At 63.1% G+C, this 57,671-nt stretch carries 45 protein-coding genes and 1 pseudogene (1 of these 46 running past the window's edge); 14 read left to right on the forward strand and 32 right to left on the reverse strand.

Annotated features, from left to right (window positions below; all coding sequences use genetic code 11):
• The 10 genes from ACPQ6D_RS17550 to ACPQ6D_RS17595 form a co-directional block, all read right to left on the reverse strand.
• Positions 1-645, reverse strand: a 645-nt coding sequence (locus tag ACPQ6D_RS17550; RefSeq protein ID WP_423225651.1) for a COX15/CtaA family protein, incomplete at its 3' end; no start/stop codon positions are given.
• Positions 646-853: 208 nt separating this feature from the next.
• On the reverse strand, positions 854-2,872 hold the full coding sequence (locus ACPQ6D_RS17555) for a hypothetical protein (RefSeq protein ID WP_423225652.1): 2,019 nt from the start codon (positions 2,870-2,872) through the stop codon (positions 854-856).
• Between the two features lie 3 nt (positions 2,873-2,875).
• Entirely contained in the window at positions 2,876-4,660 is a 1,785-nt protein-coding gene (locus tag ACPQ6D_RS17560) for a CARDB domain-containing protein (RefSeq protein ID WP_423225653.1), read from the reverse strand.
• 1 nt (position 4,661) lies between these two features.
• On the reverse strand, positions 4,662-5,705 hold the full coding sequence (locus tag ACPQ6D_RS17565; RefSeq protein ID WP_423225654.1) for a DPP IV N-terminal domain-containing protein: 1,044 nt from the start codon (positions 5,703-5,705) through the stop codon (positions 4,662-4,664).
• Positions 5,706-6,040: 335 nt separating this feature from the next.
• Entirely contained in the window at positions 6,041-7,003 is a 963-nt protein-coding gene (locus ACPQ6D_RS17570) for a polysaccharide deacetylase family protein (protein WP_423225655.1), read from the reverse strand.
• The gene (locus tag ACPQ6D_RS17575) at positions 6,993-7,259 is read right to left on the reverse strand and encodes a hypothetical protein (protein ID WP_423225656.1); all 267 of its coding nucleotides are present in this window, start codon (positions 7,257-7,259) and stop codon (positions 6,993-6,995) included. The genes ACPQ6D_RS17570 and ACPQ6D_RS17575 overlap by 11 nt, the downstream gene beginning before the upstream one ends.
• A 13-nt stretch (positions 7,260-7,272) precedes the next feature.
• Entirely contained in the window at positions 7,273-8,010 is a 738-nt protein-coding gene (locus tag ACPQ6D_RS17580) for a class I SAM-dependent methyltransferase (protein WP_423225657.1), read from the reverse strand.
• A gap of 111 nt (positions 8,011-8,121) precedes the next feature.
• Positions 8,122-9,351, reverse strand: coding sequence for a glycosyltransferase family 9 protein (locus tag ACPQ6D_RS17585; protein ID WP_423225658.1), 1,230 nt, complete (start codon positions 9,349-9,351; stop codon positions 8,122-8,124).
• Positions 9,348-10,592, reverse strand: a complete 1,245-nt coding sequence (locus tag ACPQ6D_RS17590; protein ID WP_423225659.1) for a glycosyltransferase — start codon at positions 10,590-10,592, stop codon at positions 9,348-9,350. Before ACPQ6D_RS17590 ends, ACPQ6D_RS17585 begins: the two co-directional genes overlap by 4 nt.
• A gap of 10 nt (positions 10,593-10,602) precedes the next feature.
• On the reverse strand, positions 10,603-11,748 hold the full coding sequence (locus ACPQ6D_RS17595) for a glycosyltransferase family 4 protein (protein WP_423225660.1): 1,146 nt from the start codon (positions 11,746-11,748) through the stop codon (positions 10,603-10,605).
• 340 nt (positions 11,749-12,088) lie between these two features.
• Here ACPQ6D_RS17595 and ACPQ6D_RS17600 point away from each other — a divergent pair, with 340 nt between their 5' ends.
• The 3 genes from ACPQ6D_RS17600 to ACPQ6D_RS17610 are packed head-to-tail and all read left to right on the forward strand — an operon-like array spanning position 12,089 to position 15,594.
• Positions 12,089-13,282, forward strand: a complete 1,194-nt coding sequence (locus tag ACPQ6D_RS17600; RefSeq protein WP_423225661.1) for a coiled-coil domain-containing protein — start codon at positions 12,089-12,091, stop codon at positions 13,280-13,282.
• Positions 13,283-13,330: 48 nt separating this feature from the next.
• On the forward strand, positions 13,331-15,271 hold the full coding sequence (selB, locus tag ACPQ6D_RS17605) for a selenocysteine-specific translation elongation factor (RefSeq protein ID WP_423225662.1): 1,941 nt from the start codon (positions 13,331-13,333) through the stop codon (positions 15,269-15,271).
• Positions 15,268-15,594: a DUF2442 domain-containing protein gene (locus tag ACPQ6D_RS17610; RefSeq protein ID WP_423225663.1), complete on the forward strand. Its 327-nt coding sequence runs from the start codon at positions 15,268-15,270 to the stop codon at positions 15,592-15,594. The genes selB and ACPQ6D_RS17610 overlap by 4 nt, the downstream gene beginning before the upstream one ends.
• 225 nt (positions 15,595-15,819) lie before the next feature.
• Here the strand turns inward: ACPQ6D_RS17610 and ACPQ6D_RS17615 are convergent, their stop codons facing one another.
• The 3 genes from ACPQ6D_RS17615 to ACPQ6D_RS17625 all read right to left on the reverse strand — a co-directional run bounded on the left by ACPQ6D_RS17615 (position 15,820) and on the right by ACPQ6D_RS17625 (position 20,524).
• Complete coding sequence (locus tag ACPQ6D_RS17615; protein ID WP_423225664.1) at positions 15,820-16,632, reverse strand: REP-associated tyrosine transposase; 813 nt, start codon at positions 16,630-16,632, stop codon at positions 15,820-15,822.
• Between the two features lie 375 nt (positions 16,633-17,007).
• A complete protein-coding gene (locus ACPQ6D_RS17620; RefSeq protein ID WP_423225665.1) occupies positions 17,008-19,098 on the reverse strand; it encodes an alpha/beta fold hydrolase in 2,091 nt (696 codons plus the stop codon).
• Between the two features lie 88 nt (positions 19,099-19,186).
• Positions 19,187-20,524 carry a serine hydrolase domain-containing protein gene (locus tag ACPQ6D_RS17625; RefSeq protein ID WP_423225666.1) on the reverse strand — a complete coding sequence of 446 codons (1,338 nt, stop codon included), beginning with the start codon at positions 20,522-20,524 and terminating at the stop codon, positions 19,187-19,189.
• 209 nt (positions 20,525-20,733) lie between these two features.
• Between ACPQ6D_RS17625 and ACPQ6D_RS17630 the strand changes: the two genes are divergently transcribed.
• The gene (locus tag ACPQ6D_RS17630) at positions 20,734-24,756 is read left to right on the forward strand and encodes an ATP-binding protein (protein ID WP_423225667.1); all 4,023 of its coding nucleotides are present in this window, start codon (positions 20,734-20,736) and stop codon (positions 24,754-24,756) included.
• 19 nt (positions 24,757-24,775) lie between these two features.
• Here the strand turns inward: ACPQ6D_RS17630 and ACPQ6D_RS17635 are convergent.
• Both ACPQ6D_RS17635 and ACPQ6D_RS17640 read right to left on the reverse strand, forming a co-directional pair.
• Positions 24,776-25,705, reverse strand: a pseudogene (locus ACPQ6D_RS17635) (transposase); the annotation flags it as partial.
• A 139-nt stretch (positions 25,706-25,844) separates the two neighbouring features.
• A complete protein-coding gene (locus tag ACPQ6D_RS17640) occupies positions 25,845-25,973 on the reverse strand; it encodes a hypothetical protein (protein ID WP_423225668.1) in 129 nt (42 codons plus the stop codon).
• A gap of 635 nt (positions 25,974-26,608) precedes the next feature.
• Between ACPQ6D_RS17640 and ACPQ6D_RS17645 the strand changes: the two genes are divergently transcribed.
• Both ACPQ6D_RS17645 and ACPQ6D_RS17650 read left to right on the forward strand, forming a co-directional pair.
• Complete coding sequence (locus ACPQ6D_RS17645; RefSeq protein WP_423225669.1) at positions 26,609-29,824, forward strand: DNA polymerase III subunit alpha; 3,216 nt, start codon at positions 26,609-26,611, stop codon at positions 29,822-29,824.
• 160 nt (positions 29,825-29,984) lie between these two features.
• Positions 29,985-30,986, forward strand: a complete 1,002-nt coding sequence (locus tag ACPQ6D_RS17650; protein ID WP_423225670.1) for a hypothetical protein — start codon at positions 29,985-29,987, stop codon at positions 30,984-30,986.
• On the opposite strand, the gene ACPQ6D_RS17655 is transcribed toward ACPQ6D_RS17650, so the two are convergent.
• From ACPQ6D_RS17655 to ACPQ6D_RS17675, 5 genes are all read right to left on the reverse strand, one after another.
• Positions 30,971-32,155, reverse strand: a complete 1,185-nt coding sequence (locus ACPQ6D_RS17655; RefSeq protein WP_423225671.1) for an RNA-binding domain-containing protein — start codon at positions 32,153-32,155, stop codon at positions 30,971-30,973. The two genes, ACPQ6D_RS17650 and ACPQ6D_RS17655, sit on opposite strands and share 16 nt — an antisense overlap.
• Positions 32,156-32,384: 229 nt before the next feature.
• Positions 32,385-33,167 carry a DUF3800 domain-containing protein gene (locus ACPQ6D_RS17660; protein ID WP_423225672.1) on the reverse strand — a complete coding sequence of 261 codons (783 nt, stop codon included), beginning with the start codon at positions 33,165-33,167 and terminating at the stop codon, positions 32,385-32,387.
• 135 nt (positions 33,168-33,302) lie between these two features.
• Complete coding sequence (locus ACPQ6D_RS17665) at positions 33,303-34,856, reverse strand: SH3 domain-containing protein (protein ID WP_423225673.1); 1,554 nt, start codon at positions 34,854-34,856, stop codon at positions 33,303-33,305.
• A gap of 271 nt (positions 34,857-35,127) precedes the next feature.
• Positions 35,128-37,839 (reverse strand): DNRLRE domain-containing protein, encoded by a 2,712-nt coding sequence (locus tag ACPQ6D_RS17670; protein WP_423225674.1) that lies wholly within the window; start codon positions 37,837-37,839, stop codon positions 35,128-35,130.
• Positions 37,827-39,515: a serine/threonine-protein kinase gene (locus ACPQ6D_RS17675; protein WP_423225675.1), complete on the reverse strand. Its 1,689-nt coding sequence runs from the start codon at positions 39,513-39,515 to the stop codon at positions 37,827-37,829. Before ACPQ6D_RS17675 ends, ACPQ6D_RS17670 begins: the two co-directional genes overlap by 13 nt.
• Before the next feature lie 892 nt (positions 39,516-40,407).
• On the opposite strand from ACPQ6D_RS17675, the gene ACPQ6D_RS17680 reads away from it, so the two are divergent.
• The 3 genes from ACPQ6D_RS17680 (at position 40,408) to ACPQ6D_RS17690 (ending at position 42,196) form a co-directional block, all read left to right on the forward strand.
• Complete coding sequence (locus tag ACPQ6D_RS17680; RefSeq protein ID WP_423225676.1) at positions 40,408-41,307, forward strand: SDR family oxidoreductase; 900 nt, start codon at positions 40,408-40,410, stop codon at positions 41,305-41,307.
• A gap of 303 nt (positions 41,308-41,610) precedes the next feature.
• Positions 41,611-41,865 (forward strand): hypothetical protein, encoded by a 255-nt coding sequence (locus tag ACPQ6D_RS17685; RefSeq protein ID WP_423225677.1) that lies wholly within the window; start codon positions 41,611-41,613, stop codon positions 41,863-41,865.
• Positions 41,837-42,196, forward strand: a complete 360-nt coding sequence (locus tag ACPQ6D_RS17690; protein WP_423225678.1) for a type II toxin-antitoxin system PemK/MazF family toxin — start codon at positions 41,837-41,839, stop codon at positions 42,194-42,196. Before ACPQ6D_RS17685 ends, ACPQ6D_RS17690 begins: the two co-directional genes overlap by 29 nt.
• A gap of 3 nt (positions 42,197-42,199) precedes the next feature.
• Here the strand turns inward: ACPQ6D_RS17690 and ACPQ6D_RS17695 are convergent, their stop codons facing one another.
• From ACPQ6D_RS17695 to rpmH, 9 genes are all read right to left on the reverse strand, one after another.
• Complete coding sequence (locus tag ACPQ6D_RS17695) at positions 42,200-43,840, reverse strand: amidohydrolase (RefSeq protein ID WP_423225679.1); 1,641 nt, start codon at positions 43,838-43,840, stop codon at positions 42,200-42,202.
• Positions 43,841-44,018: 178 nt separating this feature from the next.
• Entirely contained in the window at positions 44,019-44,909 is an 891-nt protein-coding gene (locus ACPQ6D_RS17700) for a ParB/RepB/Spo0J family partition protein (RefSeq protein ID WP_423225680.1), read from the reverse strand.
• Positions 44,906-45,694, reverse strand: a complete 789-nt coding sequence (locus ACPQ6D_RS17705) for a ParA family protein (protein ID WP_423225681.1) — start codon at positions 45,692-45,694, stop codon at positions 44,906-44,908. The genes ACPQ6D_RS17700 and ACPQ6D_RS17705 overlap by 4 nt, the downstream gene beginning before the upstream one ends.
• Positions 45,691-46,542 carry a PfkB family carbohydrate kinase gene (locus ACPQ6D_RS17710; protein WP_423225682.1) on the reverse strand — a complete coding sequence of 284 codons (852 nt, stop codon included), beginning with the start codon at positions 46,540-46,542 and terminating at the stop codon, positions 45,691-45,693. Before ACPQ6D_RS17710 ends, ACPQ6D_RS17705 begins: the two co-directional genes overlap by 4 nt.
• A gap of 153 nt (positions 46,543-46,695) precedes the next feature.
• A complete protein-coding gene (gene jag / locus ACPQ6D_RS17715) occupies positions 46,696-47,646 on the reverse strand; it encodes an RNA-binding cell elongation regulator Jag/EloR (protein ID WP_423225683.1) in 951 nt (316 codons plus the stop codon).
• 6 nt (positions 47,647-47,652) lie between these two features.
• A complete protein-coding gene (locus tag ACPQ6D_RS17720; RefSeq protein ID WP_423225684.1) occupies positions 47,653-48,645 on the reverse strand; it encodes a YidC/Oxa1 family membrane protein insertase in 993 nt (330 codons plus the stop codon).
• A 30-nt stretch (positions 48,646-48,675) separates the two neighbouring features.
• Complete coding sequence (yidD, locus tag ACPQ6D_RS17725) at positions 48,676-48,888, reverse strand: membrane protein insertion efficiency factor YidD (RefSeq protein ID WP_423225685.1); 213 nt, start codon at positions 48,886-48,888, stop codon at positions 48,676-48,678.
• A gap of 15 nt (positions 48,889-48,903) precedes the next feature.
• A complete protein-coding gene (gene rnpA / locus ACPQ6D_RS17730) occupies positions 48,904-49,248 on the reverse strand; it encodes a ribonuclease P protein component (RefSeq protein ID WP_423225686.1) in 345 nt (114 codons plus the stop codon).
• Positions 49,249-49,264: 16 nt separating this feature from the next.
• On the reverse strand, positions 49,265-49,432 hold the full coding sequence (rpmH, locus tag ACPQ6D_RS17735; RefSeq protein WP_423225687.1) for a 50S ribosomal protein L34: 168 nt from the start codon (positions 49,430-49,432) through the stop codon (positions 49,265-49,267).
• Positions 49,433-49,613: 181 nt separating this feature from the next.
• On the opposite strand from rpmH, the gene ACPQ6D_RS17740 reads away from it, so the two are divergent.
• From ACPQ6D_RS17740 to ACPQ6D_RS17750, 3 genes are read left to right on the forward strand one after another with little or no spacing between them, the layout of a single operon-like run.
• Positions 49,614-49,748 carry a hypothetical protein gene (locus ACPQ6D_RS17740; protein ID WP_423225707.1) on the forward strand — a complete coding sequence of 45 codons (135 nt, stop codon included), beginning with the start codon at positions 49,614-49,616 and terminating at the stop codon, positions 49,746-49,748.
• Positions 49,728-50,747, forward strand: a complete 1,020-nt coding sequence (selD, locus tag ACPQ6D_RS17745) for a selenide, water dikinase SelD (protein ID WP_423225705.1) — start codon at positions 49,728-49,730, stop codon at positions 50,745-50,747. The genes ACPQ6D_RS17740 and selD overlap by 21 nt, the downstream gene beginning before the upstream one ends.
• Positions 50,748-50,750: 3 nt before the next feature.
• On the forward strand, positions 50,751-51,632 hold the full coding sequence (locus tag ACPQ6D_RS17750; protein ID WP_423225688.1) for a sugar phosphate isomerase/epimerase family protein: 882 nt from the start codon (positions 50,751-50,753) through the stop codon (positions 51,630-51,632).
• Between the two features lie 688 nt (positions 51,633-52,320).
• On the opposite strand, the gene folP is transcribed toward ACPQ6D_RS17750, so the two are convergent.
• From folP to ACPQ6D_RS17765, 3 genes are all read right to left on the reverse strand, one after another.
• Complete coding sequence (folP, locus tag ACPQ6D_RS17755; protein WP_423225689.1) at positions 52,321-53,775, reverse strand: dihydropteroate synthase; 1,455 nt, start codon at positions 53,773-53,775, stop codon at positions 52,321-52,323.
• Between the two features lie 4 nt (positions 53,776-53,779).
• Positions 53,780-54,433, reverse strand: coding sequence for a transcriptional repressor LexA (lexA, locus tag ACPQ6D_RS17760; RefSeq protein ID WP_423225690.1), 654 nt, complete (start codon positions 54,431-54,433; stop codon positions 53,780-53,782).
• Positions 54,434-54,611: 178 nt separating this feature from the next.
• Complete coding sequence (locus ACPQ6D_RS17765) at positions 54,612-56,060, reverse strand: hypothetical protein (RefSeq protein ID WP_423225691.1); 1,449 nt, start codon at positions 56,058-56,060, stop codon at positions 54,612-54,614.
• Positions 56,061-56,531: 471 nt separating this feature from the next.
• Here ACPQ6D_RS17765 and rsfS point away from each other — a divergent pair, with 471 nt between their 5' ends.
• Positions 56,532-56,846 (forward strand): ribosome silencing factor, encoded by a 315-nt coding sequence (gene rsfS, locus ACPQ6D_RS17770; RefSeq protein ID WP_423225706.1) that lies wholly within the window; start codon positions 56,532-56,534, stop codon positions 56,844-56,846.
• A 567-nt stretch (positions 56,847-57,413) separates the two neighbouring features.
• Positions 57,414-57,671, forward strand: the 5' end (the start) of a protein-coding gene (locus ACPQ6D_RS17775; RefSeq protein WP_423225692.1) for an AAA family ATPase. Its footprint extends 1,245 nt past the window's final position; 258 of the gene's 1,503 nt are visible here — the first part of the coding sequence; the start codon lies at positions 57,414-57,416; its stop codon lies off the right edge, out of view.

Below are 57,671 nucleotides of genomic sequence, written 5' to 3' on the forward strand. Positions count from 1 at the left end.
CACCAGGCCCAGGGACAAAAGCCGGGAACGGGCGCCGGGCCGCGCGGCCGTGACGCGGTAGGTCTGATTGAGCGCCGTCCACAGGCAGATGGCCAGCAGCGCCAGCGCCGTCACCAGGTGCGCCGTCAGCCGATAGTGACTGACGCTGGGGCGGTCTTCCAGGCCGCTGGCGACCATGAACCAGCCCATGAAACCCTGGAAGAGAAAAACAGCCGCAATGGCTAAATAGACGCCAGATTGGCGCCAGGGAATCAGCCCGCGCAGCAGGAAGTAGGCCAACGGCAGCGCCAGCGCCAGCCCCACCAACCGGGCAATCAGCCGATGAAAGTATTCCACGTAGAAGATGGATTTGTACTCGGCCAAGGACATGCCCTGGTTGATCTTTAGATATTCGGGCGATTGCTGGTATTTGGCAAATTCCTCTTGCCAGGCCTGTTCGGTCAGCGGCGGCGCCACGCCGGTGATGACATTCCATTCGACGATGGAGAGGCCAGAGCGGCTCAGGCGCACGTAGCCGCCTACGACCACCATCAGCGCCACCAGGATGCACATGATGTATAACCAGGTGGTGACGATGCGCCTCGGCTGCGCCTCAACCGCGGTCGCAAACCGTTGTGCGCCAGGCAAAGCCATAGAGTCTTTCATGCGAATTCCTCATGCAGTCAGTCGTCCACCGCGCAGGCGATGATGAAAGAGCCGGGGCGTCGCGTCCCACGCTGCGCATCTTTCGCCATTCGCATGGTGAACGACTAGGATGGATGTGGGTGCATCATACCACGATCATCCCCGCGGTACAAAAATCTTGTGAAACATGGAACAGCTCGATCGGGCGCGGCGCGCTTGGCGCCAGCCATCACGGCGGGAATGGAAGGATGCGATAACGATTGAAGACGAGCGGCAGGCGCACGGCCCGCGGCGCGCCCGGCGCATCCGTGGTGTAGGCGCTGATCAGGCCGCCCTCACCGTCAGCCACGTAGAGCAAATTACCGGCCAGATGCAGCCCACGCGCGTAGCTCAGGGTGCTGAAGGCGCTGACGCGCTGCGGCCTGGCCGGTTGGCTGATGTCCAGTACCACAATGCCGCCGCCGGCATCGGCCAGGTAGGCATAGCGGCCGACAACTTCGACGGCGTGCAGGTCCTGGGTGCTGGTGTACACGCCAAGCAGGGTCGGCGCCGCGGGATTGCTGGCGTCAACGATCTGCAAACCGCCGGTGCCCGCGGCCACCAGGGCCAGGGTGGAGGTCACAGAACCGCTGATGGAACGCGTGATTGCCAGGCCAAACGCGTAGCCAGGGAGGCTGAGCGTGGCCAGCCCGCCGGGCGCGGCGGGGTTACGCACATCCACGATGGTCAGTCCGGCGTTGCCATCTGCCAGGTAGGCCAGGTTTTCAAACAAGCGAATGCCTTCTGCATCGCCTGGGGTGTCGAACGCGCCAATGCGCGCGGGAAACATGGGCCGACTCACGTCAATCACCTGCAAACCGCCATCGAAACCGTCAGCCACAAAGGCCAACGTGCCAGAGATCGCCACATCTTCAGCGTTGCCCGGGGTGTCGAAAGCCCCGCGCAGCGTGATCGTTGGCGGCCGGCTGACATCAATGATTTGCAGGCCACGATCGTGGTCAGCCACATACGCAAAATTACCCGCCACCCGCACGCTGCGTGCGATGCCCGGGGTGTTGTACGCGCCGTATGGCCGCGGCGCGGTCATGTTGCTCACATCCACGAGCTGCAGCCCACTGTAGCCAGCAGCCACATACACGATCTGATCACGCGCCGTGACGCCGTAGGCATAGCCTGGGATGGTGTACGCGCCGAGCAGGCGCGGCGCGCTGGGCGTTGCCACATCTACGAGCTGCAGTCCGCTGGTGTGATCGGTGACGTAGGCCACGCGCCCTACCACGAACGCGCTGGACGCCGCGCGCGGCGTGTAGAAGAAACCGCGCAGCGTGGGTGTGAGCGGATTTGCCACGTCAATCAACTGCAGGCCGGCGCGGCCGTCGGCCACATAGGCCATCGTGCCGCTGAGGCTGACGCTGCTGGCAAAGCCGGGTGTGTTGTACGCGCCGCGCAGTTGAGGCGCGGCCGGGTTGCTGATGTCCAGAATCTGCAGCCCCACTTCGCCGCCGGCCAGATAGGCCAGGTTCCCACTGACCTGCACATCGCGCATGTAGCTTGGAAAGGGGATCGTATGGCGGCCGCGTAGTTCAGGATTGGCGGGGTTGCTGACGTTGACGATCTCCATGATGCCGCTGCAGCCACTGGAGATGCACGCGCCCTCAGACACGAACGCCAGGCCGCCGCTGACCGTGACGTTTTGGATGACGTTGGCCGCTTGATAGATGCCCAGCAGGCGCGGAGCCAGCAGATTGCTCACGTCCACAATCTGCAGCGAAGTGTAGTCGGCCACGTAGGCCACGCTGCCGACGACGCTCACGCCCAGCGCAAAACCAGGCGTGTCAAAGATGCCCAGGCGCTGCGGCTCAGCCGGGGTGCTTGCATCGTACAGGTAGAGTCCACTGTCGCCCAGCGCAACGAAAACCAGGCTGCCAATGACCTGGAGGTTGCGCACGATGTCGGGCAGCAGCGGCGTCTGCCCGACGAGCACGGGAGCGCTCGGATTGGCGATGTTGAGGATTTGCAGGCGAAAACCGGCGCCGAGATAGGCATAAGGCTCGACGACCTGCGTCGTGTAGCTCGGTCCGCCGATCTGACCTAACTGAGTCAGGATGAAAGGAGGCGCAGGGGCTAGTGGTGTGGCCGGCGTCGAGGCGGGGATGGCGTGGAGGCCTGGCTGCGCCCAGGCCGGGCTTGTGATGATGACCAACGTCAGAAGCGCAAGCCCGGCCTGGACGAAGTGTTTTTTCTGCATGACTTAGCGCCGCCGGATGGCCGGCAGGTACGTGCGCGTCGCGGGGACATGAACCTGCACGACGACCAGATTGTTGTTCGGGTTGGCATCGTTGGGCGCGGGCGAGATGTAGGCAGAGACATTGTAGAAGCCAGGCGTCACATCCAGCCACTCGAAAGCAGCGCTCACGGGCAGATGCGGCGAATTCTGAACGTTCAGGGTGACGCTGCCCAGGTAAGCGCCGGCATTGGGTTGACCCCGCCAGAACTGCACTTCCAGGTCGCCTACCACGCCAACGCCGCCCAAGTTGGAGATATCCACACTCAAGGGTACGGTAATGGTGCCGGTCACCCCGATCGCGGGCAGGGGCCCGGCCGTGGTGTGCAAATTGCTGAGCTGCAAATCCAAGAATGCGGGCGGCGTCAAGGTCGAAGTTCTAGAGTTGTTGTTTTCGCGGAACTCGCGCACCATGTTCAACGGGTCAGCCTGGACGAAGATCGGCGTTGTCTGGCTGATTACGTGTTCCCAGGCCACCTGAACAGCCGCCGGCGGGCTGTGGCGTGCGGGCAACCCAGACGCCACCGTCACGTCGCCGATGGTCAGCGAGGGGTTTTCTGGCGCGCCAACGCCGAAGCGAACGCCGAAGCGACCAGCGGCCTGGTTGCCGGTGTTGATCACCGCGGCGTCCAGCGTCAGCCGGCTCGGCTGATTCTCGAACACGGCCCAGGTTGCTGAGTAAGAAGGTCCTGCGCTGATTTCCAGATCGCTGTACCAGGTGCGATGATTGAGGGTCCAATTGGCATAGGCGTCGCCAATGGGAGTCAGTTGATGCGTGGCGCGGTCGAACAGAGAACGAACATACTGCCCCTCGAACTGCTCGCTGTCGAGCGAGAACCAACACCAACGCTGAACCAGGCGATAGTCATCCTCTGGCATTCCCAAAGCCGGGTCGCGCAGCGAATTGAACAAGTTGAAGGTGCCGGTGAGAAAGCGTGCGACGCGGGCATATTCGAAGCCGTAGTTTGCCGGCAAGAGGATGCCATACTCTGTATTGATCAGGGGTTTGTTCTGCTGCCCATGATCCTTCATCCAGCGGCGGAAACGAATGACCTGTTCCTGCACCAGGTCAATCCGGTCGTGATCGTCAATTTCCCACAGCATGCCCTGAGTGGCATTGACGCCTGGGGGAATGGACGCGCCCCACGAGTTGATCTGTTCGCGCAGCACGAAGGTGTGCATGTTCCACACATCTACCGGCATGTCGCTGCCATAGCGGCTGCGATAGCTGTTCCAGACCAGGTCAAGCCACTGTAGGCGCAAGGGGGTGCCCTGGGTGACGCCATTGATGGCAATTTTGGCCGTGGGGTCGTGCTCTTTGATGAAGGTATAGGCGTCGTGATAGGCTACGGCATAGTCCTGCGGCAGGACATTGTCTTGCCAGATGTTGTCGGCCTCATTGCCCACAATCCAGGTGCGCCCCAGGTTGCGACTGATGACCGTTGCCAGGTAATCGCCACTGGGCCGGTAGGTTGCGCCGCTCACACGCAGCATCGGCATGTAGATGTAGCCGTCCGGCTCGGCCGGCGCCAACTGAGCGTCCCAGCGAACATACCAGCCGCCGTGCAGCAGCCCTATGTCGTATCCGCTGATGGTTGAGGCCACGCCGAAACCGGCGCGCTCGTTGTCGGAACCAATGTAGCTGGGCGGGGGTTGCGCGCTCTGATGTACCATGGCCAGCACGATGAAAACCGGCCCGGCGACATTCCAAAAGCCCGCCGGCCAACGCAGGCGTCGAAGTGATGTGCGCATGTTACCTCCCATGCCAGGTGGGGAAACGATCTACTGATTTCTCGTTCGTCAGGCGGCGCAGATTCGAGCCATCGCGCGCCATGATGTACAAGTCCCAATTGGGGTCATCGCGATCGGAGGCGAAGACGATGGACTGACCATCCCGCGCCCAAACCGGTGTGATGTTATTGGCGGCCAGGTCGCTGATGCGCCGCACATCGCTGCCATCAGGCTTCATCACATAGATGCCGAAGTTGCCGTTGCCTTCCTGGTTGCTTTGAAACAGAATCTCGCGGCCGTCCGGCGACCAACGCGGATACAACTCGTCGCTCTTGCTGCTCGTCAGCGCCTTTTGATTGCTGCCGTCCGCGTCCATCACGTAGATGTTGCGATCGCCGTCGCGCTCAGAGACAAAGGCGATCTTCTGCCCATCGGGTGACCAGTCGCCGCGGCTTTCGTTGGTGGCGGTCCTGGTCATGTTCTTGATGTTGCTGCCATCCGCGTTGCAGGTGTACAACTGGAAGATGGCATTCTCTCCCCGATTCGTCTGGAAGAGAATCTTGTTGCCATCGGGCGACCAGTCGGGCGACCAGCTGTGGTTGGCCTGGAACGGCATGAGTGGATGCTGATTGCTGCCATCCACATTCATGACATAGATCTGCAAGGCTTCTTTGTCCATGCGGTCGGTGACGAAGACCACCTGGCTGCCATCCGGCGACCAGGCCGGTTCGACGTTTGTTCCAATATCGGCGCCGGTCGTCAATTTGCGCTTATTGTTCCCATCGTCATCCATGATCCAGAGCTGAAGATCATCGCTCGGTCCAGAATGCCAAATGATGCGCCCGGGCTGCGGCGTGGCCGTTGGCGCGGGGGTGTCGGTGGGTGCAATGACCAGGCGCGACGTCTCCGCCGGGGGGTTGAAGTACATCAACGCCGCGGCGCCCCACACGATGACAGTAAACGCGGTCAATATCAGGCGACGCCGAGTCTGGCTTCCGAAGATGGCGCTGCCCAGGCCGCTTAATCCCAACAGGATCAGCAGGGCAATGATCAGGTATCGTAACACGTCTTCACCTCACATCACAATCGGTTATGGTTTGACCAGGATCTTTGACTCCATCGGCGGCATCCCTTGCAACACGCCATTCCTACGTAGATGACGCGTCGAGCAGGGCCACACCGTGTTTGTCCTGTGTGGGCGATCACGGACATCACTGGGGAAAGAGTGCGCGGAATTTGTGCAATCCGGCAAATGCCGCCGCGCGATTCGTCGGCCTCATTCCCCTGGCGAGGTTGCATTGGGCAGTGACGAGACGGGTAATTGGTCGCATTATAACACGCGCAGCGCGTAACGTTCAAAACTTACGTCATGAAGTCCATCATGCGCGTGTGGGCTGCGCATCACCAGTCGGTGGTGAGCAGACGCATGACGTCCGCTGTGCTGTAGCTGCCGCGCATGCGCACGCGCGTCAGCTCGAAGAGGTGCTCACTGCTGTGGGTGGCGCCTTGACGAACGGTCACCGCGCCCCAGAAATTGGCCGACTGCACCACCTGCATCGCCAGGGCATCGTAGCGGCCGCTGGGGTAGCAAAAGACCCGTGGCGTGAAGCCGAGACGGCTTTCGATCATTTCGCGTGAGCCGAGTGCTTGCCAGACCAGGAAATCCAGCGGTTGGCCGGCCAGGTCGGGATGATTGCGCGAGTGCGAGCCGATGTCCATGCCGGCGTCGTGCATGGCGCGCAGCTCATCCCAGGTCATGTAACCGGGACGGCCGGCATCCACAAAATCGGTAATGACAAAGAACGTGGCCGTGAAGCCAGCTTGTTTGAGCAGGGGAAACGCGTGGTCGAAGTTGTCCTGGTAGCCGTCGTCGAAGGTGAGCACGACGCTCTTGGGGGGCAAGACGGGCTGACCGGTCGCCAGGTAGCTGATGAGATCACTCAGGCGCACGCTGACGAAGCCTGCCGCGGCCATGGCCTCGATCTGAGCAGACAGTTGCGCGGGCGTCACGGACAAATCGCGCCGATAGATGTCGGCATCGGCAGGCGGCTCAGAGACATAGTGGTACATCAGAATAGGTGCGTTCGCCGTCCGCACGGTTCCGTCTGGGGTAGGGCCAGGCGTGACCGTGGCCGTGGGCGTCAGGGTGGGTGTGGTCGTGGCGGTCGGCGTCGCGCTGGCGGTCGGCGTTATGGTCGGGGTTGGCCGGTCGGTTGGGGTGTTCGTCGGCGTGGACGTAACCGTCGGCGTTTGCGTGGGGGTCCACGTCGCCGTCATTGTTGGCGCGGCGACCGGGCCGCATGCGCCGAGAGTGAGCAGGAGCCAGGCCGCAAGGAAAAGCAGGCCGTAGGCGTTAGAATTCAATGTCAATGCTCTGGCGCTTGGACACGATGACATCGCCATTGGCCTGGACGCCCGATTTGCGCGCATTGCGCTCGAGCGCGTCGTCAATCAAAACCCGCCAGGCAAGCAAGAATTCACGTTCAGAGGCATGCATATGCGTCCAGAATTCATCGGGCGGGCAGAACTGATCCATCTCGCGGCGCAGCCCCTGGAACCCATCCAGGAGCCAGAATGCCCACGAGAAATCGGCCGACGAATCGTGGCGTTGAGACGGCATGCACAGAACCTTCCTACTTACGCGCCAGGCAAATGATGGATGTACCGATGGGCAGGGAGAGGCGGCTGATCAATGCGGCCTCCACTTTGCCTACGCTGCTCAACAGGGCATTGACCACCGGCGACGCGGCTTCCATTTCAACCTGGTAGGCGTCTTCATCGAAATGGGGCGACGCCAGTTTTGGTTCGGCCCGGCCCCGGCGCAGCAAGATCAAGCCGGCTGCCAAGGGAAAGGCAAAGAAATTGTTGTAGCTTGTGTGCAAGACCTGGAAGCCTTGTTGTTGCAGCTTGGACGTCAGCTCGGGCGCGGTGTAGCGGCGCTGATGCGCGTTGATGACGTCGTTTTGGCTCCACAGCCACATCAAGGCTGGCACCGTGACCAGCAGATGGCCGCCCGGACGCAGAACCCGGTGACATTCGGCAAAGACGCCGATCTCGTTGGGCACATGCTCCACGGTGTCGAGCAGCGCCACCAGGCCAAAGGTGTTGTCGGCAAAGGGGAGGGCGTCAGCGCTGCCCTCGCGCACGTTCAGGCCGCGTGCGCGCGCCACGCGCAACGGTTTGGGGTTGGGGTCAATGCCGGTCACGCGGCCATAATGAGCCAGGTGATGGGCCATGTTGCCCGCGCCGCAGCCCACATCGAGCACGAGGCGCTGGCTGTCGGCCGGTAAGAAGCGGTCGAGCAGTCCCAGGATGGCCCGTGTGCGGCTGGCAAACCACCAGTGTTTGTCTTCTTCGAGCATTACTTGCATGTCTGTTTTCATGAACACCGTCTGATGCGTGATTGAATAGGGTAAGCCATGCCTGACATTGTACCTCAGACACAGCATGTAGACAAGAAGATGTAGTGAGTGGGGTCTGCTTCAGGCCAACGCGGCCGGCAGCGCGGCCAAGACCTGCTCTACGGTGATGGCGCGCACGCAGGGATGCAGAGGCAGCGACGCGTCTGTGAAGTCAAGCCGGTTGCAGGGCGCGCAGGTCCAGGCCGATGTCAACACGCGGTGGCGCCTCGGATCGCCCCACGGGCCAAAGGCGGCCGCGTCCACCGGGCCATAGAGGTGAATGGTGGGGGCGCCTACGGCTACTGCCAAGTGCATAGGGCCGCTGTCCAGGCCGATGACCAGGGCGCCGCGTTGAAATAGGGCCGCCGCCTGCTCCAGGCTGGTATGACCTACGAGCGAGGGCAGCGGCTGCGGCAGGCGCGCGTTGATGGCCTGCGCCAGCGACGCTTCCGCGGGGCCGCCGGTCAGCAGCAGTGCCAGCCCTTTCTCCTGCAGGGCGCTTGCCAGCGCGGCCCAGGCTTCCACGCGCCACAGTTTGACCGCCGCGCCGCTGCCTGGCTGCAAGATCACCAGCGGCTGCGCAAGCAGAGCATGCTCACGCAGCCAGACTTCAGCCCAAGTTGCGGCTGTCTCGCTCACCGTGAAGTGCAGCGGCGCCGGCTCCGCTGGCGCTTGGCCGGTGGCGGCCGCGGCCAGAGTCAGGTTTTGCCGGACTTCGTGCTGGCGCGGGGTGTAGGGAATCGCGGTGGTCAGGAAAGGCGCACATTCGGGGATGGCAAAGCCGATGCGCTGCGGAATGGACGCGCGTTGGGTCAGCCATGCGCCCCACCAGTGGTCGAAGCGCAGAATCAACGCGAGGTCAAAGCGCTGCGCGGCCAGGCGCGCAGCCTCCGCGCGCAGCAGCCGATAGGGCGCGGTCAGACTGGCGGCCGGCTGGCGCGTGAAGCCGGGGAAGGGCAGGGTGCGGATGTCATCCAGGGCCGGGTGGCCGGCCAAAACGGCCTGACCCCACGGGCCAACGAGCGCCGTGATGTGCGCGGCGGGCCAGGCCTGGCGCAGATGGTGCAGCGCCGGCGTGGTAAAAAGCAAGTCGCCCAGGTGATCGGGCCGGATGACCAGGACGCGGCCTGGCGGCGGCATACGGTTCGCGGCCGGCGGCGCTGTCAAGCGGCTGCGAGGGGCCAGTAGGCGCAGCAGGAGCAGCCGCAACGCCTGGCGACCGCTGCGCCGTTGGCGGCGCGCATTTTCTGCTTGATGGCGAGCCGCCAGGGCGGCCTGGGCCGGCGTTGACCAGGTGAGGGCGTCGCTCATGAGGTGTACACCGCTTCGAGCTGCGGTACGATGCGTTCCCATCCATAGTGGGCCGCGGCGAACGCATGCGCGCGGACGCCCAACCGCGCACGCTGCTCGACGTTCGCCAGCAATTCTAGCACAACCTGAGCGAAGGCCGCGGCGGTGTCGGCCAGGCGCAGCTCTTGCCCGTCACGCAGCCCAAAACCCTCGGCGCCGAGGGTGGTGGAGGCCACGGCCTTGCCCAGGGCCAGCGCCTCCAAGACTTTAAGCCGGGTGCCGCCGCCCATGCGGAAAGGTAAGACGCACACCGCAGCCCCGACCAGGTAGGGACGCACGTCGGGTACGCGGCCGGTCACGGTGATATTTGGCCGGTCAGCCAAACGCGCCAGGCGCGGATGCGGCTGTTGGCCCACGATCCAGAAGTGCACGGTGGGAATGTGGGCGCCTATGCGGGGCAGAATTTCATCCGCAAACCACAGCGCCGCATCCACGTTGGGGCGATAGTCCATCTTGCCGCTGAAGACCACGGCGTTGGGCTGCATCTCTGGCGCAGGCGCGCTGCAGCCGGGCGCGAAGGTCCCCAGGTCAACGCCATTGGGTACTACAGCCACGTTGATCCCGGGCAGCAGGCGGCGCAGAGCCTCCGCATCGGCCTGGGAAACGGCCACCACGCGGTCGGCCAGGCGGCAGACGGCGGCCTCGTAGGCGGCCAGCTTGCGCCACTGCACCAGGGAATAGGCTGCGCCAGCCCACCGCGCCGGGCGGCGCAGGTCGGCCAGGGCGGTGCGCTGCTGCAAGAGGTATTCGGCGTTGTGATCATCGAACACCAGGCGCGGCTGGCCGCCTCGACGGACTGCGGTCCAGGCCGGCTGCTGCTGCAGCCAGCGTGCGTAGGGCGCCATCTCAATGCCTTCCACCTGGAGCACCGCGTAAGGCGTGGTTTGCACCAGGTTGAGCAAGGCTTGTTGATACGCGGCTACGCCGGCCAGGCGCAAAGCCATGTCGGGCAGCGGCGTGCTGACGGTGGTGAGCAGACGGCGCCACGCCGGCCGAGGCGGGGGTGCAGGCACGGTGATGACCTGACGGCAGAGCGTGGTCAGCGGCGTTTGTGCGGGCGGTGGATCGGCCGGCTGCGTCAGGCTCAACAGGTCCACGTCGTGGCGCTGGGCCAGGCCGGCAATCAGGTTGAAATTACGGATGGTGGTGCCCTGGTGTGGGGGAAAGGGCAGCTGCGGTGTGAGAACGAGCAGACGGGCCATCAGGTTCGCTTCAAGGCTCTGCGGCGGGAACTGGAGCTAACGCGCTGATCGAGCGGTAGACATCGAGGGTTTCGCGTGCGGCTCGCGCCCAGGAGAAGCGCTCCGCGCGCTTGAACCCCTTCTGCTGTAATTCTGTCCACACCTGGTCATCCGTGAGCAGCCGCCAAAGCGCGACGGTCAATTCCTCAACGTCGTTGGGCGCCACCAACAGCGCAGCATCGCCGACCACCTCTGGCAAACTAGAGACGTTCGCCACGACGGCAGGGGTGCCGCAGGCCATGGCTTCCAGCGGCGGCAGGCCAAAGCCCTCGTAAAACGAAGGGTAGGCCAGGCAGCGGGCGGCATTGTAGAGAAATACCAGATCGTTCTCCTCAACCGGGCCGAGGAAAAGGCATTGCTTGTTGAGCTTCAGCTCATTGACCAGGTCGTAGGCTTCCTGAGAAAGCCAGCCTTTGGATCCTGCCAGGACGAGGGAGACATCGAGTTTATAGTCGTCGAGCAGGCGGCGGAAGGCGCGCAGCAGGCCTTGCACGTTCTTGCGCGGTTCGATGGTGCTGACGAACAGAATGAAATCATTGGGCAGGGCGTAGCGCGCCCGCACCTGCGCCACGGCGTGGCCGCGATCCATGGGCAGGTAGACCGGGTTGGGCGCTTCGTAAATTACCGTGATTTTCTGCTCGTCAACGCCCAGGAGATTGACGATGTCGCGGCGTGTGCTGTTGGAAACGGCGATGATGTGATCGGCGCGTTTGACCGCGTCTTCGATCTGGCCGTAGTAGCGGGCGCTGGCTTTGGTCAGGAAATGGGGGTAGTGGAGGAACGCCAGGTCATGAATGGTGATGACCGATTTGCAGCCGCGCGGTTTCCACTGGGGCGGGATGAAGTCGGTGCTGTGGAGAATATCCAAATCCAAACGTGACCACAGCATTTCCAAGCCCAGCAGGTAGATCTCAAGCCGGTTATGGCTGGGTGTCCAGACGGCGTGCTGTTGAAAGTTGGCCTGACGCGCGAACTCGGTTTGATCTTTGCGATGCTTGAAAATGTGAAAGTCGTCGGTTTGATCGAGCGCCGCCAGGGCCTCGATCAAACGCCACGTGTACTGGCCGATGCCAGCGCGGGTGTAGTAGGCGATGCGTGCATCAATTCCGATGCGCATAGAGACGTTGTTTCTCCAATGGGATGCACAGGATCTGGAGGTTGGGACAGGTCAACATCTTACCATCAGGTGTAGACTCCGTCAAATGATACAACAGCAGCTCCAAAATGTAGTCAGGTTGTTGACCACAGAAATCACAAAGAACGCAGAGAAGTTGCCGATTTGCCTCTGATCGGTCGTTTCTTTGCGTTCACCCACCCCCGCCTGTGTTCTTTAGTGGTTGAATGTGCGCCACATCTGGAATTCCTGGTGCAGGCCTGGGAAGTCTTGCGCCGTCGCGGACTCATGCTATAATGGGCGCGGACATACTGCCACCGAGAATAGTCGAAAAAGAGGGTTCATGGATACAACACAACTGGCGCAGATGGTCTCCTGGTTGGATGAAGAACATCGGCGAGACCGCGGCGAGGTCGCCAAGCTGCAGCAGCGTATAGAGAGCCTGAATGTCGAGATGCTAGAGCAGGCGCGCCGCATCCAGGAGATGGAGGGGCGCCTGGTCAGCACCCAGTCGCAGCTCGTGCGCTTTTCCCAGGTGGACGAGGCGCTGCAGCAGTTGAAGAACGAGGTTGTGCTGATGCTGCAGAAGCGCGAGGAGCAGATGGATGCCGATGCGCGCGAACGCGAGCGTCTGCGCGGGACCGACCGCGAGACCCTGTCCCGTGGGTTGAATGAGGTGCGCAAGGAATTGAACCGCTTTGGCCGCATCGAGGAAGAGTTGGCCTTGCGACGCTCTGAAGATCAGCGCCTGAGTGAGCTGGTGCTGACGCTGCGCCAAAGCGTCGCTTCGCTAAACAAGGAGATAGATGAACGCACCCGCAGTCTGCCATACCTGGCCGAGCAGCGTGTGCAGGATAATAAGCGCATCGTGCAGCTGCAGCAGGAAACGGTTGACCTGTTCAAGCGGATTGAAGAACAGGCGGGCAAGGTGCCGCTGCTGCAGGAGAAGCTGCAGAAGCTGGAGCGGACGGTCGTCACCATTCAGCCGATTCCACAGGACATCAAGCGCGAGCAGCAGCAGTTCATCGAGCAGATGCGGGTGGCGGATGTCGAACGGCAGCGCGAAGTGACCAAATGGCAGGATGAATTTACGGCACAGCGCGACGTGATTGCCCGCCAGCGCGAGGCGATGCTGGCCTTTGCGGAACAACTGGAAGTGAGTAAGCGCGCCGTCTCCACCATCGAGGGCTTCCAAGACACGATTCGGCGTGAAATGAACCAGGTAGCAGAGCTGGAGCGCATGAGCGAAGAACGTCAGCGCAAGGAGATGGAAACCTGGCAAGCGGAGAACGAGAAGCGTTGGAAGCGCCAGATTCTGCAGTGGGAGCATGAGGTGCAGGAACAGGACAAGATCAATCGCCAGTTGGCCGCGCGCTTCCCTCCCCTCGAAGAGCGTCAACGTGTGTACGACGCACAAATTCAACACCTGTGGCGCTTGCACGAAACCGAAGGCCTGGCGCGCCTGGCTGAAGGCCAGCGCTGGCTCGGTCAACTCGAAGAGGCGCTAAAGGCGCGCGTTTCGACGTATGGGGAGTGAGCGGGGGATAGAGATTAGAGAACCGAAACCGTGTAAGGATGTGCCATCGTGAGAGTCATTGGAACGGCCGGCCATGTGGATCATGGCAAATCCACCCTGGTGATGACCCTGACCGGCATAGACCCTGACCGGCTCAAGGAAGAAAAAGCGCGCGAGATGACGATTGACCTGGGCTTCGCGTGGATGACGCTGCCCGCGGTCAACGGACAGACCGACGGCTCGACTGAGCTTGCCGAAGTCCGCGTGGGGATCGTGGATGTGCCGGGTCACATTGACTTCATCAAGAATATGCTGGCCGGCGTGGGCGGCATTGACGCCGCGCTGCTGGTGGTGGCGGCCGATGAAGGGGTCATGCCCCAGACGCGTGAGCATGTGGCGATTTTGGATCTGCTGCAGATTCCCACCAGCGTCGTCGCCGTAACCAAGATTGATATGATCGAAGACCCGGACTGGCTTGAGTTGGTGCAGGAAGAAATCGGCGATCTGCTGGAGCCAACCGGCCTGGCTGGTGCGCCCATGGTTTTGGTATCCGCGCGCAAGCGCATCGGCCTGGAAGACCTGGCGCGCACCCTGGCCCGCCAGTTGGCGCAGGCGCCGGCGCGGCCTGATCGAGGCCGTGCGCGGCTGGCTGTAGATCGGTCGTTCAGCATCGCCGGCTTCGGCACGGTGGTCACGGGCACGCTGCTCGACGGCGCACTGCGCGTCGGCGATGACGTCGAGATTCTGCCGGCTGGCCTCACGAGCCGCGTACGCGGGCTGCAGACCCACAAAGAAAAGGTCGAGATCGCGCCGCCCGGCAGCCGCGTGGCTGTCAACCTGATCGGCGTACGGCCCGACGAAGTCCCGCGCGGCCAGGTTGTCTGCCTGCCGGGCACGCTGAGCAGCAGCATTCTGCTCGATGGACGCGTGCGGCTGTTACCTGGGGCGGCGCCCCTCAAACACAATCAGTTGGTGGATGTTTTCAGCGGCGCGGCCGAGGTGCCGGCCTACGTGCGCCTACTGGATGCGGAGATTTTGCAGCCGGGCGGCCAGGGCTGGGTGCAGTTTCGCCTGCAACGGCCGCTGGCCCTGGCGCGCGGCGATCATTTCATCATCCGTCAGCCATCCCCCAGTCACACCCTGGGCGGCGGACTGGTGGTTGATCCGCGCCCCGCGCGGCGCTGGCGCCGTTTTCGGCCGGAAACGATCAGCCGCCTGGAAACCCTGTCGCACGGGACGCCGGCCGAAATCTGGCTGCAGGCGTTGAGCAAAGACGAGCCCGCGCTGGTGCGCACGGTGCATGAGCGCAGCGGACTGGCTGACAGCCTGGCCCAGGCGGCGTTGCACGAAGCATGGCGGGCCGGCGATGTCATCCTGCTGGGCGGCGCGACCGAACCCGCGCTGGAGACGCTGGTCATCTCACGCAGCGGCTGGAGTCAGGTCCGCGCGCGGCTGGCCGCGATTCTGGACGAATATCATCGCGGCTATCCGCTGCGCGGCGGGATGCCCAAAGGGGAGTTGAAATCGCGCGTGGATCAAGGACGCGCCGCGCCGTTGGCGCCGCGGGCCTTCAACGACCTGTTGGGCTACGCCGAGGGCGTGGGGCTGCTGCAGGTGAGTGAGGCGGCCGTGCGGCGGGCCGACCACGCGGTGACTTTCAACGCCAGCCAGCAGGCGTTGGTCAAGCGCCAACTGGCCGCGTTTCGCCAGCAGCCGTACACGCCGCCCGGTCTGACCGAGGTGCGCGCGGCGTTGGGCGATGAACTGCTGGCCGCGCTGCTGGAGCAGGGGCAGTTGGTCAAGCTGAACGAGGATGTGGCCTTCAGCGCCGCGACCTACCAGGAACTGCTGGCCGCGGTCAGGGAGATCATTCAGCAGGAGGGCAGCGTCACCGTCGCGCAGGTGCGCGACCGCTTCAACACCAGCCGCAAATACGCCCTGGCGCTGCTGGAATACCTGGACAGCATCCGCGTGACCCGCCGCGTGGGGGATGCGCGGGTGTTGCGGTGAGTGATATCTACGAGGGTGTCGGTTTTGAAGTTGTTGCGCCGTACACGTTGCGCATCGCATTTGATGACGACAGTGTCCAGACCATTGACTTTTGGCCGTTACTGCGGGGAGAACTGTATGGTCCTCTGCGTGACCTGAGCCTGTTCAATCAAGTCCGCCTGGACGTCGAAGCCGGCACCTTGGTCTGGCCGAACGAGGCCGATTTCGACCCCGCCACCCTGCACGACTGGGTTGAGGTGAGAGATGCCATGATCGAGATGGCGCAGTCATGGCCTGTGGTACAGAACCAACTCGAATCACAGCCTGAGGCGGTGCCTGCCTGAAACGATCACGGCCTTTTTCTTTTTGCTTCGGCCAAATGAAACCCTGGACGGGTTGCGAGCGGCCAGCCGAGTGCAGGATGTGCGGGTGCTGCGCTGGGCGTGGTGCGTCAGAAGCCCGGCTTCTCCAGGAAGTCGGGCTTCTGATTTTTTACGCCGACATGTCGCCGCTCTGGCTGTCGGACGCGTACTCTTTGGAGTGCGGCGACACGTCGCCGCACTCCAAAGTCAGAAGTCATCGGGTACCACCACGCGATCGGTCTTCAGTCGGCGCACGGTTTCCACAAAGCTGCCTGGAGCATGCTCGATAAACCATCCCGCTGAGCACCAGGGATAGTCGGTCGCTCTACGCACCAAGCCATGCTTCACTGGGTTCCCGTGCACATAGGCCAGCCTCGCCAGATAGGATCGCTCGTAGGTAATCAGGCTATCCCAATACTGGAACCACACCTTACGTCCAGGTGTGCCGTCAAGGACGTTGAGTGCCTTGGCGGTCAACATGTGCAGCTTACCGATCAGTCTGCGCAACGTGCGGGGGTCATCCGGCGAACGTCCGACAAAATGATAGTGATTCACCAGAATAGCCCACGCCTCCAACGACCAACCGAATTCGGTCGCAACCTGGAACAGACAATTCTGAACGAGATCGAGCCTGGCTGGCGTATTCAACAGTCGAACCTTTTTGTACGTAGAAGCGGTAACCATGTAGATGCCAGGCGTGAATAGCCAATGCGGAGGCGCGTGGGGCCAAGAACTAATCACGGCATATTCTTTGGAGTGCGGCGACGCGTCACCGCTCTGCCTATCGGACGCGTGCTCTTTGGATTGCGGCGACGCGTCGCCGCTTTGTACACGGCGTGTGTGCGGCGAGGCGTCGCCGCACTGGCTATCGGACGACTGCTCTTTGGATTGCGGCGACGCGTCACCGCTCTGGCTGTCGGACGCGTGCCCTTTGGATTGCGGCGACAGGTCGCCGCTTTGTGCACGGCGTGTGTGCGGCAACGCGTCGTCGCACTCCAGATGTTCGTTGGCGGACTCCAAAACTATCATCCTGTCACCTCCCTCAGAAACCGCTACATCTCCTCTTCCCGCAGAGGGCAATGGAACCCGCGCAGCAGGTCAGCGATGAGTTGCTCGCAGTTGGTCTGATCGCGGCGACTAGCCCCACGAAGAACCCACGGTATCGGGCTCACGATCATGCGATGGGCATGGTATACAGGACAAACGACTTGAATGTAGTTTTTTAGCGGAAACGAGGAATTCAGAAGGAAAATGGGCCTGATCCTGATGCGGCTGGTGCTGCACCCGGCCGGCTACCACGAATAGGCCAGGTCTGGCGAAGCCGCGCTTCGTCAGACCTGGCGAAAGACCAGCGCAATCAGGTAAGACGGATTGGCCGCAGTCACTGTCCGGCGCCTATTGCGGTTTGATGCCCAGCAGCAAGTCCATCACGTCGAAGGCCGCAAATCCTGCGGGATACCACTCCGGGTCCGGTTTGAGCCAGTTGTCCATGGCGATTACAGCCAAGCCGTCATCGGGAGCGAGCTGGATGTGAGTATTGACGCCATCGCCGGCGCCTGCATGGCCCGCCAGGCGGTGGCCGGCTTTCTCGCCGACGTACCATCCCAGCCCATACTCTCCAACATAGGGTCCATACCAGGGACCGAGAGCATCCATCCAGGGGGTGCTGGCAACCGATGTCCACATGGCGTCGATGCTCTCAGACTGCAGCAAACGCCTGCCATTCATCGTGCCCTCGTTAAGGATGAACCGGGCCCACTTGGTCATGTCGTCACAGTTCGACCAGAGGCCGCAGGTCGGGGCGTCACGGGGATCACACGCGATCTCGATCGCAGCGGCCTTGCCATCGTCGCCGGTAATGTACCCGGTCACGCGCAAGTTAGGATCGACCTCCTCCGGCACAAAGGTGGAATTCGCCATGCCAAGCGGCTCCAGCCAGCGCTGGTGCATGTAGCTCTCGAACGGCTGGCCAATCACCTTGACGATGATGTCGCCCAGCATCGAATATCCCCAACCGCTGTAGTTGTACTGCTCGCCGGGCGCGGACAACAACTGCTGATCGCTCAGGCTGCGCACGGCTTGTTCGAGCGGATCAATCGCCGGGTCGAGCGGGGCATCCCAAGGGATCGGGGCTTCAGGCAGGCCGGACATATGGCTGAGCAGCATGCGCACCGTGATATCCTTGTAGCGCGGGTCGGCCATGGTGAAGTACGGCAGATAGGCAGTAACCAGCTTGTCGAGGTCAATCTTGCCTGGCTCCACCAACTGCATAATGGCCATAGCGGTCATGGACTTGGAGATGGAAGCCTGGTTGAACACCGAACGCGGGGTCATGGGACGGTCGCTTGCCACGTCGGCCAATCCAAAGCCCTTGCTGTAGGCAACCTGCCCTCCCTTGACGATGCAAAGCTCGAAGCCGGGCACCGGGTAGTCTGTCACCGCCTGGTTGACAATTGTTTCGATCTTGGCCACGGTGGCGTCGTCAAGCACCGCTTTTTCTACTTGGGCAAGGAACTTCGTGACGTGCTCCAGGACAAGGTTTGTTTGCAGGAAGGTTGTGCCGTGGTCGTAGCCTGGCAGCGATGCAAATGTGGCGTTTGGCAGCTTGTTGGTCGCAGCCTTCAATGCAGTATTGTCTTCATCGTACGCGCCGGCCAATAATAGGATGGGCATCGTCATATCCGGTAAATCAGGGGCGAAGTTTTCGGCGCTAAAGGATTGAATGTCAGCGATTGCGGCCTCAAAATCGGTGGCAGCATAAAGGGCATAGGTTTTGGCCTCCGAGAAACCGTAAGAGCCAGAAAAATCTGCTACCTCGCGTCCATATTTTTCAGGAGTGAGCGTGCGATAACGCGCAATATCGGCGCTGGGATCGAAATCCTCAGGGGCTTCGCCGCCGATGATCAGTGACGAAAGACGATCAGGGAAATACTTGGCTAGAGCCCAACCCACCGTACCGCCCATGGAGTAGCCAAAGTAATGCACCTTGTCAACGCCCAGCTCGTCGAGCACAGCAACGATGTCGGCGGCCTGTTTTTCCAGGACATAGGCAGCTGGATCGTGGGGCTTATCGCTCTGGCCATGACCACGGGCATCGATGAGGATGAGGCGATAGTTCGCTTTGAGTGCGTCGGCATAGCCGAAAACCCGCCAATCTTCGAGGCTGCCGGTAAACCAATGCACCAGGACCAAGGGCGGGCCCTTGCCCTCGACCTCATAGTGAATCCTCACGCCATCGTTTTTCACGAAGCCGGAGAGCACGTCAGATGGCTTTTCCTCCGAACCTGGCGATGTTGGTGTCACAGGTGGCGCCTGAACGGTTGCGGTGGAAACCACGCTGACGGTAGGTTCAAGTGTCGCCGTCGGTGGTACTGGCGTGGCCGTGGGCGGGACCGGTGTCGCCGTCGGCGCAGCGGCCGGGGCGGCGCAGGCGGCGAGCAATGCTGCCAGCACCAGAATGACAAAACTGCGATTAAAATGTAACATCGTTGGCACTCCTTCCAGTTGTCATGGATCGAAATTGCATATCGGTTGGGTGATCCGCCCCGGATCGCCCAACCGATCGCCTGGGCATCTATTTGTTGATGCCCAGCAAGGCATAAGCCACATCAGCCGCTGCCATCCAGGCCGGGTAGTTTGAGTCGGTGCCCCAGTTGGCTAACACCGTCACGCCCAGGTTGTCGTCGGGCGCAAGCTGGAAGCCGGTGGTCTGGCCCGAACCCCCGCCGGGATGGCCGGCCAGAAAATGGCCGCCGTCTTTCGCCACACTCCAGCCTAACCCATATTGCCCGGCCCACGCACCGAAGATCTCGTCGAGACCGGTCGGCGCCTCTACCTTCCAGAGGGTATCGTAGGTCTCAGGCTTGAGGATGCGCGCGCTGTCCAATTCGCCCCGATTCAGGTTAACCCGCATCCAACGCGTCATGTCCTCGCAAGTGGAATAGAGGCCGCCTGCCGGTAGGTCTATGCCCTTGGTGTGGGTCGCTGGCATCGCCTTCACGACCGCGTCTTCACCGGTTGTATGTTCACCGACCAAGGCATCGGGCGGGATCGCCGCCGCATCGAAGGTCGAGTGGTTCATCTTGAGCGGCTTCAGGATGTTCTGGACGACATACTGGTCATAGGGCAGGCCTGATACCTTGCCGATGAGGTCGCCCAAGATGCTAAAGTTGACCGAGGCATACTGCCATGTTTCGCCGGGCGCCGCTGTCAGCGTGTCGTCGCTCAGGGACCGCACGTACCACTCAAGCGCTGCGTCCACTGCGGTTGGCTCCACACTTCCCGGCGGTGTTGCCGTGACTGCTTCGTCGGTCAAGCCCGATGTGTGCGAAGCGAGCATGCGCACGGTAACGTCCTTGTAACGCGGGTCGGCCATCTCGAAGTAGGGGAGATAGGCCGTGACCGGCTTGTCCAGATCTACCTTGCCTTGCTCGACGAGTTGCATCAAGGCAACGCCGGTGAAGGACTTGGTAGTGGAGGCAATGGCGAAGACCGATTGGGGTGTCACCGGCCGATCACTTCCCAACTTGGCCACGCCGAAGCCCTTGCTGTAGACCTCACTGCCATCCTTGACGACGCACATGGCGTAGCCGGGGACCTTATTCTCCTGCATCGTCTGTTTTACCAGCGCCTCGATCTTGGCCAGGGTAGTGGCGTCCAGTGAGACCGGTGTCGACGCAGGCGGAACAGGTGTGGCCGTCGGCGGCGCCGGTGTGGCCGTCGGCGGCGCCGGTGTGGCCGTCGGCGGCGCCGGTGTGGCCGTCGGCGGCGCCGGTGTGGCCGTCGGCGGCGCCGGTGTGGCCGTCGGCGGCGCCGGTGTGGCCGTCGGCGCCGCGGCCGGGGCGGCACACGCGACCAGCAGCGCGGCTAGTAAGAGAATCGAGAGAACACATGAGCGATGAATGGGCGACATGGTACTTTCTCCTATACGAGACAACTTCGAGCCTAAACTTAGGCGGCTTCAAGGACACGTTTGGGCCGCGTTCATTCATCTTCCATATTAGCACATCATCGCGCGCAAATCGCGCGCAAAACGTCCGGACAAAGCACGAATATTGTGGTAAAATACAAGTGGTTCTTGCACAACCTGGTTTTGCTGTGCGGTTTTGAGGAGGGAGCCCGATGGCCCATCTCGACCTGACCCTGTTCGGTCCTTTTCAGCTGGCCCTCGATCACCAGGTGATCGAACGTTTGGAATCCAACAAGGTGCGCGCCCTGCTGGCCTTCCTCGCCGTGGAGCACCACCGTCCCCACCCGCGCGAGGCGCTGGCCGAGCTGCTGTGGCCGGGACATTCCATCGAAGCCGCGCGCGGTAATTTCCGCCGCGTGCTCGCCAACCTGCGCGCGGTGCTCAACGACCAGACCAGCCGCCCTCCCTTTCTCCTCATCACCCGCGAAGCCTTGCAGTTCAACCTGGCCGCGGATGTGACCATAGATGCCGTGCGCTTTCTGGCGCTGGCGCAAACGCCGGAATCGCAGCCGGGGTGGGCGCCCACCCTGGAACAGGCGCTGGCGCTCTACCGCGGCCCCTTCCTGGAAGGGTTCCACGCCGACGATTGCCAGGAGTTCGAGCAATGGATCACGGCCGCACGCAGCGAGTTGGAGCAGCTCGCCGCCCACGCGCTCTATCGGCTGGCGCAGCATGACCACGTCCAAGGGGATCTGGCGCGCGCGCGGCCGCGCTACCGGCGCTCCCTGGCGCTCAATCCGTACGACGAAGCCGCGCAGCGCGGGCTGATGCTGGCGCTGGTGGACAGCGATCAGCATGGCGCCGCGCTCGCGCACTATGCCGCGTATCGGCGTGATCTGCAGCAGGAGTTGGGGGCAGAGCCAGAAACGCAGACCGCGGCGCTTGCCGCCGCCATTCAGCAGGGACGACTAGCCGTGGCCGCGGCGGCCAAACCGGTTCGCACGGCCGCACCAACCACAGCCGCCTGGTCGGCGGTCGGAACGCACAATGCTCACCCCTTTGTCGGCCGCGAACAGGAGCTGGCCGCGCTGCACGTTGGCGCCGGGCAGGCGGCGCTGGGGCGCGGCAGCGTCGTTCTGGTGACGGGCGAGGCCGGCAGCGGCAAGACACATCTACTGCAGGAGATGGCGCGACAGCTCGGCCGCGCCAGTCCACCCTGGCTGGTCGTGCATGGCACCTGCACGGCGCTGCTCGGGATCGGCGACCTCTACCAGCCCGTGGTGGATGGCTTACGCCTGTGCGCGGAGCGAGAAACGGGCACGCCTAACGCCCACGCACCTTCGCCCAACCATTCGGCGAAGGCGCTGCCGGCTGGCGTCGAAGTCGTCCGTCTGCTGCGGGAGCAAGCGCCGGACTGGGCGCGCCTGGTTTTGGCTGGCGCAGGCGCCAATGCGGACGCGCAGCAAGCCGGCCGGCCGGCGCTGCCGCCCCTATCACAGACGGCATTGTTCGACCAGCTGGCGCGTTTCTTCGAACAGGCGACGCGGCTGCGGCCGCTGCTGCTGGCGCTGGACAATCTGCATTGGGCCGACGACGGCACCGTCGCCTTGCTCTTCCACCTGGCGCAGGCCCTGGCCCGCAGCCGGGTGCTGATCGTTGGCGCTTACCGGCCAGGCGCGCTCGCGCTGGCCCAGGCTGAGCGCGGCCATCCCCTGCGCATTATCATCCACACGCTGCGCCATCAGGCCGGCGCGACGACGATTGACCTGGATCAGAGCGACGGTCGCGGCTTCGTGGACGCGCTGCTCGACCGCGAGCCTAACCATCTGCAAGCGCCCTTTCGGGAGACTCTCTATCGCCATACGGAGGGCCACGCCCTGTTTACCGTGGAACTGCTGCACACGCTGGCCGCGGATGGGTGGCTCAGCCAGGACCCGGAGGGACGTTGGGTAGATCGCGGCGCGCTGAACTGGGACGCGCTGCCACCGCGCGTCGAGGCGCTGATCCGAGAGGGCGTTGACCGCGTGCCGCCGGCCGACCGCCGCCTGTTGAACGCCGCGTGTGTGCAGGGCGACGAGTTCCGCAGTGAGGTTGTCGCCGTGCTGGTGGGCGAGGATGAGCCAACGGTCGTCGCGCAGCTGAGCGGCGATTTGGCGAGCGCCCATCGCCTGGTACTTCCCGGCGGCGTACTGCCCCGCGCGGGGATACCCGGCGCGGTCTATCACTTTCGCCATCATCTGTTTCAAGCCTATTTGTACGGCGCGCTGGACGCGGTGCAGCGCAGCCGCCTGCATCGAGCCGTCGGACTGGAGATGGAGCGTCTCTTTGCCCAGCACGGCGCGGAGGCTGGCGTCACTCTGCAAGCCTTGGCCTGGCACTACGAGCGCGCGGGCGAGCGGATCAAGGCGCTGGGTTATCTGCACACCGCCAGTGAGCAGGCGCTGGCCTGGCACGCGCACGCCGAAGCCATTGGCTATCTGACGCAGGCGCTGGCCCTGGCGTCGCCGGCGCAGCCTGCGCTGCAGTTCGAACTGCTTGCGGCGCGGGAGCACGCGCACAGCCAACGCCGCGATCTCCAGGCCCAGGCGGCCGACATTGCCGAATTGGAACGACTGGCGGAGCTGACGCATGACTCACGCCAGCGCTTAGTCGCGGCTCTGCGCCGGGCGACCCTGGCCGAGCAAACCACGCACTACGCAGAAGCCATTGTCGCGGCCCACGCGGCGCTGGCGCTGGCCGCGGCGCAGCACGACCCTGCCGCGGAGATCGAGGCCCAGCGCATTGCCGGCCGCAGCCACTGGTGGCGCGGCGAGCTTGATCTGGCGCGGCGCTACTATGTCCATGCGCTGCGCAAGGCGCGTGCGCTGCCCGCGCCCGATGCCGTCGCCGACTGCCTGCTGCACCTGGGCGTCGCCTGCTGGTCTGTGGATGATCTGGCTGGCGCGGCCGCGGCCTTTGGCGAGGTGCGGGACAGCGACCTGGGTCGCGAGTCGCCGTTCGTGCGCGCCGTGGCGCTGATGGGGCTGGGGATGGTGGCCTGTGCACGGGGAGACTATTCCGAGGCTGAGGGCAGGCTCGACGCCGCGCTGACCGCAGCCCGCGACCTGCGCCATCCCTGGCTGGAAGGACAGGTGCTGCTGAACCAGCTGGCGCTCTACCGGTTGTCGGCAAACGCTGACCGTTTCCTGGCGATCTACGCGCACTTTGTGCCGACCTGCCAGACCATCAACGACCGCTGGACCGCCGCGGCCGGCCAGGTGGAGGCGGCTGAGCTGTTCGTGCGGCTCGGCGCCTGGGCGCGGGCCAAGCGTCTGATCGAGGCCGCGACCGTCGCGGCCGACGCGTTAGCCGCGGCGCTGCTCAAGGCGCGGCTCCTGCTGGCTGCCGCGCGGCTGCACCTGGATGGCGGTGAGCCTGGATACGCCGACGCGGCCGCGCAGGCGCTGCCCATCGCCGCCAGGCTGGGCGTCCCGCATCTGCTGGCCGAAGCATGGCTGCTGACCGGCCTGCTGCGCCAACGGCAGGGCCAATGGGCGGAAGCCGCGGATGCCTTGCGCCAGGCGCGCGCGTCCGCCCAGGGCGAGGTTGCGGCGCGGCTGCTGCCCGAAATCGTGGGCGCGCAGGCGCACCTGGCGTTGGAGAGGGGCGAGACCCGCGAGGCTTTGGCATGCGTCGAAGAGCTGTTGGCTGGCGCGCCTGTCCCCTTGATTGACCAGGCGACCGATCCAGGCTCGCTCTATTGGATCTGTTACACCGTTTTGGACGCCGCCGGGGAGCCGTGGGCGGAACAACTGCTGGCGCGCGGTGGTCGCTGGCTGCGCCAGCAAGCCGACCTGATCGAGGATGCTGAGTTGCGGCGATCGTTCTGTGAGAACATCCCGCGCCACCGGGAGTTATGGGCGTTGGGCGCGAGCCTCACCTCAACCCCCGGCCCCTTCTCCTCTCCGCATAACGGAGAGGAGAAGGCTTTCGGGGGTAGGTTTTTCATGGCGGCACCTCCGGACAGGGTGCCAGTACAGCTTGTGTCGGTGAAAGTGGCGCCGGCCACGGTTCCGGTAAAAGTTGTCGTGGCAGGTGAAGTGCTTGGCGTGCGATGGCCTCGACCAAGAGCCAGAGGCGACCCAAGCGGTGGAGGCGGATACGACGCACAGGTTTGTGGTCAAGCAAGGCCTGCAGGTCGGGCAGGTCTGGGTCGTCAAGGTTGGTCCGGCATTCGAGCTCGGTGCCAACACTGACCATCCAAAGGGTGGCGACCGCCAGGGCGAGCCAGAGGCGTGCGGCACGCTCGGGATGGTGCATGCGGGTCAACTGCCATTGCCAGCCGCCGCGCTTGTTGCACTTGAAGCCTTGCTCACACCAGGAGCGCAGGCCATACCAGGTAACGGACGACTGGGTCGGTGAGAGATCGGTGAGAACAAACCAGGGGTCCTCGTTGGCTTCGCTCCACCAGGCAAGCAGCGTACATTCCAGGCGGCTGGCGGGATGTTTGAAGCAACTACCGCGGCCCTGCCACTGGTGGCCGACAGTACCAATCAAGTCTTTGAGCCAGTACCAGTGCGCACGGCCTTGGGGCCGAAACTTCGAGCCATTGTTGATGCGCAGGAAGGGATGCCAGTGCAGTCGTACAATCCGACGATAGAGCCAGCCCGCATACAAGCCCCGATCCGCCAGGACAATCACCGTCCACTCTGGGGGCACGGCCGGGCGCAACAAGCGCAGCAGGCGCAGCCATTCCTTGCGCCATGCGCCTTTGGCGCCAGCCGGCAAGACCGTCCAGGCCACAGGAATCCCACACCCGCGGTAGACCACGCTCACGGCCAGAACCACAAATCGATCCCCCAGGCTCGTGGCATCCAGGGTCAAGGCCAACTGCGTGCCCACCCACAAGCGGATGATCCACTGCAGCAGCGCCAACTGGCAGGTGCTGAGGACCAGTTCTTGCCGCTGCTTCCCGCCCTTGTCTTTGGCATCCAGGCACCATTCATACAGCCGTTGCTCCACCGTGGCCACTTTCTGTCCGCTCAGCAGACCGAGAAAGGTTGCCACCGTGTAGCGCCCACAACTGCCCGTCATCGCGATCCCAAAACTCCACCACGCCAGCACCCGGGCCTGACTTACTGATAACTGAGGCAGATTACTTGACACGCATGTCGTCCACTGCAACAATGATTCTGAGCGAGACATCTGTGACCTCCAGTATGATAGGTTGTTTGGTAAACTCTATCTTACACGAAGTCACGCTGTTTCGCTCACTCTTCTCAAAAAAACCTACCCCCGAAAGAGAGGAGAAGGGGGGATGAAGCGAGGTCATGGCGCCGTGACGTTAGCCCTCGGCGGCGCGCTCGGCTACAAGCTCGGCCACGGCATCGCGCTCGGGTGAGAAACGCCGTCCCGCGCCCAGAAGACGTCGCGCCAGCTCGCCCCGGTCAGGAATGGTCTGAATTGGCAACATCACTGCGCTCTTTGTGCTCTTTGTGATCTTTGCGGTCAAGGAATTTTCTTCTACTGGAATCCCTGCAACCACGGCAAAGCCCAACCTTCGTGGGCTGCGCCCCCAAACTAAAACACACACAACCTTTGGCCGATTTCCAGGGCAAACCTGGCCTGGCAAAACGGGAAATTCTGCGCTCGACTCTCAGGCAATGGCGGTAAACGCTGTTCGCGAGTGATGCCGCTATCCTCATGGGATGGGGGCGCGTGTCCCGTAGGGACACCTGGCCTTAGCCATGATTGCGCCATCCGTGTCCGTCCCGTAGGGACGGTTGAACTCCTCCCCCATGGTCGCGGTATCGCCGCGGGATACACGGGGAAACCCTCATTCAATCGTCCCTACGGGACGACCGGCGCGGGGGCGTTGCCGGTCTCAAGTCAAGGCGTCCCTACGGGACGGTGGCATTCCACGCCAAGGGCCGCACCGGCGACCTGGCGCTTGCTTGCAAACCCCGGAGTCGCTGCAACGATTGCCTAGTCCACGTCATGGGCTACACCTCGACTTTGAAATGCACCCTGCGCGACGCCACCTCTGGAATGCCCGGGGTTGCGGGCCGCCGTTTGCTATTTCTGCGCTGCCGTTCTATGATAACGGCGATGTCCTTTTCCCATCTCGAAGTCCACTCCCATTTTACCCTGCTCGGCGCAACGCCCTCGGTGGCCGCGCTCGTCGGCCGCGCGACCGCGGACGGCCTGACGCACCTGGCGTTGACCGATACGAACGCGCTCTACGGCGCAGTTGCGTTTGGCCGCGCCTGCCGCGCCGCGGGCATCCAGCCCATCATCGGCATGACGGTTACGACGGCCGACCCGGCCTTCCCCGCGCCGGCCGGCGACGCGGCGGGCAAGCTCGTCCTGCTTGCCGCCGACGCAAACGGCTACCGTTCGCTCTGCCGCCTGTCGTCGTTGATCCAGGGCAGCCCGCAGCGGGAGGCGCTGGCCGCGCGCGGCCTGGACGGGGACGCGTTGGCCGCGCACCGCACGGGGCTGATCTGCCTCAGCGGCGGGCAGGAGGGGTGGATCGAGCGTTTCTTGCGCGCGGGCGACGCGGCCGCGGCGCAGCGTTACGCCGAGCAGTTGGCGGGCATCTATGGGCGCAATTTCTACCTGGCCCTGGAACTGCACACCCCAGGCGATGAGGCCGTCGCCGACGCGGTCATGGCCCTGGGCCGGCGGCTGGGGCTGGCCGCGGCCGCGGTGCAGCCGATCTTCTGCCTGACGCCCGCGGACGCGCCCCGGCTGCGCCTGCTGGCCGCGATCCGCGCCAATGCGCGGCTGGGCGAGGACGCAGGCGATGACGAGATGAGCGATCCCGCCGATCTCGACGATGATGCGCCCGACGACGAAACGCGCTACGTGACCCGACCACACACGCGTCACGCCGAAGCGACGCCCCCGCCGCGCGCGCCGGCCGGTCCTTTTTCTCAAAACACTCCCCTGCACTGGCTCAGCCCGACCCAGGTCGCCGGTCGTTTTGCGCGCTTTCCGCAGGCCGTGGCGCAGAGCGGCGAGATCGCGGCGCGCTGCGGCGACTGCCTGCCCGACGGCCGGCCGATCTGGCCCAGCCTGGCGCTGCCGCCTGGGCAGACGCCGGACGCGGCGCTCGCCGCCCGCGCGCAGGCTGGCCTCGACCGCAGCTATCCTGTTGGCACGCCGCGCCGCGGCCAGGCCCAGGATCGCCTGGCCGCGGAACTGCGCGCGATCAGCGGGCACGGCTTCGCGCCGCTCTTCCTGGTAGTGGCCGATATCGTGCGCTTTGCGCGCGAGCATGAGATTCCGGTCAGCACCCGCGGCAGCGTCGCCAACTCGCTGGTCGCGTTTTGCACCGGCATCACCACGGTGGACCCCATCGAGCATGGGCTGCTCTTCGAGCGTTTTCTGAATCCGGCGCGCACCAATCCGCCCGACATTGACCTCGATTTTTGCAGCCGTCGCCGCGACGAGGTGCTGCGCTATGTGCGCGACGCGTACGGCGCGGACCGCGTCGCGCTGATTGGCACGGTCAGCACCATGCAGCCGCAGTCGGCCGTGCGCGAAACCGGCAAGGCATACGGGCTGCCGGTTAGCCAGGTCAATCGCCTGGTGGGCATGCTGCCGCGCCGCTGGCATCCCGACCCGCGGCGTCGCGATCAGCGCACGCAAGATGATGTGCTGGCTGCGTTGACCGATCCGCTGGAGCGCGAGACCGTACGCATGGCCTACACCCTGGTGGGCCAGCCCGACCATCTGAGCGTGCACCCCGGCGGCGTGGTGATCACGCCCGGGCCGCTGACCGACGTTGCGCCGGTGCAGTGGGCGCCTAAGGGTTTTCTGATCACGCAGTTCGAGCACCGCGATGTGGAGACGCTGGGGCTGCAGAAGATGGACCTGCTGGGCATCCGCGCGCTGACCGTGCTCGCCGACGCTGCGGCCTGGGTGCACGAGGGCCACGATCCGGCCTTTCGCCTGGCCGACATTCCGCTGGACGACGCGGCCACGGCCGATCTGCTGGCGCGCGGGGAGACGATTGGCGTTTTCCAGTGCGAATCGGACGGCGCGCAGCGCACGCTGCGTAAGCTCAAGGCCCGCGGCGTGCGCGACCTGGCGATTGCCAATGCCTTTTTCAAGCCTGGCCCGGCGATGGGCGGCATGGCCGGCGCGTTCGTGCGCCGTTACCGCGGCGAGCAGACCGTGACTTATCTGCACCCGGCGCTTGAACCGATCCTCGGCCCGACCCAGGGCGTGCTGATCTTCCAGGAACAGATCTTGCGCCTGGCGCGAGAAATTGCGGGGTTGACGTGGGCGCAGGCCGATCAACTGCGCCGCGGCATGAGCCACTTTGGCGCGCAGGAGATGGAGGCGCTGGCTGAGCAGTTCATTGCCGGCTGCCAGCGGCCGCCGCCGGCCGGCCCCGGCTTCGCCCTGGCGCAAGCCAAGACGCTCTGGGAGCAGGTGATGCCGTTCGCCGGCTATGGCTTCAACCAGGGGCACGCGACCGCGTATGCAGATGTCAGTTTTCGCTCCGCCTACCTCAAGACGCACTACCCGGCGCAGTTTCTGTGCGCGCGGCTGGCCGACTACGGCGGCTTCCATCACCCCGCGATCTACATGGCGGAGGCGGTGCGCCTGGGGTTGACGGTGCGGCCGCCGCACATCAACTTCAGCGCCGAGTCGTTCAGCCTGGCGGAGGGACGATCGGGGCCGGTGCTCTTCATGGGGCTGGGCCAGGTGCGCGATCTGCGCCAGGCCGCGAGTACGGCCATTCGCCAGGAACGTGCGGTCGCCGCGTTCAGCGGCTTGCGCGATCTGCTGCGCCGCGTCGAGCTGCGGCCCAAAGAGATCGAGCATCTGATTCGCAGCGGCGCGCTGGATGGACTGGCGGCAAGCCGGGCTGCGCTGCTGGCCGAAGCGCAGGAACTGCATCACCGCGCAGCCAGCCAAATGGCCTTCGACTTCGGCCGCCCTGCCGTTCCGGCCGAGAGCTTGCGCCAGCGTTGGGACTGGGAAACGGAACTGCTCGGCCTGCCGGTCAGCGCGCTGGCCGATCCGCTGGCGTTGGTGCGCCAGCGCTTGCCGGCGCACACACCGCTGAGTGAGCTGTCCGCTTTCCCCGGCCGGCCGCTGCTCACCGCGGGCGTGCGCTTGCCCGGCTGGACGGGCGGCCCCGGCTTTTTCCTGGGCGACGGCGTCACGTTCGTCATCGCGCGGGGCGATAAGGCGGCCAAACATCCCGCGCCCTGGCAGCCGCTGCTGGTGCACGGGCGCTGGAGTGGGGATGGCTGGGGGACGGCCTGGCTGCAGGTGGAGGAATTAGGAATGAGGAATGCTGAATGAGGAATGCTGAATGAGGAATGCTGAATGAGGAATGGGGGGAGAAGTGAAAAGTGCAGAGTGCAAAGCGCAGAGGACAGAACGACCGTGCATGAAAATGTCTTTGCGGCTTTGCGTTAACGTGGTTTTTTAGGTGAGTGTTGAGTGGAAGAAGGGATGAGGAATGACAAAAAAGAAGACTGAGTTGCTGGAAGCGCATGTGCGGTTTGAGTTGGAGCGGCTGCGTGGGGAGAGGCTGCCGGCGACTCTGGCGGAGGAAGTGGCGGACGTTTTTGCCTGGTTGGGGCAGGTACGGCTGGTCGAGGTGGTGAGCGCAGTCCAGGTGGTGGACTGGATCAAGCGCAATGTGATCGAGCGGCCGCTGTCGCCCGAACTCGTGGGCGAGATTCGGGAGAACGTGCTGTTTGTCCATGAATTCTTGAGGAACGATGACGCCCGCGTCGCGGCCTTCCTGCCGCGCCAGTTTTTCGATCGGCTCGTTGACACCGTTAGCGGCCTGGAAGACCTGCGCCGCGAGATCACCCACCAGCTGATCTCAAGCTCCGTTTATGGGGTGCTGATCTCCAATGTCCTCTACCGGGGCATCAAGGCTTTTGTGCTGACCGAAAACACCCTGGCGAAAAATATCCCCGGCGCCTCGTCGCTGCTCAGGATGGGGCAGAATGCCTTGAACGCCGGCGCGCCCACCCTGGGCAAGAGTATTGACAAGCAGCTCCTCGCCTTCATCAGCGCCAATGTCCAGGAGACCATCCGTGACAGCGAAGCCTTTCTGAACACGACCCTGGACGCCAGCCTGATGCGCACGTGGGGCGGCGAGGTGTGGGCCGCGAACGCCGGCACGGAAATGACCCAACTGGCCGACTTTGTGGATGCCGCGTCCTTGGAGACGATGGTGCAGATTGCTGTAGACGCCTGGCTGCACTTCCGCGCCACGCCGCTGTTTGCGGAGCTGACCACGGGACTGGTGCGAAACTTCTTTCGGACGCATGGAGAAAAGGACGTCCGTGCGTGGCTGGCGGAGATGGGCATGACGCAAGCCATCGTCACGCAGGAGGTGACGCTGTTGGCCGCGCCGGTCGTGGCCAGCGCGCTGCAGAGCGGTTTTGCGGAGCAGAGCATCCGGCGCCGGCTGGACGCCTTCTACAGCGCCTACTTCGCGGCCTGATCGGCGCGCGCCGGCCTGGGCAAGGCCACCAGCAGTTCGTTGCCTTGCTCGCTGATGTCCGGCTCGCGGCCCGTGGCCGCCCGCACGAGTTGGATGACGCGGAACACACCGCTCCCCAAGCCGGTGACCAGTCCCAAACGGCTGAAGAGGAGATAGATCGTTGGGTTGCGCAGGACGTGAGCGCCGCCCAGTTTGATCGCGGCGACCGTCACGGTGTTGGGCAGGCGGCCTGGCGTGCGCACTTCCACCCGGTCATCGAAGATCAGCACGCGGATTGGGCCGGTCACGGTGTAATCACGATGGGCCAATGCGTTGACCAACGTCTCGCGTAACGCCACCTCCGGCAGTTCGGGGAAAGCTTCTGGTTCAAAGCCCTGGATGCGGTGGCGTGTCGGCAAATGGATGTTCAAAAAACGGGCTGCATCCTCAAAGATGACCGGCAGTGTGCCGTCAATCCGTTTCAGATCGGTAGGTGAGGCGGCGAGATCTTGACCTGGGATACGCGCCGCAACAAGGTGTGCGTGGGGCAGGAAGCGCTGCGGTTCGCGGCCGAAGAATAGCAGGCAGGCCAATGTGGGATACAGCTCGCCGCCGACCTCCTGCACCAGGCGCAGATTGCGCAACAATCCCTGCAGGCCGGTCGGGAATTCTTCCGGCCGTTGGCTGTAGGTCTGCTCAATGAAACGTGTAAACGCCGCGATCTCGATGTCATCAACGCTGGCCCGCAGCACCGGCGTCTCGTCGTAGAACATGCTCTCGGAGGCCTGAAACAGGCGCAGGAGTTCCTGGCGTGACGTCTGACGCCGGCCGGATGAGGTGCGCGTGTAATACACGCCGCGGTTGGTTCGATAGGGTTTCTGATCGCCTTTGGGAATGTTCACCACTAAAACCGTGGTCTCATCCGCCAGGATGGACTCCTGCACAATCGTCAGCGGTGGCTCGCAGTTCTGATAGGCAATGGAATGAATCGTACGCATGACCCGATCGGCGTCTGCGATGCCAATGATACGGCGCTCTTTGTCTACGCCCAAGATCAACTGACCGCCGTCCGTATTGGCAAACGCCGTCAGCGCAGCCGCGAGGTCATCGTTATGAACCGGCCATTCCTTGAATTCGGTGTGTAGGTCTTCCCAGTGCGCAATTCGCTGGCGCAGTTCGTTCAGGTTCATGCGGCTCCCATCCAACTTATCCGATGTCTTGCCAATGATCATCGCGCACGTATTCTACCATGCCGCCATGTCATGGGCAAAGGCGGTGGAACTCGCCACAATCTATCCGATCCCCCGAGTATTGTAGTGTTTCTCTCTTGACTTCGCAGCTACCGTTCGGTATAATGACAGTAATCCAGTTATCTGGAGGTGGAAGGCATAACGCCTTCGGGCCCTTCGGGGCCTTTTTTTATGGCAGCCATTTGCGCCCCCAACCCTCGATCCGGCCTTGAGGACTGCGATTGTACTTGCTGGCCTCCAGGATTCCGCCGATTCGCCCGCCAAAGTTATCGGGCAATGCTTGTTGCTGCCGGCGCGCCATGGTTGCCCGATGGCTTGGATGAGCGATGATATCGGCGATCTGCAAGCCCGCGATATTATTGGCCTTGGATTTCACCTTCAGTTGCCGGCTGGTGAGCCAGCGGGCAAACTGTTGTGGTTGCACGTACTCCGAACCTTCCTGGCACAGTCTTTCGAAGGAATCTTTCAGTCGCCGATCTTCCTTGCCGCCTCTCGACTCAGCCAAGACATCGCCCTGGCAGTTACGCTCTTGCAGCCAACGCACATACCTCTCCACCAACACGGTCAAGCAGTAGTGATAGGGATCGAAGCGCCAGACGGAATAGCGCTGTTGATGCTCCAACTTGTCAATCACGGCCGTGATGACGACATAGTCTAGTTCGGTTAGCAGTTTCAACAGGTCCCGGTTGAAAGCCGCCTCCATGGCCTCATCTTGCAGCGCTGCGAAGGGCGGCTTTTTGTTGACCAGCTCCTTGCGATGGAGGATCACCGGATCGTCGGGATGGGAGTCGAAGTAGCGGGACTTGAGCTGCTCGATGGCAGGAAAGGCCACGGTTGCCATATAGTCGAGCTCGAAAATCACGCCCGTCAAGCTCAGGTAGCGGTGATTCGGATCCGCCGAAGCGCCCAGGTCAGAATTACCGACCTCGTCAATATACATGCGATACTTCAAGGATGGCACCCTTCACACGTTTCGCGTGTCGAAACAACAGACCACCTTCTCTGACCCACCGGAATGTGTCAATGACCTCGAGTTGTCTCAAAATCATTGACACATTTCAGAATTCCAGCTTCTGGCGTCATCGTTTCATCTGCTTTCCGGCAACTGACTCACATTCCCCAGGTACATCACGATTTTGGAATCCTCTTTGACGCGCAACCAGACGTCAGTCAGGTCAGGCGACACATCAAATGGCAAGGCGATGCCCAATGTTAGCCCCGGGTTGATGTCATCGTACAAGTGCCCAGCCTGGAACTGCCATGCGGCGCCCAGAACGGCCTCATCGAACGGGTCGAATTTGTAGGTGCGCCCCCGCGTATCTTGCAGGTAGAAATTGAGAGTGCGCAGAGGCGTCGCGGTTCCGGAGCTCGTATTCCGAAACTCAACGAGGGGAATGAGATACGTACCTTGAGCAAAGCGCGCGTCGCCGTAGAAATAGACTGACTTGGCGCGCTTCACATCGTAAAGGCGCAGGCCCCAGTTTTTCACCATGAACTCTTGATCGGGCCGCGTGAGCGGCAGGGATGGTGGCTTGGCCGGCGGAGAAGTTGGCTTGACCGGCGGAGGAGTTGGCGCCGGGGGCGGTGTTGAAATGTTCTGCGCTACGGCCACCTGCGTCAGGGGGCCGCTCGCCTTGACCACCGAAGCCGCAATCCATCCCTGTTTGCCGCCATACGAGATCTGCCACCAGGACGAATCCGCGTTGCGCCCCAGAATATCATAGCGCTGTCCGGCGCTCGCTTTGCCGACGATGGGATAACTCGTGCCCGGTCCCGACCGTATGTTGCTCGCACTGGAAGCAATCGCCGCCGGCTTGTCAGGCGTATTTGCTGGCCGCGGGTTAGCTGAAACGAGCGAAACCCAAACGCTCCATATCTTACCCCCTATGGCATCGGTTTCTACCCTGACCGCATAGCCATTGACATTGGTCCAGGCGACGGCAATTGGGGCTGATACGTCCGGTGGTTTGGTAATAAAGTCAACCCCAACACGTCTCAACGCCACAGGCCATGCAGACAAAGCGTAGCCATGCTTTTCCAGTCCACTGAACAACTGCACGCCTTTGGCAATGCCGGTCTTGTCGTAATCAACGTAGAGAAGGTATTTTTGTATCTCGTAGGTGCGAGACTCGCCGCCCTCTGGAATCGCTTCCACCGACCCTCGACCAATTTGGACAATATCCAGGGGTTTTCCCAGGACGCCCTCCACCTCTGCAACTCTAGCGCCCAAGATCGCTGGCGCATTGACGATCAGGTCGCTCGTAGGCGCATCGCCTGCAGGCGGCGTCTCGGTTGCAGTAGGTGTAACAGCCGGTGCGGAGGTGTCGGTTGGTACGGGGGTAGCGGTTGGGAGAGATGTCGGCGTGTCAGTCGCCGTGGGCGCTGGCGTGTCGGTGGGAGAAGATGTCGCCGTGGGCGCTGGCGTCTTCGTCGGCTCAGGGGTGTCGGATGGAGCCGCTGCGACGGCCGTAGCTGCCGCCGGTTTTTGAGCTTCAGCGGTTAGGGTCGCCCGCACCTGATTGGCGACCGTGGTCGCGATCTTTTTCTCATCAGCGGTAGGTGATGTTTGTCCACAAGCCATCTGGAGCAAAACCATCACGCCGAGGGCGATCAAAATCGAATAACGCTTTTGGGCCAGCATACTTCTCCTCCGTTTCCAGTTCATACTTGTATCAGGATTCCTCCGTCTGAACCACACTGCACCATTCCGAGGTTGGAACGTATGACGGTGCCACCGGTCAGGCCGCCAAGCTGGGTCAGGCGCCTGGGGGTTGCGGCCAAGAACGTCACGCGGACGGCGCCAACCAATCACGGGTGCTACTCGGAGACGACCAGTGGGCTGTCCCGGTCAGCCGGTCTCCTGACCGGTCGGTGCGCCTATGCCCGGCGCAATCCGCGGCGTCCATAAGACGTCAGTGGATTCGCAGGATTAACAGGCCATCCTCTCCATCAGCGACATAGATCACTGTGCCTGCCACAGCCACGCCAAGGGCATTATACCCCGGCGTATCATAGGTGCCGCGGTACACAGGGCTTGCCGGCCTACTCACATCAATGATCTGCAACCCGTCCCCGTCGGCGACGTAGGTCAGACCGCCGGCCACGGCAACGCCGAAGGCGTACCCCGGCGTGTCGTAACCGCCGCGACCCACGGGGTTGGCCGGGTCGCTCACGTCGATGATCTGCAACCCGCTGTCCCCGTCAGCGACGTAGGCCAGGTTTCCGGCCATGGCAACGCCACGGGCATAACCGGGCGTGTCATAGCCGCCGCGGCGCATAGGGTTGGCCGGGTCGCTCACGTCAATGATCTGCAACCCGCTGTCCCCGTCAGTGACGTAGGCCAGGTTTCCGGCCACAGCAACGCCACGGGCATAACCGGGCGTGTCAAAGCCACCGCGGCGCATAGGGTCGGCCGGGTCGGCCACGTCAATGATCTGCAACCCGCTGTCCCCGTCGGCGACGTGGGCTAGGTTGCCGGCCACGGCAACGCCACGGGCATACACTGGCGTGTCATAGCCGCCGCGGCGCACGGGGTTGGCCGGGTTGCTGACGTCAATGATCTGCAACCCACTGTCCCCGTCGGCGACGTAGGCCAGGCTTCCGGCCACAGTAACGTCATAGGAACGCCCTGACGTGTCATAACCGCTGCGGCGCACCGGGTTGGCCGGATCGCTGACGTCGATGATCTGCAACCCGCTGCCATACTCGGCGACGTAGGCCAGGCTGCCGGCTGCAGTAATGTCATAGGAACGCCCCGCTGCGTCATAGCCGCCGCGGCGCACCGGGTTGGCCGGATCGCTGACGTCGATAATCTGCAACCCGCTGTCCCCGTCGGCGACGTAGACAAGGCTGCCGGCCACGTTCACGTGGAGGGCAGTGCCTGGCGTGTCATAGCCGCCGCGGCGCACGGGGTTGGCCGCGTTGCTAACGTCGATGATCTGCAACCCGCTCTCCCCGTCGGCGACGTAGGCCAGAACACCGGCTACGGCAACGCCGAAGGCATAACCTGGCGTGTCATAGCCGCCGAGGTGCACGGGGTTGGCCGGATTGCTGACGTCGATAATCTGCAGGCCACTGGCCTCGTCGGCGACGTAGGCCAGACCGCTAGCCACAGCGACAGCGAGGGCGTTGCCCGGCGTGTCATAGCCGCCGCGGCGCACGGGGTTGGCCGGATTGCTGACGTCGATGATCTGCAGGCCACTGGCCTCGTCGGCGACGTAGGCCAGACCGCTAGCCACAGCGACAGCGAGGGCGTTGCCCGGCGTGTCATAGCCGCCGCGGCGCACGGGGTTGGCCGGGTTGCTGACGTCGATGATCTGCAACCCGCTCACGCCGTCGGCGACGTAGGCCAGGCCGCTCGCCACTATCACGTCCAAAGCAATCCCCGGCGTATCGTAAGCGCCGCGTAAGGTGGGGTTGACCGGGTTGCTGACGTCAATGATCTGTAGCCCGCTGCTTCCATCATCCACATAGGCTAGGTCTCCCACGACATTGACACCCTCAACCAATTCGGGCAAGACGGGACTCCGCCCGACCTGCATAGGATGAGCCGGGTCACGGACATCAACAATCACCAGCCGCGGTCCGACTCCAGCGTAGACATAACTTCCCTGCGCTTCTACTGCCACAACGCTACCTCCTATTTGCCCGACTAGCTCGACTAAGAGTGTAGGTATGGGCGTTGAAGTCGGCGTATTTGTCGGCCTGAGCGTTGGAGTCTTCGTCGGCATGTTCGTTTGGGTCGGTGTGTTTGTCGGCGTCGGCGTCCATGTCATGATGCGGCCGACGCCAGGTAGATAGACATCCGGCGGCGTTGGGGTGACGGTGGGCGTTGGGGTGACAGTTGGCGTCTTTGTCGGCGTCGGGGTAACGGTTGTCGTCTTGGTGGGCGTTGGGGTTTTGGTCGGAGTTGCTGTGGGCGTGGACGTCGGCGGCAGGTACTGAATCTCCAGTTTCGGACGCAGCCCCGGTGGACTGCCACAGTCGCTGACGCTGCAGTCCTTCGACCAGAACGCGCGCTCATGCTGCCCGGCCGTCTCGTCCCCGCGCAGGAGCAGGCTCAGCTCACTCTGCCCGGCCGTGTTGGCGCTCTGCACCAAGTCCTTCAAGTCCCACGTGTACCAGGTGAATTGGCCGCCCACCGTAGTCGTCGCCGCCGGCGTCGCGTTCCACGAAAGCTGCAGATGTTGGTTCCAGGTGATGGCTTCCGGCCAACTGCTGCTGTTGATGCGATAGACCGCAATGGGCATCGGCGCGGCCCCTGACGTAGTGGCCGACAGATAGAGCTGCAGCCTGGCGCTTTGGATCAGACTGCCTTGCGGGATGCCGCGGAGGTCGAAACGCAGCAGGCTGCGTTCCACTAGGTAGCTATCCGACTCACTATAGCCAACCCAAAAATTACGGCGTACTGCAAATGCTTCGTTGGAGTGTCCCGATGCCACGTAGGTGTCCGCAACGGCCGCCAGGGAGACCACGGTATCCGCGTCATGACTGTCAGCGGCTGACACGCGTGCATTCGCACCAATCATACCGCTCAAAAGAAGCGCGGCGGTAATCAGCCGAAGGAGCCATCTTGCTGCCAGCGCAGCCATGCCCATGTGCGTGAGCGATGTCAGTATCTGCATGCCCCCACGCAACCTCCAGGCGAATACCTGAAGTGGCGCGGCTCAGACTCCCGGCCAATCCGTGCACCTGTCGCCTTTTCGATCACCGCCACGGCCCACAGGTACACTCCCTTCTCCTTCTCTTTGGCAACAATGCCGGGCGCCCAGTCCAGGTCAATCGTCGTCTCTTGGGTCGTCACCGACGGAGCTGCGCCCAGGTGCTCCGTTGCTCCTTCGGCCCAAATGCGCACTTCGAACGCCTGGCCGGGCTGTAACTGCCCGAGATAATCCCACACAAACTTGATCTTGCCCGTGACATTCGCATTCTCCTGGGGCTCACTCGGCACAGGCGCGGGTAATGGCGCCGGAGTCCGGGGGACAGGTCCGGTTGGAGAAGCCACAACAGTGCCGCCGCCGAAAGGTGTCGGGGGGCGGGTTGGCGGCGCCGCGGTGGTGGGTGGCGGCGCGATGGTTGAGGTCGGATTGCCATCAGGAGTCGCGGTTGCTGCCTCGATCGCGGTCGCGGTGGTGGACGCCGCGCTGGGGGTGACGACGACCACTGGCGCCGTCGGTGTGTTCGTGGAAACCGCCGCTTTCGCCGTCGCCGTGGCGAGGGCCACGCGGGTTGCAGTCGGCGTGTGGGCCGGATTGCCATCACGGCTCAACACCACGGCCAGCGTCACTGCGAGCAGCATGAGCACCCCAATGCCGCCGCCTGCCATCCACAGCCAGGCCGGCGCGGCGCGCGCAGCCGGGCGCGGGGTGGGAGGCGGCGTCGCGGCCGGCGGACGGCGCACCGGCGGCAGAATGGTCGTCTTGGCCGGCGCCGCGGCTGCGCGCGCAGGGGCGGCCGTAGGCTGCAAGGCCGCGCGCAAGGCGCTGGCATCTGGGTAACGCGCCGACGGCTGCTTGGACAGGGCCTGCAGAACGACGCGATCCAGCCAGGCCGGAATCCCGCGCACGCGCTGGCCGAGGGCCACCGGCGTTCCCTGTTTGATGAGGAGGGCGTTATGAATCTGGTCGCTGATAGACTCTTCAGCCCGGAAATCGAGATAGCTCCCCCCAGCGATCATCCGGTAGAGCATCGCGCCGAGGGCATAGACATCCACACGCGGATCGTCACGCACGCCATCCAACTGCTCCGGCGCCATGTAGGTCAACGTGCCGCCCGCAAACCCACTCGACGTCCCCCAGGAGCGGGCGACCGCGGTGGAGGAGACGTGGGCAATGCCAAAATCGGTCACTTTGGCCTGACCGTCCGCGCCAAAGAGGATGTTGGCCGGCTTGATGTCGCAATGAACGATGCCGCGACTGTGGGTGTGCGCCAGCCCCGCGCAGACCTGATCCATGATGACCAGCGCATCGTTGACCGTCAGCGGCCCCGCGGCCAGCCGTTCGTCCAACGATCCGCCGGGGCAATACTCCATAGCCAGGTAGTAATAACCGCGGTCGGAGAACACGTCGTAGAGTTCGACGACGTTTGGATGGCGCAGCTGCAAGGCTGCGCGTCCTTCCACCAGGAAACGGCGCACCATCTGATCGTCATCGGCCAGGGCCGGGTTCATCTCCTTGATCGCGACTGCGCGGCCGATCAGCGTATCACGTGCCAGGTAGACAAAACCAAAGCCGCCTCGACCGAGCACCCGCTCGATGAGGTATTTGCCATTCAACAACGATTCATTGGCTTTGAGTGCCATTGGGCGTCTCCGGGGACGGGTATAGGCCGTGACCTGATGTGGTCACGCCTGACAAACGGCGAGATAGGAAAACACCAAGCCCGCCGGGCCATCTGCTTGGTCGTTGCCGCACGAACGCAGGGCCGCCAACGGGGGGATGACTCACGCATCAGTGTAACTGTCCCTGGGGATGATGCAGGCCGTGAGCGCGCCGTCCTCGTGCGGCTCGTTCCGTCTCAGTATAGAACAGGATGCTTTGCCTGTCAACGTAGCCGCGCCGCCGCGCCGCCGGGTGCATTTCAAACTGGGGGCGCGTCGGGCGATTGAAATCGCTGCAACCCCTGCAAAGCCCAGCCTTCGTGGGCTGCGCCCCCAAACTGAAACCACACAACCTTTTTGGGGGGCCCAGGGCGAACCTGACCGGGCGAAACAGGAACCTCTGCGCTCGATCCTCAGGCCATGATCCTAAACGCGGCATCGTGAGTGGCGCCGCTACCTTCGTAAGGAATGGGCTTGTCCCGTAGGGACGCCTGACCTTAGCCGGGGCGCCCTCATTCAATCGTCCCTACGGGACGACGGCGCGGGGGGTGTCATCGGTCTCAAGTCAAGGCGTCCCTACGGGACGATTGCATTTCAATCCTGGCGGGAAGCGATCTGAGCTTACGCCAACGGCTCAGCGATTGCCCCCAAACTGAAATGCACCCGCGCCGCCGACAGGGCCAGCCCGCGCTGCGGGTTCCGCATCACCATGCGCAATTTCCCACAATTGGCGCACAAGGGTATACTCGGATGGCGCGGAGTGCAACCATGACCATCTCCGCAGCCGCCCTGGTAAGCCATGCGCTGACCAGTGGGGCAGGCATCGGGTGGTCGCCCGCGGCAACCCGGACAACATCGAAAGGAAACTTACCTTATGTCAGTAGACTCACCACGCGTCGCCATGATCACAGGCGGGAATAGCGGCATTGGATTTGCCACCGCTACCAAGCTGGCGGCGCATGGCTTTCATGTCATCATGGCCTCGCGCAACCAACAGACCAGCGCGCAGGCCATCGCACGGATTCGGGCGCGTCAACCGGACGCCCGCGTCGAGTCCATCCCGCTTGACCTGGCGTCATTCGCATCGGTGCGGCAGTGCGCGGTCGCCTTTCAGGCCAAAGGCTATCCGCTGCACGTCTTGATCAACAACGCGGGCGGATCAATCCCCGGCAAGCAAGCCAGGTTCACGGCCGACGGGTTCGAGATGACGTTTGGCACGAATCATCTCGGACACTTTCTGTTCACCAATCTCCTGCTCGATAACCTGACGCGGTCGGCCCCGGCGCGCGTGATCACGGTATCCTCGCAGTTGCACAACCCTCAATACGCGGGCGGCAAGCCGCCGGATTTCGATTACGACAACTTGAAAGGGGAGAAATACTACGACGCCAATGTCTTTTACCGGAACTCGAAGCTGGCAAACATGTGGTTCACGTATGAGCTGCAGCGCCGGCTGACCGGTACAGGCGTCACCTCGAACGCGGTGTGTCCAGGCTTCGTGCCGGAGGCCATCGCCGACCGCCGGACGTCGCCGGTCGAGCGCTTCCTGTACAAGCAGATCCTGGCGCGCATGCCCTTTGCACGTTCGCTGGAGCAGGCTTCCACGTCGTATATGATCGCGGCCACCGATCCTGGCCTGGAAGGCGTCGGCGGCAAGTTCATCGTGGATGGCAAGGAGAGACGTTCAAGCGAGGAATCTTACGACGAACAAAAAGCGCGGCGTTTGTGGGATGCGAGCTGGGCCTGGTGCGGTCTCAACGTCATTGATCCCTGATGATCTGAATGTTCGATGTCCTCCTCCGGCCGATGAGGTTGCGCAGCGTCCGGTCGCGCGTCCACGGTTCGGCTGTACTCAGAAGCCATGGCATTCGGCTAATGTACGACCGGCGGTATTCGTTGTCTAGCGCGGGTAAAGCCGGTGGCCTTGTTTGGGTTATGGTGTAGCGCCAAGTCTACGAGAATACGCGGCGCCCCTTTCAGGCGCCAGAGTCTCAATCTCTGCGGGGGTCTCGCCATAAATTGAAACCTCGTGTATAATGGGCGCTGGACAAGATTCGCTGCTTGAGGAGGTGTCACCATGGAAGCCACGATGACGGCGATCGAATTGACCGGAACTGTGAACGAGCGCCGTCAACTGCAACTGGATGAGCTGCTGCCCATCTTCGGCCCCAAGCGGGTGCGGGTGATTGTGCTCTATTCCCCCACAGACGAGTGGGAAGAAACCGAGTGGTTGGCTGCCGCAGCCCGCAATCCTGCGTTTGCGTTTCTCAAAGATGCGGAGGAAGATATCTACTCTTTGAGCGATGGGAAGCCATTCCGTGACGAAGCATAAAGTCGTTCTCGTCCCGTTTCCTTTCGATGACCTTTCCAGCAGCAAGGTCCGCCCTGCCGTTTGTCTCACCGATCCCATTGGGCCGCATAGACACGTGATCCTGGCTTTTGTCACGAGCCGAATTCCAGACAAACTCCTGGAAACCGATTTGGTTATTGACGCGCGTAGGTCGGACTTCAGAGCAACGGGACTCCAGGTTTCATCCACCCTTCAGTTACACCGTTTGATGACAGCCACAACTTCCCTGCTGCAACGCGAGTTGGGTGTCTTATCGCCTGCCATGCAGGCTCAGGTGAACGCGCGCCTTCGTAAGGTGTTTGGTATAGCGTAACCGTTACGCCGATAGCTCTCCGTACACCACCTTCCCATCTAGCACTGTCGCTATTACCTGCGTCTGCAGAATCTCCTCAGCCGGGCACGTGAAGATGTCGCGGTCGAGCACCACCAGGTCGGCCAGTTTGCCGGGGGTGATGGAACCCTTGCTTGCTTCTTCGCCGCTGGCAAAGGCCGCGCCCAGGGTGTAGGCGCGCACGGCCTCCGCAACGCTGATTCGCTCCTGCGGCTGCCAGCCGGCCGGGCCGGACGCGCCGTCGCCGCGACGCCGCGTCACTGCGGCGTGGATGCCGGCGAGCACGTCCGGCGCTTCGATCGGCGCGTCGGAGCCGAAGGCGAGGGTCACACCGGTGTCGAGCAGCGTGCGCCAGGCGTACGCGCCGCGCACGCGCGGTTCACCCCACAGGCGGTCGGCGTTGAGCATATCGCTCGTCGCGTGGATTGGCTGCATGGAGGCGATGAGGCCCAACCGCGCGAGGCGCGGCGCGTCGTCCGCATGGATGATCTGCACGTGCTCGACGCGGTGGCGCAGCGGCGGCCACGGCCGCGCCGGCAATGCCTGGCCGGTCTGCCATTCCGGCTCCGCGCCGCGCACGACCGCCAACGCATCCAGCACCTCGCGGTTGGCGCGGTCGCCGATGGCGTGGATCATCACGCTCAGGCCAGCCGCGCTGCACGCCAGCGCCTCTTCGGTAAACTCCTCCGGGTCCAGCGTGCAGACGCCGCGCCAGTCTGGCCGCCCGCGATACGGCTCCAACATCCACGCCGTCTGTGAGCCGAGCGCGCCATCCGCGAAGAATTTGACGCTGCCCACGCGCAGCCACTCGCTGCCGAAGCCGCTCTGCAGGCCCAAATCAATCGCGGCCTGGCGGCGGACGCGGGGAATGGTCTGGTTGACGCGCAGCCCCAACTCGCCGCGGCGCAGGAGCGCCTGGTAGGTGCGAAAGGCCAGCATCTCCGCGGTGTCGCTCGCCTCGTGGATGCCGGTCAGGCCGTTGGCCCAGGCCAGGTGGATGCCCTCCAGGGCGGCTGCGCCGCTCTCGTCCAGGCCAGGCTGCGCAACGACGTCGTCCAGCAGTTTGACCGCGTTCTCGCGCAGGATGCCGGTCGGTTCGCCCGTCTGCGGGTCGCGCTCGATCACGCCATCGCCAGGGTCGGGCGTGGAGGCCGTGATGCCGGCCCGCGCCAGCGCCAGGCTGTTGACCCACACCGAATGCCAGTCTTTGCTGTCCAGGGCCACGGGGCGCCGGGGCGCAACCTGGTCGAGCATCTGCCGCGTGGGCATGCCCTCCGGCCAGACGTTGGCGTCCCAACCGCCGCCGCGCAGCCAACGGCCCGGCGCGGTTTGGCCGGCCTTCTGCGCAATGACGGCCAGGGCTTCGGCCGCGCTCGGCGCGCCGGTCAGGTCCACCCAGCGCCGCTGCAAGGCCCAGCCGACAAAGTGAATGTGGGCATCAATGAATCCAGGCAGCAGCGTGCGGCCGCCCAGGTCGTGCGTCTGCGTGTCGGGGCCGGCCAGGTGACTCAAATCATCGCCCACGGCCAGGATGCGGTTGCCGGCCAGCGCGACCGCGCGCGCGGTGGGGCGATCCGCATCTTGCGTGTAAATGCGGGCATTGGTCAGGAGCATGGTTGGGTGCATGGCGGCTTACCTTGTGGTTTGCGTGTTCGTGTCTTGGTGCTGAAATTCTGGTACAGCGCGTAAGATATTCTCACACAAAGCCGCAGAGACACGAAAGAATCGGTTTGCGTCTCCGTGCCTTTGTGTCTTGGTGTGAGTCATTTGGGTCTGGCTTGTCCGGAGTGGCAGGCGGGGTGATTTACTCGCCGCCACCGATGGCGTCAATCACAGCCTGCAGTTCTTCATCAGAGTAGAAATGGATCACCAGGCGGCCGCGTCCGCGCACGCCGCGGCTGATCTCGACCTTGGTGCCGAGGCGTTCGCGCAGGCTGCTCTCCAGGGCCTGCACGTGCAGCGCCTGCGGATCAGGCTCGCCCGCGGCGGCCGCCTCTGGCGCAGCCGCCAGGGTCAGGCGGTGCACCAGCTCTTCGACCTGGCGCGCCGTCAGGTGGCGGTGACGGATGATCGCCAGCGCTTCGGCCTGCAAATCGTCATCCAGGCCGACCAGCGGCCGCGCCTGCGCCTCCGACAACTCGCCGGTCATCAGCGCTTCTTTAACCGGCTCGCTCAAGCGCAGCAGACGCAGGAGGTTGGTCACGGTGACCCGCGCTTTGCCCACGCGCGTCGCGACCTGCGCCTGCGTCAGGCCAAACTCCTCGATGAGCATGCTGTAGGCGGCGGCTTCTTCCAGCGGGTTGAGATCGGCCCGCTGCACGTTTTCCACGAGCGCCATTTCCAGCACGGCTTGATCGCTGGCCTCTTTGACGATGGCCGGGACCTGGCTCAGGCCGGCCAGGCGCGCGGCGCGCCAGCGCCGCTCGCCGGCGATCAGAAAATAGGCCGGGCCGCCCGCGGCCGCGCCCGCGGCGCGCGTCACGATGAGCGGTTGAATCAGGCCGTGCTCATGAATCGAAGCGGCCAGCTCCTGCAAGGCCTCGCTGTCGAAGCTCTGGCGCGGCTGGCGTGGGTTAGGGGCGATGTCGGCAATGTCCAGCTCTACGAACGCCTGGCTGATTTCCGGCGCGGGCGGGGGCGCGCTGGGGATCAAGGCGCCTAAACCGCGACCCAGGCCGCGTTTGATGTTGCTCATGGCATGTGCCTGCCTCTCGGTGACGTTTCTTGCTTCAGCAGCTCTTGCGTCAGCGCCTCATAGGCCATGGCGCCGGGCGAACGGGGCGCGTAGGTCAATATCGCTTCGCCAAAACTGGGCGCTTCGCTCAGGCGCACATTGCGCGGGATGAGGGTATCAAAGACGAACGCAGGCGCATTCTTGCGAATTTCGTTCACCACTTGCTGGGCCAGGTTGGTGCGGCCGTCGAACATGGTCAACACCAGTCCCTGCACGGTCAGCGCCGGATTGAGGCTCTTATGTACCAGGTCAATCGTCGCCAGCAGATGCGCCAGCCCTTCCAACGCAAAGTATTCGCACTGAATGGGGATGATGACGCCGCCGGCGGCGGTCAGCGCGTTGATCGTCAGCAGGCCCAGGCTGGGCGGGCAGTCGAGGAGGACATAATCGTAGCCTGAGGCGGCCAGCTCCAGCGCGCGGCGCAGGACATGCTCGCGCGCCAGCATCCCCACCATTTCAACTTCCGCACCGGCCAGCCGCGGCGCAGACGGCACCAGGTCAAGCCCGACGCGGTAAGTCAGGGAGACGACTTTGGTGAGCGGCATCTGGTCAATCAGCACATCGTACAGGCCGTAGATGGCATGCTGCGGGTTGACGCCGATATGGCTGGTGGCGTTGGCTTGCGGGTCGCAGTCCACCAGGAGCACGCGCTTGGACGCCTGCGCCAGGTAGGCCGCGAGGTTGACGGCGGTGGTGGTTTTACCCACGCCTCCTTTTTGATTGGCAAAGGCAAGAATACGCGTCACAGGGAACTCTGCGCCTCCGGGGGGTGCTGCGCCAGCCAGGCTTCGACCTGCGCCAGGCTGGGAATGGCGTCGGTGGCCTGCCCTTCGACCGAAAACGAGGCGGTGACATTGGCGAAATGGGCGGCCTGCACCGGGTCGCCGGTGGCGGCCAGGCGAATCAGGAACGCGGCGGCAAAGACATCGCCTGCGCCGGTCGGGTCTACCTCGACCGACGGTCGCGGCGGCACGGCAGTCATCTGGTTGCCCTGCCAGACCTGGCAGCCGCGCGGGCCCAGGGTCAGCACCACCACTGGGCATAGGCGTTGGTAGTGAGCCAGCGCCGCGGGATCATGGCCCAGGTCTTCGTCGCTCAAGATCAGCGCGCGGGCGCCGGTCAACACCGCGGCGGCGTTAGCCCAGGGCTGGCGGCTGACATGGCCGTGCGCATCCCAACGGCGCATCCAGCCCTGCGGCACAACGCCCACCAGGCTGTCGGGAAAGGCTGCGGTCAGGCCGGGGTCAACTTCCTGCGCAACCGGCCCCAGCAGGACGATAGGCGTCTGGCGCCAGGGCGCGGGCACGTCCGCCACGCGGATGATCGGGGCCACGCTATGCACCGTTTGCCGGCGATGCCCGTTGTGGTAACGATTTTCGAATGTGGTGGTGGCAGTCGCGGGCAGCCGTTCCACCGCAATGCCGTCCAGGTCAGGCGTCAAGGGAAAATCGGAGGCGGCGCGCGTCAGAATGGCGGCGTGCGCACCCAGGCGCGCGGCCGTGATGGCCGCGTAGGTGGCGGTGCCGCCTTGCGCAAAACCACCACTGAGCAAAATGTCGCGCGTGATGTGACCAATGACCAAGAAATTCGGCATAGAACCCTGCATCGCCCAGCGCAATCGAGCCTTGACTGGCTTGATTGTAGCATAGGCGGCGCGAAACCAAAAGAAACCCGGTTTCTCACAGAAACCGGGTCTCTCGACACTGTGAACCCGATTTCCTACAGAAACCAGGCTCCCGTCGCGGCGCTAATGGGCCGTGTTCGGAATAATCGTCACTTTGCGGCTTTCGCCTTCGCCCACGCTTTCGGTATGAACCTCAGGATGGTCACGCAGGGTCATGTGGATAATGCGGCGCTCACGCGCGGGCATTGGCTCCAGGGCCAGGGTACGGCCGGTGGCGGCGACGCGTTCGGCGGTGCGCGTGGCTAACTGCTGCAGCGTGCGCTCGCGCCGATTCTTGTACTCTTCCACATCTACCACGACATTGGTCCAACGATGCAGGCGGTGATTGAGCATCAAGCGGGTCAAGTATTGCAGCGCGTTCAAGGTTTCGCCGCGCCGGCCAATCAGGATGCCCAGGTCATTGCCCACGATGTCCAACACCAGGGTTGGCTCGTCATCACGACCCGGCATGTCCGATACGGAGGCGTGTCCGCGCACCGTTGCGTTGATGCCCATCTGGTTCAACAGGTTGCCCAAGATCTCCGAGGCCGTTTCCACCAGGACGCTATCGCTGACAGCCGCTTTTTCCGCTTTGGGCTTGGGCGCGAGCGACGGCTCCACATCCGCCGCTGGCTGGTCGGCCGTGGGGACAGGCGCCGCGGCCACGGCTGGCCGAGCTGGTTCAACCGGCGCCGTGATGGGCGGCTCTGGTTTCACCGGCCGCGGCGGCGCACTGACCGGCTTGGGTTCGGCGGGCGCTTCCCAGCGTGTGGGCCGCGGTGGGCTGACCGGCTTTGGTTCCATGGGCGGTTCTGGCCGTGCGGACCGCGGCGGCGCGGGGCTTGGACTGGTGACGCGCGGCGTCAAGCGTACGCGTGCGTCTTCGGCCCCAAATCCGAGGATGCCGCGGCTGCCTTCAGACAGCACTTCCACATCCACCTGCTCACGCGCAAGATTGAGGCGACGCAGGCCATCACGGATAGCGGCATCAACCGTCTTGGCGCGAACTTCAATGCTTTCTTGTGGGGTAGCCATAGCCAACTACTTCCTCTTCTTGATGCGACGTCGCGCTTTCGCGGCTCCGACTTCGGTCTCGCGCGTAGCGGCGACAGTGGTATTGCTGGGCGCTGGCGCTTCGGTCGGCGCGCTGATGGCCGGCGCCATGTTGTTGAGATTGATCCCAGGTATCTTCAGTGATCCCCAGCCGGTGACAAAATACTGTTGAATCATGCTGAGGACATTGCTCACCACGTAGTAGAGCGACAGACCTGCGGGCAGGGAGATGAACACAAAACCGAACACCAGGGGCATGAAGGTCATGGTCTGCTGCATGGTCGCTTGCTGCGGATCCTGATCGGCTTTGGAGGCGACGGCCGGCTGCGACATTTTTTGCAGCATGATCTGTGTCACCACCAACAAGACGGGCAGGATCAGATAGCCAATCAACGTGCCATATTGGCCGGCGGTAAATGCCTTCGAGATCCACTGCAACCCTTCCGTCTGCTTCGGATAAGCCAGGTCTGGAATCCAGAAAAAGGGTTGCTTGACCAGCTCGCCGATGTTGGTCAAGTGATAGAGCGCCTGGTAGAGACCGAACAGAATGGGCATCTGGATGAGGAGAGGTAAACAGCCGCTGGCTGGATTGTAGCCAGCTTCCTTGTACATCTCCATCTGGGCCTTGGAGAGCGCCTCACGATCCTTGCCGTGCTTTTTCTGCAATTCTTGCATGCGCGGCTGCAGATGCTGCATCGTGCGCATGGAGCGCAGCTGCGCCATGGTCAGCGGCAGGGTTACGATCTTGATCAGAATGGTAAAGAGGATGATCGCAAAACCGTAGCTGTAGGGCAGACCGATGGACTCGAGAACCTTGTGCATCCACGACAGGGCCGCGGCTAACGGGAAAACGATGAACGTTTGCCACCAGCCGCTGGGTGGGGCATTGGGGTCAGTCGAGGTTGGCGCGCCGCAGCTGGTGAGCAGCAGCAGCAGCGCCACCAGGAGAAGAATGAGGCCAACCGTGCGTAGTTTGCGCATCTTGGTTCCTTTTAGTAACACAACCTATCCTTACGGCACAGGGTCATAGCCACCTGCGTTCAGGGGGTGGCAGCGCGCGATGCGCTTGACGCCTAACCAGCCGCCCTTGACTACGCCGTACCGTTCGATGGCTTCGTAGGTGTAATGGGAGCAGGTTGGGGTGAAACGACAACTAGGTGGCAGCGCCGGTGAAATGAAGCGCTGATAAAGCCGAATCAATTGCAGCGTGAGAGCCTTAGCCATGCGTAACGATCAAACCTACGATCCTAACAACTGTGCACGTTTGAGCAGCGCCAGACAGGCCGCCTTCAAGGTCAAGAAATCGGCCTGGGCCGCGAGTGGGCGGGCAATCATGACCACATCCCACCCCGGCTCAATATCCGCTCTCTGCAAGCGAATGATTTCACGCAGACGCCGTCGCACCAGGTTGCGACGCACTGCGCCGCCCAACCGACGGCTGACCGAGAAACCAAAACGGTTATGATCTAGTCCGTTTGGCAACGCGCAGAGCACGAGCAGTGGACTGGCCCATGATTTTCCTGCGCTGCGCACTTGGCGGAAGCGCTCCGGCTGGCGCAGCCGGTAGCGACGCTGGACCGACAACAGAACAGCTTAACGCTTACTTCGGCGGCATCTTGCGCCAGGTCAGCGCAACCGATAACAGCTTGCGGCCCTTCAGGCGCCGCGCCTTGATTACATTGCGACCATCGGTGGTCTGCATTCGCTTGCGGAAACCGTGCACGCGCAGGCGCCGCTTGACTTTGGGTTGCCACGTTCGCTTAGGCATCAGAAACTCCTACTCAAGAGATAATTCCGTTCAACGGCCGTTACGAGAGCGGCAGCCTGAACTTGGTTCCAGTTTATGACAGCAGAAAACGGGCGAGGAAGAAAGACGCTCCTCTCCCGTGTCATGGCGTGCATTATACCCGTCTTCTGGCGTGACTGTCAAATGATTAAGGGTGAATTGTTTGCACACGCTTGCTAAGGGGCCGCTCTTCGACTATAATGCGCCAACATTCTGCAGATTGGAGTTCTCAACGATGGCAACCGACGACCTGCGCGGCCGTGTGCGCCTGACCAGCCTGGCCAGTTGCGCGGGCTGAGCGTCGAAACTGGCGCCTGAGGCCCTGGCGCAGGTTCTGCGTCAGCTCGAACCCCTCTTTCCACCCCAGCAGCACCCCGCCGTGCTGGTTGGACTCAACGCGCCCGATGACGCGGTTGTCTATCAACTCAGCGCCGAACGGGCGCTGATTGCGACGACTGATTTCTTTACGCCGATTGTGGATGACCCGTACACCTTTGGCGCGATTGCCGCGACCAACGCCATGAGCGATGTCTACGCCATGGGCGGCGAGGTCCTGTTTGCCTTGAATATCGCCGCTTTTCCTGAAAGTCTGCCCGCGGAGGTGATCGCGCAGATCCTGCTGGGCGGCGCGGAGAAGGTGCGCAGCGCCGGTTCCCTCATCGTGGGCGGGCACACGATCAAGAATCCCGAGCCGGTCTATGGCCTGGCTGTGATCGGCGAAGCACACCCGGATCGCATTTTCCGCAAGACCGGCGCGCAGGTGGGAGATGTGTTGGTGCTCACCAAGCCGTTGGGCACTGGGTTGATCAGCACGGCGCTCAAGCGTGAACAAGCAGACGCCGACGATGTGGAGACGGCCGTCGCCAGCATGTTGATCCTCAATCGCAATGCAATGCGCGCCGGCCAGGCCGCGGGCGTGCGCTGCGCCACCGATATTACCGGCTTTGGGCTGCTCGGTCATGCGAGCGAGATGGCTGAGGGCAGCGCTGGCGCGCTGCAGATTTCGCTGGCGGCGCTGCCTCTGCTGCCCGGCGCGCGCCGTTACGCGGAGGCGCGCATGGCGCCCGGCGGCACGCACAGCAACCGCCGCTATTTCAGCCTGCGCGTGCACGCGCCGCCCGAGCTCAGCCAGGCCGACGAAGCGCTTCTGTACGATCCCCAAACCTCTGGCGGCTTACTCCTGGCCGTGCCGCTGGCGCAGCGGGACGTTTTCTACGAGACCTGCGCGCAGCTCGGTCAGTTGGCCTGGGAAATCGGCCGCGTGGTCGAGGGCCACGGCGTCCAGGTGACGGCGTAAACCATGCGGCCGTCGCTTGGAGTTTCAGCCTGGTGTTTCCACGATGCGCTCTACGCGGGCCGGCTGACCTTGCACGACATCCCCGCGGCCGCGGCCGCCCTGGGGTTCGACCTGGTGGAGCTGAATGACCTCTTTTATCCGCCGCCGCGCTTCAGCCGTCTGCGCTACCTGCCCTGGCGCCTGTGGGGCGCGCTGGTCGGCCGCGACGCCTGGCGCACCTTTCAACGTTCCTGGGTCGGCAGCGCGTCCACGCGGCAACGCCTGCGGACAGCCTGCGACCAAGCCTCGGTGCGCTGCGCGGCGTTCACCCTGAACAGTGATTTTACGGGCCAGCCGCGCCAGCAGCCGGCTGCGCTGGCCTATGCGGCGGCCGGCCTGGCGACGACGGCCGCGTTGGGCGCGCCGATCATGCGCGTGACCAGCGACTGCCGCGAGAAGTCGGACGACATGATCACGCCTGGCGTGCTGGAGCGGGTGATTGATGGGCTGCGTCAAGCGGTCAAGCTGGCGCAGGCGGCGGGCATTCGCTTGGCGCTGGAGAATCACTGGGGCCTGACGACGGAGCCGGCGGCGATGCTGCGCGTGGTGCAGGAGGTCAATTCACCCTGGCTGGGCGTCTGCCTCGACCTGGGCAACTTTCCGCCGGCGCAGCGCCTGGCTGGCGTCGAGCTGCTGGCGCCTTACGCCATTCATGCGCACGCCAAAGCCGGGCAGTTTACGGCCAACGGCGAGGAGACGCAGATTGACTACCGCACGGAGCTGGCGATCCTCAGCCAGGCGGGCTACCGTGGGCCGTTGGTGATCGAATACGAGGGCGATGGCGATCCGGCCGCCGGCATCCAACGCACGCGTGACCTGGTCATGCGACACTGGCCGCCGAACTGATGTCCACGAATCCCTGCGAGGGTTGGTTGTCATAGAACCAACCTTGCGAAGGCCCGCCGGGTAAGGGGCTGGCGTTGGAGAGACCGATTTCGGTTTGCCCGATGATGTCTGGCGCAGTCAGCCCTCGCAAGGGGATGGCGCGGCCGTCCCCCTCGCAGGGCTGCGACGAGCTGCCAAACTTAGAGGCGCGCAACGCCGCCGCGCGCCGCCGAACTGATGTCCACGAATCCCTGCGAGGGTTGGTCGCCGCAGGGTCAACCTTGCGAAGGCCCGCCGGGTAAGGGGCTGGCGCCGGAGAGACCGATTTCGGCTTGCCCGATGATGTCTGGCGCAGTCAGCCTTCGTAAGGGGATGGCGCGGCCGTCCCCCTCGCAGGGCTGCGACGAGCTGCCAAACTTAGAGGCGCGCAACGCCGCCGCGCGCCACCGAACTGATGTCCACGAATCCCTGCGAGGGTTGGTCGCCGCAGGGTCAACCTTGCGAAGGCCCGCCGGGTAAGGGGCTGGCGCCGGAGAGACCGATTTCGGCTTGCCCGATGATGTCTGGCGCAGTCAGCCTTCGCAAGGGGATGGCGCGGCCGTCCCCCTCGCAGGGCTGCGACGAGCTGCCAAACTCAGAGGCGCGCAACGTCGCCGCGCGCCGTCTAACTGATGTCCACGAATCCCTGCGAGGGTTGGTCGCCGCAGGGTCAACCTTGCGAAGGCCTCAACCATAATGGTCTCACGATAGCATCGGTCATACGCGCCACGCGCGCCATCGGCAGCACGTCGTGCACGCGCACGATGTCCGCGCCGCGCACGATGCTGACCGCCACCGCGGCCGCCGTGCCTTCGACGCGCTGGTCGGGCGGCAGGTTGAGGGTGTAGCCAATGAAGGATTTGCGCGACGGCCCCACCAGCACCGGAAAGCCCATCGCCTTGATGGCGTCGGTGCGGTTGAGCAGCGCAAGATTCTGCTCGCGGGTCTTGCCAAAGCCGATGCCAGGGTCCAGGATGATCTGGTCATCGCGAATCCCCGCCTGGCGCGCCAACGCCACCGAAAACGCCAATTCCTGCTGAATGTCGCCCAGGAGATCGTTGTACTGCACACCGACATAGCGTCCGCCCAGGCGGGCTTCCTGGCTGGCGTCTTTGGGCTGGCTGCGATTGTGCATCAACACCACGGGCACGCGCGCCTGTGCAATCACGGCCGCCAGGTCAGGATCGAGCCGCAAACCCCAGACATCGTTCACCACGCGTGCGCCGGCCTGCAGCGCCGCCGCGGCCACCACGGCTTTGCTGGTATCCACGGAGATCGGCAGCGGGACGCGCGCAGCCAGGCCTTCAATCACCGGCAGAATGCGCTGCATTTCAGTCTGCGCGTCCACCGGGCTGGAGCCGGGGCGGGTGCTTTCACCGCCGACATCGAGAATGTCCGCGCCCTCCGCGTAGAAGCGTTCGCCCTGGCTGATCGCGGCTTCGATCCAGGCGGCCGCATCCGCATCTGTGCGCGCCAGGCCATCGCCCGAAAAACTGTCGGGCGTGGCATTGATGATGCCCATGACGTAGGTGCGGCGGCCCCAGGCAAAAGGCGCAGCCTGCGCCGGCCGCCAGGCAAAGGGATTGAGGGGCGCCGCTTCGGCGGCGAGGTCAATCGAGCCAACCGCCATGATGGCGTCACGGTTCACCTGGCTAAGCAGATGGTCTATCGTGACCCCGAGGAGAGGATGAACGACGTGCGGCGCGATCTCGGCCAGCGGTACTAATACGAAGGCCCGTTCGTGTAGCCGCGGATGCGGCAACACCAGGGCCTCGCTGTCGTGCACCAGGTTGTTGTACTCAAGGTTGTTGTACACCAGGTCATTGTACAGCAGGATGTCAATGTCAATCAGCCGCGGCCCGTAGCGTTCCGCCGGCTGGCGTCCCATGCCCTGCTCGATCTGCTTGGCAAAGGCCAGCAGCGCGCCTGGCGTCAAGGCGGTCGCGCCGCGCAGCGCCAGGTTGTAAAAGGCTGGCTGCTCGGTCACGCCCCAGGGCGGCGTTTCGTAGACCGAGGAGAGCGCTTCGATGGCCACCGCCTGGCCGAGGCGCTGCAAGGCTTGCACCAGGTTGGCGCGGCGGTCGCCCAGGTTGCTGCCGAGGGCCAGGAAAACAGAAGCCGCCATCGGCCTAGTCCAATTGGCGGATGATGGCAATCACCTTGCCCTGGATCTCCACCTGGTCCGCGGGGAAGATCAACGGCGCGTAGGCCGGATTGGCCGGCTGCAGGCGTACGTTGCGGCCCTCGCGGTAGAAATACTTCAACGTGGTTTCGCTGCGCTCTGGCAGCCAGGCCGCGACCATTTCACCGCTCTCCGCGACGCGCTGGCTGCGCAGCACGACCAGGTCGCCGTCATGCACGAGCGCGTCAATCATCGAGTCGCCGCGTACGCGCAGGGCATAGACATTCTCCGGCTCGCGCACGATGTCGCGGGTCAGCTCGATGGTGTCGGTGACTACGGGCGCCTCCGCCAGGTCGGGCCGCATGATGGGCGCGCCCGCGGTGATCGTGCCGTAGAGCGGGACGCGCACGCCCGTGGCGCTGAGGAGCACATCCACCGGCTCGTGGCGCAGACGAATGCCCCGCGAGCTCTTGGCGTCGCGTTCGAGAATGCCGAATTCAGCCAGCTTGGACAGGTTATACTTCACCACGGAGGTGGAACTGATGTCGGCGGCCTCGCCAATCTCCCGAATGGTGGGTGGGTAGCTGTATTCGCTGATGTAATGGTGAATGAAATCAACGATACGCTGTTGACGTTGTGACAGATTGATGGACAGACTCATCGTGCCTCCTTGTGACCCGCATGGCGCCGCTGGATGGGCGCTTCTATAACGGTTAGCAATAGAAAATGTGTTCGTATCTATTGTAGCACGATTGTTCTATCTGTCAAATTACCCAAAGTATCCCAAATAGCAGGCTTTTATCCCAAAGTCCGCAGGTCAAGCTTATCAAGGTGGACTTTCACTGGCAGGGTACTGGCCAGGGGCCGAGTGTGCAGAGAGAGCGACCGAAGAAGGTCGCCGTGGCCGAAAAACTGCGCAAGCGCACCGCGGTCGGCGCGCCCACGCAGACTTCGGGGCTGTAGGCGCTCCACCATTCGTTGGCAAAATAGAAAATGGGCCGCGCCGTGAACGTGCGCACAACGAAACAATAGAGATTCGCGGGCGGCAGATCAGCGGCCGCATAATGGTCGGTCGCCCTGTCAGGCGTCGTGCCATGCACCACATAAGGCCCGCCGGGCGCTGTCGCATAATTGACCTCATAAAAGCCTTCTTCCCACCACAGGTGCGGAATCGGCGTCCAGGTCAGGGTTACGCTTTGGCTGGCGACCAGGGTGGCCTGTACATTGCTCGGCGGCACCGTCTGGGTGTACTCCCACCCTGGATCCACCGTGTTGAGCCACGCAATCACCGTTGGATCGGTGGGCGTCATCATGTTGTAGTCCACACTGAGCGACAGGTACGGTGGCTGCATCAGTTCAGCCGGAACCTCGCCCGACAACTGATTGTCGCTTAGTTCGAGTCCGCCCAGACTGCTCATGTTAGCCAGTTCGGGTGGAATCGAGCCGCTCAGATGATTGCTGGACAGGATCACGTCATGAACGTTGGTGAGTTGACCCAGTTCCGGAGGGATCGGTCCGCTCAAGTGATTGGAGTTTAGAGAGAGGTATTCCAGGTTGGTCAGATTCCCGAATGTGGCCGGAATGGCGCCTTGCAGCTGGTTGCGATAGAGCAAGAGCGAATGTAGATTGTGCAGATTGCCCAGTTCGGGGGGAAGCTCTCCGCTCATAAAGCACAACTCGATCGCAAGGAGTTCCAGGTTGGGCAGGTTCCCCAGGGTTGGCGGAATCGGTCCGCTCAGCAGATTCTCGGAGAGTGCAAGCTCCTGCAGATTCACCAGGTTGCCCAATTCTGGCGGGATCGAGCCGCTCAGGTGACTATTGGCTAAGCTCAGGCGGTTGAGGTTCTTCAAGTTGCCCAAAGTGGCTGGAATGTTGCCAGTGAGTCCAGTACCATACAACCGGAGTACGTACAGTCCGGTCAGGTCACCCAATTCTGGCGGCAGGGCGCCTTGTATGTTTCTCCCTCCGAGGACGAGCAAGCCAACGCGCCCCTCGACGCAGGTTACTCCGCCCCAGGTGCAAGGAGTGTTCGTCTGCAGCCAACCCAAGGAACTTCCCCACTGCACGCCGTTGGTGCTGTTGTACAAAGCCACGAGCGCCTGACAATCGGCAAGCGGAATCTGGGTCACCTCCTTGCAGGAGAAATCGTGCGGCGTTGCCTCAGAAGGTACATCACCCGCATGGGCGAGCCCTACCGTGACCAGGAGCACCGCCAGGCATGAGATCGCGACCGCGATGATCTTGATCGCGAATCGCCCTTGCTCCGTGTTGTTCGTATCTGTCATCATCGGCCTCCATGACCTCTCCATAGCGATTGATTCGATTATTCGATGAACGCAAGCGGGAGTGGAAAAGCGAAATCAACACGGTGGGAATCCTGTGTGTCCAATCTGTGCGGAAACAAAAAAGCCGCTTCAATGCCAGGTGAACGACCAGCATTTGCAGCGACCTCCGGGACTCTTTCACCGCTGTCAGGGTCACAGCACGACAAAAGAATAAGCGTAAAAAACTGTCTCAATTTTACTCAACCCGCCAACGATACGCCATGATAAGCATCATGTCGGCTCTGATTGTATGGCGCTGGCGCGGACAGAGCAACTATACCGATGCCCATAATCGTGATGATTGTGCGATCCCGCCATCCCGCCGACTCGATTGCACAAAGCCGCGCTTTATGCTACAATCGCATTAAGATTTTATGTACGTCTTATGTGACAGGAGGTTGATTTCTGAACTCAACGACATTTGCTCGCCATTTGGTGGAGCTGGCTGCGGACAAGCAGGCTGAGGATATTGTGCTGCTAGACCTGGCGAAGGTGTCCGTGCTGGCCGATTACTTTATTATTGCGACGGCAAACTCCGAACGGCAGATCAAGGCCATCACCGATTATGCCCAGGCGGAGAGCGAAAAGGACGACCGTAAGGCCCTGCACGTGGAGGGCGACACCAATTCGGGCTGGGTGCTGCTCGATTACGGGGATGTGGTCGTGCACGTGATGTCGCCCACGCAGCGCGCCTACTACCGGCTGGAAGAGTTGTGGCGACAGGCGCCGATGGTGCTGAAGATACAGTAGGCGTTCATCACGCCTGTCTCCTGGTAGGCCTTGTGGGATAGTGCTGCCTCTCTTGCGCCTGTGGGCAAACCGTCTGATCTTCGTGTCATAGGCGCCATTCAGCCGTGAAGCCGACGAGATAGAATCGGTTGGACTTCACGCTCGCATTCGATAGTCCCAGGACTGGGGCATCGCTGCCATCATCATAGCACTGCCTTCCGTGAAGAGCACGTCAACCGCAGTCTTTCAGAGAGAAGACTGCGGCTTTGTTGTTTTCCACGTTTCCAATTAACGCACCCTCCCTTGAGCGCCTTTGGGCAGAAGCCGGCTTTACGCCGAATCCGGCTTAGCGCGACGCCATCCTGCATATCGCCCAGCACGTACCTGCACGCGGCCAGCCAAGTAGCGGGGGTCCGCTTTCGGGAGTATTTCGACGATTTCGGCGATGATGTGAAGCAGGGGTGCTGGTCACAATCGTCGAGCCGCTGATGCTGCGGTTGCGGTCTATTGGTTGACTTATCGGACGTTCCGCGTGATAATGAGCAACCAGTGGTTTCACCCCGTTTTGGACTGTGAGGAGAGGCTTCGATGCTGACACGACTCAAGGTCTCTGGATTTAAGAACCTGGTTGACGTAGACTTGCGTTTTGGCCCGTTTACGTGTGCGGCCGGAGCCAACGGCACTGGCAAGTCCAATCTGTTCGACGCAATTCAGTTTCTCAGTAAACTGGCCGGAGATACGCTGCTCAACGCGGCGCTGGCAGTACGCTCCGAAGGGGGACGCACGGCTGATGTGCGCAATCTGTTCCATCGCATTGGCGACCACTACGCCAGTCAGATGACTTTC

The sequence above is a fragment of the Candidatus Amarolinea aalborgensis genome (assembly GCF_900491745.1).
In the GTDB taxonomy this organism is placed as follows: Bacteria; Chloroflexota; Anaerolineae; order SSC4; family Amarolineaceae; genus Amarolinea; species Amarolinea aalborgensis.

What these genes read in the sequence shown, in the direction of transcription:
- ACPQ6D_RS17555 (WP_423225652.1), bottom strand. Translation starts at nt 2,872, where the DNA reads ATGCAGAAAAAACACTTCGTCCAGGCCGGGCTTGCGCTTCTGACGTTG.
- ACPQ6D_RS17560 (WP_423225653.1), bottom strand. Translation starts at nt 4,660, where the DNA reads ATGCGCACATCACTTCGACGCCTGCGTTGGCCGGCGGGCTTTTGGAAT.
- ACPQ6D_RS17575 (WP_423225656.1), bottom strand. Translation starts at nt 7,259, where the DNA reads ATGCCGTCTCAACGCCACGATTCGTCGGCCGATTTCTCGTGGGCATTC.
- ACPQ6D_RS17580 (WP_423225657.1), bottom strand. Translation starts at nt 8,010, where the DNA reads ATGCAAGTAATGCTCGAAGAAGACAAACACTGGTGGTTTGCCAGCCGC.
- ACPQ6D_RS17585 (WP_423225658.1), bottom strand. Translation starts at nt 9,351, where the DNA reads ATGAGCGACGCCCTCACCTGGTCAACGCCGGCCCAGGCCGCCCTGGCG.
- ACPQ6D_RS17590 (WP_423225659.1), bottom strand. Translation starts at nt 10,592, where the DNA reads ATGGCCCGTCTGCTCGTTCTCACACCGCAGCTGCCCTTTCCCCCACAC.
- ACPQ6D_RS17595 (WP_423225660.1), bottom strand. Translation starts at nt 11,748, where the DNA reads ATGCGCATCGGAATTGATGCACGCATCGCCTACTACACCCGCGCTGGC.
- ACPQ6D_RS17600 (WP_423225661.1), top strand. Translation starts at nt 12,089, where the DNA reads ATGGATACAACACAACTGGCGCAGATGGTCTCCTGGTTGGATGAAGAA.
- ACPQ6D_RS17620 (WP_423225665.1), bottom strand. Translation starts at nt 19,098, where the DNA reads ATGTTACATTTTAATCGCAGTTTTGTCATTCTGGTGCTGGCAGCATTG.
- ACPQ6D_RS17625 (WP_423225666.1), bottom strand. Translation starts at nt 20,524, where the DNA reads ATGTCGCCCATTCATCGCTCATGTGTTCTCTCGATTCTCTTACTAGCC.
- ACPQ6D_RS17630 (WP_423225667.1), top strand. Translation starts at nt 20,734, where the DNA reads ATGGCCCATCTCGACCTGACCCTGTTCGGTCCTTTTCAGCTGGCCCTC.
- ACPQ6D_RS17640 (WP_423225668.1), bottom strand. Translation starts at nt 25,973, where the DNA reads ATGTTGCCAATTCAGACCATTCCTGACCGGGGCGAGCTGGCGCGACGT.
- ACPQ6D_RS17645 (WP_423225669.1), top strand. Translation starts at nt 26,609, where the DNA reads ATGTCCTTTTCCCATCTCGAAGTCCACTCCCATTTTACCCTGCTCGGC.
- ACPQ6D_RS17650 (WP_423225670.1), top strand. Translation starts at nt 29,985, where the DNA reads ATGACAAAAAAGAAGACTGAGTTGCTGGAAGCGCATGTGCGGTTTGAG.
- ACPQ6D_RS17655 (WP_423225671.1), bottom strand. Translation starts at nt 32,155, where the DNA reads ATGAACCTGAACGAACTGCGCCAGCGAATTGCGCACTGGGAAGACCTA.
- ACPQ6D_RS17665 (WP_423225673.1), bottom strand. Translation starts at nt 34,856, where the DNA reads ATGCTGGCCCAAAAGCGTTATTCGATTTTGATCGCCCTCGGCGTGATG.
- ACPQ6D_RS17670 (WP_423225674.1), bottom strand. Translation starts at nt 37,839, where the DNA reads ATGCAGATACTGACATCGCTCACGCACATGGGCATGGCTGCGCTGGCA.
- ACPQ6D_RS17675 (WP_423225675.1), bottom strand. Translation starts at nt 39,515, where the DNA reads ATGGCACTCAAAGCCAATGAATCGTTGTTGAATGGCAAATACCTCATC.
- ACPQ6D_RS17680 (WP_423225676.1), top strand. Translation starts at nt 40,408, where the DNA reads ATGTCAGTAGACTCACCACGCGTCGCCATGATCACAGGCGGGAATAGC.
- ACPQ6D_RS17685 (WP_423225677.1), top strand. Translation starts at nt 41,611, where the DNA reads ATGGAAGCCACGATGACGGCGATCGAATTGACCGGAACTGTGAACGAG.
- ACPQ6D_RS17690 (WP_423225678.1), top strand. Translation starts at nt 41,837, where the DNA reads ATGGGAAGCCATTCCGTGACGAAGCATAAAGTCGTTCTCGTCCCGTTT.
- ACPQ6D_RS17695 (WP_423225679.1), bottom strand. Translation starts at nt 43,840, where the DNA reads ATGCACCCAACCATGCTCCTGACCAATGCCCGCATTTACACGCAAGAT.
- ACPQ6D_RS17700 (WP_423225680.1), bottom strand. Translation starts at nt 44,909, where the DNA reads ATGAGCAACATCAAACGCGGCCTGGGTCGCGGTTTAGGCGCCTTGATC.
- ACPQ6D_RS17710 (WP_423225682.1), bottom strand. Translation starts at nt 46,542, where the DNA reads ATGCCGAATTTCTTGGTCATTGGTCACATCACGCGCGACATTTTGCTC.
- jag (WP_423225683.1), bottom strand. Translation starts at nt 47,646, where the DNA reads ATGGCTACCCCACAAGAAAGCATTGAAGTTCGCGCCAAGACGGTTGAT.
- ACPQ6D_RS17720 (WP_423225684.1), bottom strand. Translation starts at nt 48,645, where the DNA reads ATGCGCAAACTACGCACGGTTGGCCTCATTCTTCTCCTGGTGGCGCTG.
- yidD (WP_423225685.1), bottom strand. Translation starts at nt 48,888, where the DNA reads ATGGCTAAGGCTCTCACGCTGCAATTGATTCGGCTTTATCAGCGCTTC.
- rpmH (WP_423225687.1), bottom strand. Translation starts at nt 49,432, where the DNA reads ATGCCTAAGCGAACGTGGCAACCCAAAGTCAAGCGGCGCCTGCGCGTG.
- ACPQ6D_RS17750 (WP_423225688.1), top strand. Translation starts at nt 50,751, where the DNA reads ATGCGGCCGTCGCTTGGAGTTTCAGCCTGGTGTTTCCACGATGCGCTC.
- folP (WP_423225689.1), bottom strand. Translation starts at nt 53,775, where the DNA reads ATGGCGGCTTCTGTTTTCCTGGCCCTCGGCAGCAACCTGGGCGACCGC.
- lexA (WP_423225690.1), bottom strand. Translation starts at nt 54,433, where the DNA reads ATGAGTCTGTCCATCAATCTGTCACAACGTCAACAGCGTATCGTTGAT.
- ACPQ6D_RS17765 (WP_423225691.1), bottom strand. Translation starts at nt 56,060, where the DNA reads ATGATGACAGATACGAACAACACGGAGCAAGGGCGATTCGCGATCAAG.